Source organism: Verrucomicrobiia bacterium (assembly GCA_019634625.1).
Lineage (GTDB): Bacteria > Verrucomicrobiota > Verrucomicrobiia > Limisphaerales > CAIMTB01 > CAIMTB01.
In genome coordinates this window covers 115,344-173,014 of record JAHCBA010000006.1, presented here as the reverse complement: position 1 = coordinate 173,014, position 57,671 = coordinate 115,344, and the positions used below count along the sequence as shown (strand labels likewise).

35 protein-coding genes (2 of these 35 cut by a window edge) are annotated in these 57,671 nt (G+C 66.5%); 11 read left to right on the top strand and 24 right to left on the bottom strand.

Annotated features, from left to right (window positions below; translation table 11 throughout):
- A protein-coding gene (locus tag KF833_05675) for an endonuclease/exonuclease/phosphatase family protein (GenBank protein MBX3744780.1) crosses the window boundary here: on the bottom strand, positions 1–781 show its 5' portion. 98 nt of this gene lie to the left of the window's left edge; only the first 781 of its 879 coding nucleotides appear in the window; its start codon is at positions 779–781; its stop codon lies beyond the left edge, outside the window.
- Positions 782–1,093: 312 nt separating this feature from the next.
- On the opposite strand from KF833_05675, the gene KF833_05670 reads away from it, so the two are divergent.
- Positions 1,094–1,948: a fumarylacetoacetate hydrolase family protein gene (locus tag KF833_05670; GenBank protein MBX3744779.1), complete on the top strand. Its 855-nt coding sequence runs from the start codon at positions 1,094–1,096 to the stop codon at positions 1,946–1,948.
- Here KF833_05670 and KF833_05665 read toward each other — a convergent pair.
- From KF833_05665 to KF833_05645, 5 genes are all read right to left on the bottom strand, one after another.
- Positions 1,905–2,798, bottom strand: a complete 894-nt coding sequence (locus tag KF833_05665; GenBank protein MBX3744778.1) for a methyltransferase — start codon at positions 2,796–2,798, stop codon at positions 1,905–1,907. The two genes, KF833_05670 and KF833_05665, sit on opposite strands and share 44 nt — an antisense overlap.
- The gene (gene recN, locus KF833_05660; protein MBX3744777.1) at positions 2,785–4,452 is read right to left on the bottom strand and encodes a DNA repair protein RecN; all 1,668 of its coding nucleotides are present in this window, start codon (positions 4,450–4,452) and stop codon (positions 2,785–2,787) included. The genes KF833_05665 and recN overlap by 14 nt, the downstream gene beginning before the upstream one ends.
- 26 nt (positions 4,453–4,478) lie before the next feature.
- A complete protein-coding gene (locus KF833_05655) occupies positions 4,479–5,783 on the bottom strand; it encodes an acetylornithine transaminase (protein ID MBX3744776.1) in 1,305 nt (434 codons plus the stop codon).
- A gap of 150 nt (positions 5,784–5,933) precedes the next feature.
- Positions 5,934–6,803, bottom strand: a complete 870-nt coding sequence (locus tag KF833_05650) for a methyltransferase domain-containing protein (GenBank protein MBX3744775.1) — start codon at positions 6,801–6,803, stop codon at positions 5,934–5,936.
- Complete coding sequence (locus KF833_05645) at positions 6,737–7,021, bottom strand: hypothetical protein (protein ID MBX3744774.1); 285 nt, start codon at positions 7,019–7,021, stop codon at positions 6,737–6,739. Before KF833_05645 ends, KF833_05650 begins: the two co-directional genes overlap by 67 nt.
- A gap of 114 nt (positions 7,022–7,135) precedes the next feature.
- Here KF833_05645 and KF833_05640 point away from each other — a divergent pair, with 114 nt between their 5' ends.
- Positions 7,136–8,284, top strand: coding sequence for an esterase (locus tag KF833_05640; GenBank protein MBX3744773.1), 1,149 nt, complete (start codon positions 7,136–7,138; stop codon positions 8,282–8,284).
- A gap of 270 nt (positions 8,285–8,554) precedes the next feature.
- Positions 8,555–10,018 (top strand): sulfatase-like hydrolase/transferase, encoded by a 1,464-nt coding sequence (locus tag KF833_05635; protein ID MBX3744772.1) that lies wholly within the window; start codon positions 8,555–8,557, stop codon positions 10,016–10,018.
- A 24-nt stretch (positions 10,019–10,042) separates the two neighbouring features.
- Here the strand turns inward: KF833_05635 and KF833_05630 are convergent, their stop codons facing one another.
- Together KF833_05630 and KF833_05625 are read right to left on the bottom strand one after the other, a co-directional pair.
- Complete coding sequence (locus KF833_05630) at positions 10,043–11,359, bottom strand: Gfo/Idh/MocA family oxidoreductase (protein MBX3744771.1); 1,317 nt, start codon at positions 11,357–11,359, stop codon at positions 10,043–10,045.
- Between the two features lie 260 nt (positions 11,360–11,619).
- Positions 11,620–11,925, bottom strand: coding sequence for a winged helix-turn-helix transcriptional regulator (locus KF833_05625; GenBank protein MBX3744770.1), 306 nt, complete (start codon positions 11,923–11,925; stop codon positions 11,620–11,622).
- A gap of 308 nt (positions 11,926–12,233) precedes the next feature.
- Here KF833_05625 and KF833_05620 point away from each other — a divergent pair, with 308 nt between their 5' ends.
- On the top strand, positions 12,234–13,745 hold the full coding sequence (locus KF833_05620; protein MBX3744769.1) for a hypothetical protein: 1,512 nt from the start codon (positions 12,234–12,236) through the stop codon (positions 13,743–13,745).
- 21 nt (positions 13,746–13,766) lie between these two features.
- Positions 13,767–14,612 carry a prepilin-type N-terminal cleavage/methylation domain-containing protein gene (locus tag KF833_05615; GenBank protein ID MBX3744768.1) on the top strand — a complete coding sequence of 282 codons (846 nt, stop codon included), beginning with the start codon at positions 13,767–13,769 and terminating at the stop codon, positions 14,610–14,612.
- Between the two features lie 53 nt (positions 14,613–14,665).
- Here the strand turns inward: KF833_05615 and KF833_05610 are convergent, their stop codons facing one another.
- A complete protein-coding gene (locus KF833_05610; protein ID MBX3744767.1) occupies positions 14,666–15,631 on the bottom strand; it encodes a ketose-bisphosphate aldolase in 966 nt (321 codons plus the stop codon).
- 1,287 nt (positions 15,632–16,918) lie between these two features.
- On the opposite strand from KF833_05610, the gene smc reads away from it, so the two are divergent.
- Complete coding sequence (gene smc / locus KF833_05605; GenBank protein ID MBX3744766.1) at positions 16,919–20,695, top strand: chromosome segregation protein SMC; 3,777 nt, start codon at positions 16,919–16,921, stop codon at positions 20,693–20,695.
- Between the two features lie 25 nt (positions 20,696–20,720).
- Here smc and KF833_05600 read toward each other — a convergent pair whose 3' ends face one another.
- The 6 genes from KF833_05600 to KF833_05575 form a co-directional block, all read right to left on the bottom strand.
- Entirely contained in the window at positions 20,721–23,390 is a 2,670-nt protein-coding gene (locus KF833_05600; GenBank protein ID MBX3744765.1) for a beta-propeller fold lactonase family protein, read from the bottom strand.
- A 143-nt stretch (positions 23,391–23,533) separates the two neighbouring features.
- On the bottom strand, positions 23,534–23,914 hold the full coding sequence (locus KF833_05595; protein ID MBX3744764.1) for a hypothetical protein: 381 nt from the start codon (positions 23,912–23,914) through the stop codon (positions 23,534–23,536).
- Positions 23,911–24,474 carry a hypothetical protein gene (locus tag KF833_05590; protein MBX3744763.1) on the bottom strand — a complete coding sequence of 188 codons (564 nt, stop codon included), beginning with the start codon at positions 24,472–24,474 and terminating at the stop codon, positions 23,911–23,913. The genes KF833_05595 and KF833_05590 overlap by 4 nt, the downstream gene beginning before the upstream one ends.
- A 249-nt stretch (positions 24,475–24,723) precedes the next feature.
- Positions 24,724–28,011 (bottom strand): serine/threonine protein kinase, encoded by a 3,288-nt coding sequence (locus KF833_05585; GenBank protein MBX3744762.1) that lies wholly within the window; start codon positions 28,009–28,011, stop codon positions 24,724–24,726.
- A gap of 75 nt (positions 28,012–28,086) precedes the next feature.
- On the bottom strand, positions 28,087–28,758 hold the full coding sequence (locus KF833_05580; GenBank protein ID MBX3744761.1) for a sigma-70 family RNA polymerase sigma factor: 672 nt from the start codon (positions 28,756–28,758) through the stop codon (positions 28,087–28,089).
- 180 nt (positions 28,759–28,938) lie between these two features.
- Positions 28,939–30,270: a DUF418 domain-containing protein gene (locus tag KF833_05575; GenBank protein MBX3744760.1), complete on the bottom strand. Its 1,332-nt coding sequence runs from the start codon at positions 30,268–30,270 to the stop codon at positions 28,939–28,941.
- 349 nt (positions 30,271–30,619) lie between these two features.
- Here KF833_05575 and KF833_05570 point away from each other — a divergent pair, with 349 nt between their 5' ends.
- From KF833_05570 to KF833_05550, 5 genes are all read left to right on the top strand, one after another.
- The gene (locus tag KF833_05570) at positions 30,620–31,417 is read left to right on the top strand and encodes a hypothetical protein (GenBank protein ID MBX3744759.1); all 798 of its coding nucleotides are present in this window, start codon (positions 30,620–30,622) and stop codon (positions 31,415–31,417) included.
- An 89-nt stretch (positions 31,418–31,506) separates the two neighbouring features.
- The gene (locus KF833_05565; GenBank protein MBX3744758.1) at positions 31,507–32,883 is read left to right on the top strand and encodes a right-handed parallel beta-helix repeat-containing protein; all 1,377 of its coding nucleotides are present in this window, start codon (positions 31,507–31,509) and stop codon (positions 32,881–32,883) included.
- 207 nt (positions 32,884–33,090) lie between these two features.
- On the top strand, positions 33,091–34,575 hold the full coding sequence (locus KF833_05560) for a DUF11 domain-containing protein (GenBank protein ID MBX3744757.1): 1,485 nt from the start codon (positions 33,091–33,093) through the stop codon (positions 34,573–34,575).
- A gap of 74 nt (positions 34,576–34,649) precedes the next feature.
- Positions 34,650–37,937, top strand: coding sequence for a c-type cytochrome (locus KF833_05555; protein ID MBX3744756.1), 3,288 nt, complete (start codon positions 34,650–34,652; stop codon positions 37,935–37,937).
- Between the two features lie 214 nt (positions 37,938–38,151).
- Positions 38,152–39,735 (top strand): DUF5060 domain-containing protein, encoded by a 1,584-nt coding sequence (locus KF833_05550; protein MBX3744755.1) that lies wholly within the window; start codon positions 38,152–38,154, stop codon positions 39,733–39,735.
- A gap of 354 nt (positions 39,736–40,089) precedes the next feature.
- Here the strand turns inward: KF833_05550 and KF833_05545 are convergent, their stop codons facing one another.
- The 9 genes from KF833_05545 to KF833_05505 form a co-directional block, all read right to left on the bottom strand.
- Positions 40,090–40,668: a redoxin domain-containing protein gene (locus KF833_05545; protein ID MBX3744754.1), complete on the bottom strand. Its 579-nt coding sequence runs from the start codon at positions 40,666–40,668 to the stop codon at positions 40,090–40,092.
- A 365-nt stretch (positions 40,669–41,033) separates the two neighbouring features.
- A complete protein-coding gene (locus KF833_05540; protein ID MBX3744753.1) occupies positions 41,034–41,228 on the bottom strand; it encodes a hypothetical protein in 195 nt (64 codons plus the stop codon).
- Between the two features lie 534 nt (positions 41,229–41,762).
- Positions 41,763–44,663 (bottom strand): hypothetical protein, encoded by a 2,901-nt coding sequence (locus KF833_05535; protein ID MBX3744752.1) that lies wholly within the window; start codon positions 44,661–44,663, stop codon positions 41,763–41,765.
- Complete coding sequence (locus KF833_05530) at positions 44,660–44,980, bottom strand: hypothetical protein (protein MBX3744751.1); 321 nt, start codon at positions 44,978–44,980, stop codon at positions 44,660–44,662. The genes KF833_05535 and KF833_05530 overlap by 4 nt, the downstream gene beginning before the upstream one ends.
- Before the next feature lie 522 nt (positions 44,981–45,502).
- Positions 45,503–51,550: an Ig-like domain-containing protein gene (locus KF833_05525; GenBank protein ID MBX3744750.1), complete on the bottom strand. Its 6,048-nt coding sequence runs from the start codon at positions 51,548–51,550 to the stop codon at positions 45,503–45,505.
- 286 nt (positions 51,551–51,836) lie between these two features.
- Complete coding sequence (locus tag KF833_05520; GenBank protein MBX3744749.1) at positions 51,837–52,400, bottom strand: nucleotidyl transferase AbiEii/AbiGii toxin family protein; 564 nt, start codon at positions 52,398–52,400, stop codon at positions 51,837–51,839.
- Between the two features lie 3 nt (positions 52,401–52,403).
- Complete coding sequence (locus tag KF833_05515; GenBank protein ID MBX3744748.1) at positions 52,404–52,598, bottom strand: hypothetical protein; 195 nt, start codon at positions 52,596–52,598, stop codon at positions 52,404–52,406.
- Between the two features lie 1,387 nt (positions 52,599–53,985).
- A complete protein-coding gene (locus tag KF833_05510; GenBank protein MBX3744747.1) occupies positions 53,986–56,826 on the bottom strand; it encodes a DEAD/DEAH box helicase family protein in 2,841 nt (946 codons plus the stop codon).
- A gap of 251 nt (positions 56,827–57,077) precedes the next feature.
- Positions 57,078–57,671 carry the 3' portion of a glycosyltransferase family 4 protein gene (locus tag KF833_05505; protein MBX3744746.1) on the bottom strand. 552 nt of this gene lie beyond the right edge of the window, so 594 of the gene's 1,146 nt are visible here — the last part of the coding sequence; the start codon falls outside the window, past its right edge; its stop codon occupies positions 57,078–57,080.

Here is a 57,671-nt window from a genome sequence, read left to right as displayed (position 1 = left end):
GCGCCCCCGACAACCGCCGGGCCAGCGCCGCGTTCGACCAGATGTAGTCGATGCACTGGACCGGGACCGTGCTTGGAAACGTGAGTTCGGAAGCATCCCCGGAGCGCGTCACCGCATCGACCAACCCCGCTTCCCGCCACCGCGCCATCTCGGGTCCGTCGGGACGATGGTTCAAGTCCCCCTGGAACAGCATCGGGTCCGGGCCCGCGATGTCCGCCGCCATCCGTTCGAGCGCCAGTCCGACCTCCCTTGCCCGCACCTCCACATTGCTGGGGTGCAGATGGGCGCTGTACACCGTCAACCGTTCCCCGCCCATCCGCAGCACCGCCCTGCCCCAGTGCCTCGTGAACAAGTCCGGCGGACGCGGCCCCTCGACCAGCGGACAGTTCTCCGACTCCACAATCTCGAACCGCGAAATCACCGCACCTGGGAATCCGCCAGGGAAGTACGTGTAATGCCGGCCCATGGCCTTGGCGATGGACGCGACCATCGCCTCGGAAGGGGATTCCTGGAAGGTGACCACGTCCGCGTTGTACACCGCCAACTCGATCGCAAACCGCTCGACCATCCGGTCCCGTGCGCCTACCAACCGCTCGCGGTTCGCGTCGGTCTCGGGATACCCCCGGCAGGCCAGCACGTTGTAGGAAATCGTCCGCAGCCCGGACGTCCCCGCCTCCGCCAGGCTCGATCGCGACAACACCGCGGCCCCTGTCAACCCGCCCACCGCCATCAGCCAGCGTCGTCGATCCAGCCCTGCAAGGAACGGTCGGGGAAGGTGCATGCCTCCAGCGCACCACCTCGACCGCCGTCTGGCAAGCCACCCCTCGTGGGGACTCGGACTCGAACCCGCAGACACACCCTTTCGATCGCCGCCTCAGGATTGGCCCGATGGGTTCGATCCTGCCCGGACCTCCCATTCCGTACGGAAACTGGACCTCAGGCCTCAGGCCTCAGGTTTCAGGTTTCAGGCTTCAGGTTTCAGGCTTCAGGTTTCAGGTTTCAGACTTCAGGCTTCAGGCCTCAGGCCTCAGGCTTCAGCCCTCGCATCCCGGACTTGGTTTACCGCCGCCCTGCGGCGAGGCTCTTCCTCCGCATGCACCTTTGCCGATTTGAAACCGGCTCGGACGGCCCGCGCGTCGGGGTCGTCGTGGACCAGGCCGTCATTGACCTCACCGCCTCGGGCGTGACCTCGATGACCGATCTCATCGAGGCGCCATCGCTGGTGGCGCGCCTGACCGAACTGACCCGTCGCACCCTGCCCCGTCTGCCCCTCGCCGGAGTCCGCCTGCTGGCGCCGGTCGAGGGTCAGGAAGTCTGGGCCGCGGGCGTGACCTATCTCCGCAGCAAGACCGCCCGCATGGAGGAGAGCGACTTCAGCGCCCGCGCCTACGATCGCGTGTACGAGGCGCCCCGACCGGAGATCTTCTTCAAGTCGCTGCCGGAAAAGGTGGTCCATCCCGGAGACCCGGTCGGCATCCGCCGCGACGCCCGTTGGAATGTCCCCGAACCCGAACTCGCGCTGGTCCTCAATTCCCGCGGCGAACTGGCCGGGTACACCGTCGGCAACGACATGAGTTCCCGCGACATCGAGGGCGAAAACCTCCTGTACCTCCCGCAGGCCAAGACCTACGACCGCTCCTGCACCCTGGGCCCCTGGATCGTCGTTGGGGCGGCCGAGGCCGACGCCCGCACCTGGGAGATCCAGATCGACATCGAACGGGCCGGCGCCCCCGCCTTCTCCGGCATCACCTCGGTCAGCCGCATGAAACGGTCGTTCGGCGAACTGGCCGACTGGCTCTTCCGAAGCCAGCGCTTTCCCCGCGGCGCCATCCTCCTCACCGGCACCGGCATCGTCCCTCCCGACACCTTCACCCTCGAGGAAGGCGACCGCGTCCGGATCCGCATCAGCGGGATCGGGACCCTGGAGAATCCGGTGATCCGGGTGTGAGCTCCGCAAACTGGGTATGGGCCAGCAGCCGTTCCCGGGTCTCCGGCTGCAACGGCAGGTCCCGGTACGGCGGAAGCCGCCACGGCTCGGCCTTCGTCGATCGCTCCGCCCTCTCGAGCCAGCGCCGCCCCAGCAACCCATCCACCCGCGATCCCGTTGTGCCCGCCACGGTGGTCTCCTCCTTGGTGCCGGTCGCCGCACCCATCCCCACCCGGAATCCCGCCAGCAGCAGCGCGGCCCGGACGGCCGTCGCCCGGGAATAGGTCGCCAGCGTGCAGGGCCGGGCCGGATCGCACCGCGCCGCCAGCCCCTCGAACACCGGCAACGTCCACATCTCCGGGTTGGCCGCCGGGGAATGCGGATCGAACAGAATGGCGTGAGGCGCCGGCCAGGCATCGGCCTCCGCCAGCAGGGTCGAAAAATCGCCCAGCACCCGGTCCCATTGGATCCGTGCCCGCCCATGCCGCAGTTCGACACCGGGTTCGGACATCCATGCCCGCGCGGGTTCGAGGAGGGACCCGAAGTATCCCAGTTCCCCGGCGTGCCGGAGCGCGAAGTCAAAGCCCTCGATCGAACGGTCGAAGCTCACCATCCGAAGCGTCACCGGCCACGCCCCGGCGGCATTGAGAACGGCCAGCGCATTCGCCCCGCCCCCCAACCCGACATCCCACACCACGAACGGTTCCCCCGCGGGCTGCGCCAGCCACCGTTCAGGAAGGCGGAGTCCGTGAACATAAAGCGCCTCCGCCTCCGCCCGGGGCCCGATGCCCGGATGACACACCTCCCCGTATTCCCGGGAACGCATCCCCCAGGCGTCCGCGCGCAACCGCACCAGATCAAACGCCTCCATCGCCGTTGACCAGCGCCGCCGCATGACGCCGGGCCGCCGCATCGCCCCCCAGCATGCGCGCCACCTCGCCAATCCGGTCCTCCCCCTCGACCGTCCGGATCTCGGTGACGGTCCGGCCGCCCCGGTCGGATTTGCTCACCACGAAATGCGCGTCGCACGCCGCCGCCACCGGCGCCAGATGGGTGATGCAGAGCACCTGACGTTGCCGCCCGAGCTGCCGCATCTTGCGCCCCACCGCGTGGGCCGTCTCGCCCCCGACGTTGGCATCCACCTCATCGAAGATCAGCACCGGCACGTCGTCCTGGGCGGCCAGCACCGTCTTGAGCGCAAGCATCACCCGGGCGAGTTCGCCCGAGGACGCAATGGCCCGCAACGGACGCATCGGTTCCCCGGGATTCGGCGCCAGCTGGAACTCGACGGCATCGAATCCGGACCGTTGCGGCGCCTCGAGACCCCGCCGTTCCACGGTGAACTCGCTCCGGCGGAACCCGAGGTCGCGCAGTTCACGCGCCACCGCCTTCGACAACTTCGGGATCGCCGCCAGTCGCGCCCGGGTGAGCGCCTGCCCCGACCGGCGCAGGGCCGCATCGAGCCGTTCCGTCCCGGCCCGGAGCCGGGCCAGTTCCTCGTCGCGCCCTTCCAGCCGTTCGAGTTCCTCCCGGGCCCGCTCCCCGAATTCAAGGACCGCCTCGATCGTCGCGCCGTACTTGCGCCGCAATCCCTGCACCCGGTCGAGACGCTCCTCGATGGCCCGGACGCGGAGGGGATCCAGGTCGATCCGCTCGAGATAATCCGCCAGCCCGCTCCGCAGTTCCTGAAGCGTTTCCATGGCCAGCCCCTGTCGCTCGGCCAGACCCGAGGCCCCGGGATCGATCCGGGCCAGTTCCTGAACCAGCCGGCCCAGTTGCCCACCACGGGTCACCAGCGAATCGTCCCCGTCGTCCACCAGCGCCAGTGCCCCCTGTGCCAGTTCACCCAGTCGCGCGGCGTTCCGCACCCGGTCATGCTCGCGCTCCAGCTCCTCGCCGTCCCCGGGCCCAAGCTCCGCCTCCCGGATCTCCTGCACCTGGTGCCGCAACAGATCGAGCTGACGCGCATAGGCCGCCTCGTCCACCACCAGCTCCCGGATCTTCCCCCGCACCGCCTCGCGCTCGTCCCACAGCGCGGCAAAATCGCCCCGCGCCCCCGCCAACCCCGCATGGGCATCGAGCAGCTCGAGCTGGCGCGCCGGCTGGAACAGCGACTGGTGATCGTGCGAGCCGTGGATGTCGATCAGCCATTCCCCCAGCCGGACCAGCACCGGCAGGGACGTCGGCGAACCATTGACGAACTGCCGGTTTCCCCCGGCCGCCGTGAAGGTCCGCTTCAACAGCAACTGCCCGTCTTCAACGGGCTCGATCCCGTTCTCCTCCAGGAACGACCCCAACGGCGCCCGCAGCCCGCGCACCTCCAGCACCGCCTCGACCGTGCAACTGTCCGCCCCCGCCCGCAGCAACGTCCGGTCCGCCCGCTCGCCCAGCAGCAACTGCAACGCCCCGATCAAAATCGACTTCCCCGCACCCGTCTCGCCGGTGATGGCGTTGAACCCGGACCGCCACTCGAGGGTGAGATCCGCGACCAGCGCCAGGTTCCGGATGCGCAGGGTGGTCAGCATGGCCCGCTCCCCTCGGTCCCGCCCGTTCACGCGACGTCCCGCACCAACCGCCCGATGGCCTCGATGGCCTCCTCCGCCTCCGCCCGGCCCAGATTCAAGGGCGGCAGCAGCCGCACCACCTGGGTGCCGCTGGGAATCGTCAGGACCCCGGCCTCCTGCAACCGCTGCACCGCCTGAAGCGACGCCGCACGGTCCCCCTCCCGCATTCCGGGAATCCCGTCCTTCGGCTGAAACTCGATGCCCAGCATGAACCCCACCCCCCGCGCCGACCGCACCACATGCGGGTACGCCTCGACCAGTCCCTCAAGTTCGGCCCGCATCCAGTCGCCCAGTTGCCGCACGTTCCCGGCGAGATCCTCGCGCTCGATGACCTCGAACACCTTCAACGCCACCGCACAGCCCAACGGCGTCCCCCCGAACGTCGTCGCATGGCTCCCCGGGCCCAGCACGTCGCACAGCGCCATGCCGTGCGCCCGGTCCCGCACCCAGAACGCCCCGATCGGAAACCCGCCCCCGAGCGACTTCGCCATCGAGACACCGTCCGGCACAAACCCCTCGGCCCCGGGCACCCCCTCAAGGAGCCGTTGAAAACTCTGAAACCGGCCCGACCGGAAATGCCCGCACTGCACCGCGTCGATCAGCAGCAGCATCCGCCGTTCATCACAGAGCCGCCGCAGTCCGAGCAGGTACTCCGGTGCCGCCGGCGTGATCCCGCCCTCGCCCTGGATCCCTTCGATGAGAATGGCCACCGTCGCCGGCGACAACGCCTCGCGCACGGCGTCGAGATCGTTGTAGGGCACATGGCGGAACCCCGTCACCGCCGGCCCGAACCCCTGCTTCACCTTCTCCTGCCCGGTGGCCGCGATGCCCGCCAGGGTCCGGCCATGGAACGAATGGGTCGCCGTCAGGATCTCGAACCGGCCCTCCTCGTGCCCGAATTTCCGCGCCAGTTTGTACAACCCCTCGTTCGCCTCCGCCCCGGAGTTCGAGAAGAACACCTTCCCCGGCGCCAGGTGCCGCACAATCCGCTCCGCCAGCCGTCCCTGCGGCTCGTGGTAGTACAGATTCGAGACGTGGATCAGCCGCCCGGACTGCCCTACCAGCGCCTCCGTGATGGCCGGATGACAATGCCCCAGCGAACACACCGCGATGCCCCCGCCCATGTCCAGGTAACGCCGCCCTCCCACGTCCCACACATGGCTCCCCTGACCGCGCGCCAGCGCCAGCTCGAAACGACCGTAGCTGGGCACCACGTAGCGGTTGAACAATTCCCGGACCTCCGCATGCACATTGCGAACCAGCGGAGGCGGAGGCGGCACAAGGTCTTTCATCGGACCCCCGAATTGGGAGGCAAACCCCGCCTCCGGCGCAAAGCCAATTCTGCCATCCACCCCGGACTCGGGATACGGAACGAGCGAACGACGAAGCTCTTGCCCGAAAGGATCAAGCCAGCACGCCCGACCTTGCTGCATGGCTACGGCTCAGCGCCCCACCTTCCGGAACCGCAGCACGTAGTTGTCCTCCAGCAACGGCAGTTCCTCGACCTTCCGAAATCCGGCCGCCTCGATCTCGGCAGTGAAGACCTCCTGCCCGGCGCGCACGTGGTTGAGCGTCCACTCCGAACTCACACCCGGGATCCGATGGAAGTCGATCACCAGCACCTCGCCCCCGCGCCGCAGCGCACGATGCAGTGAGACCATCGTCTCCGACGGGTACTCGAAATGATGGTAGGTGTCGCAGATGAACGCCTTGTCGATCGATCCCGGCTCCAGCCCGACGTCGCGATCGGAACCCAGCACCGCCGTCACGTTGGCCAGGCCCGCCTCCCGCGCCCGGTTCAGGATCCCTTCCACAAAGGCGGGCGCAATCTCCACGGCGTACACATGCCCCTGCGGCCCCACCGCCTCGGCAAAGAGCGGCACGAACAACCCCGTCCCCGCCCCGATGTCGGCCACGCAGTCCCCCGGCCGCAAACCCAGCGCATGGGTCAATCCATGCCGGTGCGCGAAAACCTCCCGACTCTCGACCTCGAACCGCTGGACCCAGTTCGCCACCTGCAAGTCCGGGTTCAGGAACTCACGGTTGATGCCGGGCTTGACACTGACCGCTTCCTCCAATGCCGGGACGCCGTTCCTTCCGGCCAGGCAACCGCCGGTCAGCACCCCCGTCAGGAGACACGCCGCCAGTCCGCCAGGAACCGCCCACGCCAGGGTGCCGCGACAACGCTTCTTCCAGTTCACAGCGCGACGGTGTCCCACCCGACACCGCCCCTGCAACGGAATCGTCACCGGCCCGGCGGCCACCGCTCCGGCACCTGGCGTTCGTCGGACATCGGATCGGGCAGCCGCCATACCCGCTCGCCCCGGCCATCGGTGAAGTACAGCCGGGAAGGCCCGAACGTCCGCGGGTCCCCGTCGGCCCAGAAGCCGACGAACGGCTCGCGGACGTGCAAGGGCCGGCGCGCATACGCGTGGTTGAACGCGCTGTCCGAGGTCACCCTTCGCGCAGGCCGCCAGGTGCGCCCCTCGTCCTCGCTCCGCCACCACGCCATCTCCCCTCCCGTTCCCATTGGCTGCGGCCCGGGTTCGGCGGGACCCAGGACCCTCCACGTGACCCCGTCCACGGCAGGGCCGCATTTTTCTGCAAGACAGGCGGGGACGGCGGGGGGAGGATGCGGTCCCGCATGAACCCTCGTTCTACCGCTCCAATCCTCGCCTTGGCGTTGTTGATGGGCTCCCTGACGTCCCTGGCTCAACCCCGCTTCGGCGGGCCCCAGGTGCAGGTGGAGTCGCCGGAACTGACGGACGGAAGGAAGGTGGCGTTCCGCATCCATGCGCCCGAGGCGAAGGCGGTGCGGTTGGGGGGCAGCGATGTGCCGGGACTCGGTCAGGGTGGCCGGGAGATGACGCGCGGGGCGGAGGGCGTGTGGGAGGTCGTGGTGGGCCCATTGGAACCGGGTTCGTACCGGTACCGGTTCCAGGTCGATGGCGTGCCGGTGATGGATCCGCGGAATCCGAAGACCAGCGAGTCGAACGCCAATTCCTGGAGCCTGGTGCATGTGCCGGGCGCCGATTTCATGGATGAGCGGGATGTCCCGCGCGGGGCGGTGTCCCGGGTGGGATACCATTCGAAGACCCTCGGGCGGTTTCGCCGGCTGCACGTGTACACGCCGCCCGGGTACGAGCGGGGAGAGGGGCGATACCCGGTGTTCTATCTGCTCCACGGGGCCTTCGACAGCGACGAGTCGTGGAGCACGGTGGGCCGGGCCGGAACCATCCTCGACAACCTCATCGCCGAGGGAAAGGCGCGGCCGATGATCGTGGTGATGCCGGCCGGGCACACGGGGCCGTTCCGGTTCGGGGCGGGCTTCAATGACGAGTTCGAGCGGGAGTTTGCCGGTGACGTCGTGCCCCTGGTCGAGGCGCGCTACCGCGTGTTGGAGGGCCGGGCCAACCGGGCGCTGGCCGGCCTGTCGATGGGAGGCGCCCAGACCCTCAACATCGGGATCCCGCACCTCGACCGATACGGGTATCTCGGGGTGTTCAGCTCCGGCGTGTTCGGGATTGCGGGCGGACCTGGCGGGGCGGCTCCCGGTCCCGGATTCGAGGAGCGGCACCGGGGAATCCTGGAGGATGCCGCGAAGAAGGAGGGGCTGAAGAAGGTGTGGTTTGCCACCGGCAAGGATGACTTCCTGATCGAAACGTCGCGGGCCACGGTGGCGATGCTGCGCCGGCACCAGTTCGAGGTGGTGTACCGCGAGACCGAGGGCGGTCATACGTGGGATGTCTGGCGCGAGTACCTGCGCGAGTTCACCCCGCTGTTGTTCCGCTGAGCCGGGCTGCATCGACGGGGTGGGAAGCGTCGCGGACCCAGCATCCCGGAGTAGTGGGTCGAGGCGCGAAATGCGCGACGCGTTGCCTCGGAGGGCCGGGTTCCACGAGGCCGCAACGGTGTGGAGCGTTGGGTCGAGGACTCGCGGAGCTCGTCCCTCCGATTCGCTCGATTCGCTGCCTCCTCACCCACAACTCCGGGATGCACCGCGCCACGGGGGGGCTCAGCCTTCGCGGTTTCCTTGCCCTCGGGAATGCGGGAGGGTGCGGCCATGTTCTCCCGTTTGCTGAATGGATGGATGGGGCTGCTCGCGGCCTTCGCCGTGGCGGAGGGCGTCCAGGCTGCGGATGGCTCGGAGACCCTTCCCCCGCGGCCCAACATCCTGTTCCTGCTGACCGACGATCAGAGCATCGATTCGATCCGGGCACTGGGGAATCTCGATGTGGACACGCCGAACCTGGACCGGCTGGCGGCCCGCGGCCTGACCTTCACCCACGCCTACAACATGGGGTCCTGGCACGCGGCGGTCTGCATGCCCAGCCGGGCGATGCTGCAAACAGGACGCTTCCTATGGGACCAGCGGCGGGTCGATGACGCGATGGAGGACGAACGCCGGGAAGGGCGTCTGTGGTCGGAGATCCTGAAAGCGGCCGGGTACCGGACCTATCTGACCGGCAAGTGGCATGTCCGTCTCGATGCCGCCTCAACCTTCGAGGAGACGGGCACGGTCCGGCCCGGCATGCCGGATGTCGTGCCCAACCGCCATCCGCACGCCTACGACCGGCCGCGCGAGGGTGTCCCGGATCCATGGGACCCGGCGAATCCGGCGGAAGGCGGATTTTGGTCCGGCGGGAGGCATTGGAGCGAGGTGCTGGCCGACGAGACGGTGGCGTTCCTGGAGGGGGTGGGCGGGGATGACCGGCCGTTCTTCGTGTATGCGGCGTTCAATGCGCCGCACGACCCGCGTCAGGCCCCGCCATCGTATCTGGACCGCTACCCGCCCGACCGCATCGCGCTGCCGGCGAACTTCCTGCCCGAGTATCCCTTCCGGGACGCCATCGGGAGCCCGCATTCGCTGCGGGACGAGTTTCTCGCTCCGATGCCGCGGACGGCGCATGCGGTGGCGGTGCATCGGCGGGAGTACTTCGCTCTGGTGACTCACCTCGACACGCAGATCGGCCGGATCCTCGATGCTCTCGAACGGTCCGGGCGGGCGGCGTCCACCTGGATCATCCTGACCTCGGACCATGGGCTGGCGGTGGGGCGGCACGGGTTGATGGGCAAACAGAACCTGTACGAACACAGCGTGCGGGTGCCGTTCATCGTGGCCGGTCCGGGGGTGCCGGCCGGCCGGCGCACGGACGAGCCCATCTATTACCAGGACGTCATGCCCACCACCCTTGAACTCGCCGGGGTGGCCATTCCCGGTCATGTCTCCTATCAAAGCCTGGTTCCGATCGTCCGCGGCGACGGACGTTCGAAGTACCGGTCGATCTACACCGCCTACACCGATTGCCAGCGGGCCGTCTCGATGGATGGCTGGAAACTGATGGTGTACCCGACCCTCCAGCGGGCCCGGCTGTACCATCTCACCGAGGATCCCGACGAACGCCGCGACCTGGCCGGGGACGCCCGGCACATCGGCCGCGTGCGGGAACTCTTCCGGGAACTGCGGCAATGGCAGGTGCGGACGGGGGACGAGACGGACCTTGGATTCGTTCCACCCGGGGAGTGACGGGGCCATCGGTGGCGGGAACCGCTACGTGAGCCTGGGCAGTTCGTAGCCGCTGCGGCGCGGGCGCGAGAGCAGGGCGTTCGCTTCGGCGTCGCCGGTGAACGTCTCGCTCACCGGGTCCCAGACGAGGCGGCGCTGGACCTTGCGGCAGATGTTCACCAGGTGGCACACGGTGGTGGCCCGGTGCCCCGTTTCGGCGTCGGCGGTCGGGGCTTTGCGGGAACGCATGCTGGCGAAGAAATCCTCGATGTGCGGGACGGACTCCATCGGGCCCTGCGGGGTGGGCGGCGGGGCGTCCTGACGGAGTTCGGGCGGATCGGAAGTGAAGTCGCCGCGGAGGATTTCGATGCGGCCGCGGTCGCCGACGAAGATGGCGCCGAGATCCTCCATGCCCCGGTTGGCTCCCTCCAGTTTGAGCAGGGTGCCGTTCGCGTAGCGCATGGTGATCTTGCAGCGGGGTCCCAAGGGCGGTTCGGGCCAGATCTCGACCGGACCGGTGTCGTCGGTGCCCAGCGCGCACTGGACCTGGTCGAGGCTGTGGGTGCCCCAACCGGTCACGCCCCACATCTGGCCGCCGCCGTCGTAATCCTCGATCTCACCCCACTTGAACTGGAGTTCCGTGTAGTAGGGGCGCAGCGGGGTCTGGTTGCACCACTCGTCCCAGTCCAGTCCCGCGGGCATGTCGTTGGGTTCATCCCAGGGGTTCCAGACCTTGGGGCCCTCGAAGTTGCAGGCGATGACGGTATGGACCTTGCCGATGGCGCCTTCGCGGACGAGGCGGCTGGCATGGCGGTTGATCGGCATCGAGCGCTGCTGGGAACCGGTCTGGACGATGCGCCCGTACCGGTGCGAGGCGGTCACCAGGGCGCGCCCCTCGGCCACCGTCAGGCTCTGCGGCTTCTCGGCATAGACATCGCAGCCCGCCTGCATGGCGTGGATGGAGATGAGGACGCGGGCGTGGGTGGTGGTTTCGACGAACACCGCGTCGAGACGTTCCTTTTCGAGCATCTCCCGGTAGGAACCGTACTTCCTCCAGCGATCGCCGCCTTCCACCTGGCGGGCCGCCTCGTCGAGGCGGGGCAGGTAGCAGTCCGCCACCGCCACCACCTCGGCCCCGGGCAAGGCCTCGTTCTTGAGGATCCATCGGGCACGTCCGCCGAGCCCGACAAAGCCCAACCGGATGCGGTCGTTGGCCCCGACCGTTCGCGGGCGGGTGGCGGCCCGGGCGAGCCCAGGATCGCGGGAGGCGAGCGCCAGTGCCCCTGCGGCCGCGGCCGAACGCCCAAGGAAGTGTCGTCGAGTCCAGTTGCCGTGCCGTTCCTGCCGGATGATTGCCTGCATGGTTGCGCCTCGTGCCTGCCGGTGCCGCCGTGAACTCGCGTCCGCACCGGAACTCCTGCCACGAGGGTGGCACGACCGGGGCGATCGCACGGATCGGAATGCATCCGTTCCGCCGGCGCCGGAGCCCGGAACGGATTCGACCGTGGCGGCCAGCATGCTTCCGACGGGCCGGCGTTGACTACACGGTTCTTGGCGGGAACAGACCGGATCCTGAGACAACTGCGGTGGGGTGAGGACGTGGCGGAGGTCCAGGCGGGAGGCTATTCCGGCATTTCGTCGATTCGGAACGTGCAGCAGCCGAGGTCCATGACCTTCAAGCCCGCGGAGGTCCGGATGCGGCACTCCTTGGCGACGCAGTAGATTCGCTCGCGTCCCGCCTTGCGATTGGAGACAAGGCCGGCCGAACGGAGGATCGAGAGGTGCCTGGAGACGTTGTACTGCGAGATGTCCAGGGCCGCGGCGAGCGCGCCGACGGTGCATTCGCCTTCGAGGAGGTGACGCAGGATGCGGATGCGGTTCCCGTCGCTGATGGCCTTCAGCGCGCCAAGGCAAGCGTCACCTTTCATGCGATGGGTCTAGCCGGTGGGGGCCCGACTGGGAAGCCGCGAGACGGCGCCGGGTGGGGGCCGGTGCATCCCGGAGTTGTGGGTGAGGAGGCAGCGAATCGGAGGGACGAACTCCGCGAGTCCTCCATCCATGGCACCCCTCCGCTGCGGCCTCGTGGAACCCGGCCCTCCGAAGCGATGCGTGGCGAAGTTCGCAGCTCTCCCCACAACTTCGGGATGCACGGGGTGGGGGCGGAGTGCCTTGACGATATGGCCATGGGCGGTCCGGCGCTTGATACGGGGTTTCATTCATGCAGGATTGCGCAGATATGCGTGAGTACAGCCTGTATCGTTGGATAGCCTCTGCGGGGTCCGTCCTCGCGACCGCGGCGTCCGTCTGCGCCCAGCCCCTGTTCGTCCCGAACGGATCCTTCGAGTCGCCCGGCACGTCATTTGTGGAGACGCGGATCGACGGCTGGCAGAAGACGGCGCGGCCCGTTGGGTACGACGAGAGCGGAGGGTTTGGCTGGGACCAGTTGACAGGCGTGTTCAGGAACCCGGAACCGGGCGAACCGGATCGGATCGGGAATCTCGACGGGGTGCAGGCGCTGTATCTGTTCGCGGTCCCGGCAGCGGGTTTGTTCCAGGACGCGGTTGGCGCGGGGGCGACGTTTGGGATTGGGAAATCCTACCATCTGACTGCGGGGATGCTTGGCGGCGGCGGCGGCATGGCCCCGGGCGCTTCCATCGAGATGAGCCTGTATTATCGCGGTGCCGACGGAGGCCAGGTGGTGGTGGCCGCGACGAACGTGGTCCACGATCCGTCCCGTTTCCCGAACCCGAAGCAGTTGGTGGACGTCGGGTTGCGGGTCCCGACGGTCCGTTCCACCGACGCCTGGAGTGGCCGGCCGATGGGGATCCGGTTCCTCTCGACGGTCGATCCGGGGCGCGCCGGGGGCTACTGGGAGATCGACCATGTCCGCCTCGTCGAAGGGATCGAAATCCCGAACGGTTCGTTTGAATCGCCAGTGACCGCGTTTGTGGACAACCGTGTGGACTCCTGGCAGAAGACCCCCCGACCATCCTGGTACGAGGAAGCAGGGGGATTCACGTGGGACCAGCTCAGCGGGGTGTTCAGGAACACCGAACCGGGACAGGACGACCACCTGGAGAATGCGGACGGGGACCAGGCCTTCTACCTTTTCGCGGTTCCATCGGTGGGTGTTTATCTGGATGAGACCTCGACTCACGAGACGGCGGAAGGTGCGGCAGCGGCGTTTGCCGGGAGATTTGAAGCGGGGCGGTCCTACGAGCTGACGCTCGGGGTGCAGGGGGGCGGGGGTGGCATGAAGGAGGGCGCGACGCTGGAATTGGGGGTGTACTACCGGGATGAGGAGGGAGCGCGGCAATGGATTGCCACGACCGTGGTCACCCACACCGCGGCCACGTTTCCGTCCCGGCAGCGGTTGACGGACTTCCGGGTGCGCACGGCGCCCGTGAGGTCCACGGATGCCTGGGCTGGCAGGGGGATCGGGCTCCAGGTGCTGTCCACAGTGAGTTCGGAGCTGGCGGGAGGGTACTGGAACCTCGACCATGCGCGGATGGAGGTGCATGGGGAACCCGGGCTGCGCAGTCCGCGCATCGTGGACGGGCGATTGGGGTTCGTGCTCCAAAGCGATCCCGGTCTGGTGTTCGAAGTGTTGAGGGCGAATGACGTGGTTGCACCTGTCGGGGAGTGGACGACGGTGGGGTCGATCACCAACGACACGGGCTGGGTTGAGTTCTCCGATCCGATCGGGAGTGAAGGACGACAGTTTTACCGGGTACGCCAGCATCCCTGAACCCCTGTGACCCTCCCTGGAATCACCGGATGCGGACGCTTCCAAGCGCGGGGCGGGTGGAGGCGGGGCCGGGGTGTTGAAAGGGCCGGGGCGGGGTGGGGGAGGAGCGGGTTCACCCTGGGGGAATTGCTGGTGGTGACCGTCATTCTGGCGATTCTCGCCTCGTTGCTTCTTCCGGCGCTGGCGTCGGTGAAGGCTCGCGGGAAACGGGCCGTGTGTCTGAGCCATCTCCGGCAGATCGGAGTGGCCATCCATCTATACGCCGACGATCATCGGGGGCGCATTCCGTTCGGCCCTGTGGCGCCGGCATTCACCAGTCCGGCCAGCTTCTACCCATCCACGGGGGCGCCGACGAGCCTGCTCTCCCTGCGGGACGGGCAGCCCGTGGGCCTTGGCTTGCTGCTCGGCTCCGGGCTTTCCCGGGAACCTCGGATCCTGTTTTGCCCGGGAAACGATCAGACCGTCGATTCGGCCACCGAACTGGCGAAGGTCGGGGAGACCCAGGCCCAGGGGAGCTACTACTACCGTCACGGAGGAAACACGGCGTTGTTCGACCCGGCCGGGGAGCCGTTCCGATCCGATCACCTCCGGCTGGATTCGCTGGGTCACAATCGTGACGGGCACCCCATCCAGGCGCTGGTGATGGATTCGCAGTTTCTCTGCCCGCCCGAGCTGGAGGCGTTCAATGTGCGGCCGCGCACGCATCATCGGCGGCGGGACCAGGGCATCCTGTTTGCGGATGGGAGCGGGCGTTCGGTGGCGAACCGCGGGGAACGGTTCACGATCGACCTGCGGGATTACTCCGAGCTGCGAGGCGCCTTCGACCGGATTCTAGGGGCCTTCGAGCGTGCGGATCGCGAGCCGTGAGGCGACAGGCCATCCGCCGTGTTCATGGCGGTGACGGGCGCACTGGGAACGGATCAATCGAAGCCGTGGCCGGCGCAGCAGAGGACATTGCGGAGCTTGTGGCGCACCAGTTCCTTGACGAGTTTGCGGGCGGGCCCGAGGTACTTGCGGGGATCGAACTCCTTGGGGTTTTCGGCCAGCGCCTTGCGGATGCCGGCGGTCATGGCGAGGCGGAGGTCGGTATCGATGTTGACCTTGGTGCAGCCGGTGCGCCGGGCGATTTCGATGTCCGACTCGGGCACGCCGGCGGTGTCGTCGCCCATCTGCCCGCCGAAGCGGTTGATTTCGGTCACCAGCTCCTTGGGGACGCTGGAGGCGCCGTGGAGGACCAGGGGATAATCCCCGAGCCCGGCGTCGAGGAGGGCCTTCTTGATGGACTTGAGGCGTTCGATGTCGAGGTGCTGTTCGCCCTTGAATTTGTAGGCGCCGTGGCTGTTGCCGATGGCGACCGCGAGGGAATCCACGCCGGATTCCTTGACGAACTTCACGGCTTCCTCGGGATGGGTATAGTGGCCGCCTACGCTGTACCCGCCGCCCTCCTCGCCCTCATCGAACTGGGCGCCGACCAGTTGTCCGAGTTCGCCTTCGACCACGGCGCCATGCTTGTGGGCGTACTCGACGACCTTGCGGCAGATGGCGACGTTCTTCTCGAACGGTTCGTGGGAGGCGTCGATCATCACGCTGGTGAAGCCCTCGTCGATGCACTCCTTGCACAGCTCGAAAGTGTCACCGTGGTCCAGGTGGACGGCGATGGGGATGGTGGCGACGCTGACGGAGGCCTCGATGAGTTTGCGCAGGTACACCGGGTTGGCGTAGGAGCGCGCGCCACGGGAGATCTGGAGAATCACCGGAGCCTTTTCCTCCTCGCAGGCCTCGATGATGGCTTGCACGAGCTCCATGTTGTTCACGTTGAAGGCGCCGACGGCGTACTTGCCTTTCAGTGCCTTGGCAAAGAGCTCCTTGGTGGTCGTCAGTGGCATAAATTCGGCTTTGGGGGTTCGACGGGCGCACGGCGGTCTGCCACCGCGCCCGGGGAGGTATAGCGAGCGGCGGCGGCGTCCGAAACGAGAAAAACAGGTTCGCGAGGCGACCCTGGCGTTCCGAAGGGCTGGTTGAAGCGGGGTGGAACCTCCCGCCACGGGAACCACGAGGAGGGGAGAAACGGTCTCGGCAGGCTCTTAGCCGCGGGTCTGCTGGGAGTACGCCTTCAGGACAGATGTTGTTGACTGTGAAGTCTTACAGAGCCAGGCGCCGTCCACGACTTCATCGGCGGTTGGATGGCGTCACGTCCCCCTGACCAACTGAAGCCGGGCCACGGATCGGCGCCGCGAGATCCTCGCGTCCGGCTCCTCAAAAAACACAAGCACAATACCCCTAAACAATAAGTCAGACACACTATTATTGACTCCAAAACATAACATGCCCGACACACTGTTGTTGACGTTGGAGTCAAAACTTGAGCCATGCTTATTACTATTGACTTCTTGGTAACCGGGTCATCCACGGAAGCCCGGAGGGCAGCCCCGGAGGGGTCGGGGAAGATCAAGTTAAGCAGCCTGCCTTGTTATTTGCCGCGACCGCCAAGCTCACCGGACCACTCGTGCGCCGAGCCGTTCCCCCTTCGTGTTGAGCCGAGAGGGGCGCGGGGTGCGGGGTGGCGGAGGGGGGGCGGGTAAGATCCAGAGCAGGAGCAAGTGCGGGAGCAGGAGCGGGAGCAAGGAGAGCCACTGGCGTCAGAACCGCCTACTCTCGTTGGTTCCGCGGATCGGATACCCTTCTCCACCGGATCGACGAGTTCGCAGCGTCCTTCGGCCCAGCCACAAGAGCCCGGCTCCGAATGCGCCAAGACTCCCCAGTCCCGGCTCTGGAACGACTACGATTGGAAAGGCCGCCATTCCTTGCAGCGGAGCGGGCAGACTCGGGGGTGTTCCAGCCCCGCCGGTTGTCACCGTCACCACCGGAAGGACGGTTCCCTGTCCGAGCACTGCGGAGGACGACAAAGCGAGCGCGAGGAACCCTGCCGGCACCTGGATGGAGATCATGCCCGGCAGGCTCAGCCCGGACCCGCGCTCCGTCAATGCAGCCTTGATCCTAGAGGCCCTTCACCCACGACCGCACACCGCTTCCCCAAGGGTGGGAGCGAAGGGGGCCATGAAAGTTATTCACCGGCCGGGCGCAAGGGATTGTGGACTGTGAATAACTCGACACTAGGGGCTGCGGGTTTGCTTTTGACACGGGGGGCGCCTTCGGGTTCCGTGGGCACCGTCATGTATCTCAAGAACCTGACCGTCTTGGGGTTCAAATCGTTTGCCGTCCGGACTTCGCTGAACTTCCAGCGGGGGATCACGGCAATCGTGGGGCCTAACGGGTGCGGAAAGTCGAACGTGGCGGACGCGATCCGTTGGGTGCTGGGCGAGCAGTCGGCGAAGGCGCTGCGGGGCGGGGAGATGGCCGACGTGATCTTCAACGGGACGGATTCCCGGAAGCAGTTGGGCTTGGCGGAGGTGTCGTTGACGCTGGGCGATGTCGATACGGAGCAGGTGCGGGCGGCGGGGGTGCCGATCGACTACGGGGAGGTGACGTTGACGCGGCGGGTGTTCCGGGACGGGGGGAGCGAGTATTTCCTGAACAAGACGGCCTGCCGGTTGAAGGACATCCAGCAGTTGTTCGCGGGGACGGGGATGGGCAAGACGAGCTACTCGATCATGGCCCAGGGGAACATCACGCAGCTGCTGAGCAGTCGTCCGGAGGATCGGCGCCTGGTGTTCGAAGAGGCCGCGGGCATCACGCGGTTCAAGAGCCAGAAGCGGGAGGCATTGCGGAAGCTGGAGCAGACGGAGCAGAACCTGCTGCGGGTGGCGGATCTGATCCGCGAGGTGAAGCGGCAGATCGGGTCGTTGCAGCGACAGGCAGGGAAGGCACGCCGGTACAAGCAACTGATGACTGATCTTCAGCATCTCGAGACCCAGCTTGCCCGGCACCAGTACGATGTGGCGGCGCACGAGATCCGCGAACGCGAGGCGGCTTCGGAGGCGGCGAGAGCTGGGCTGGAGGAGGCGTCGGCGGAGGTGTTGCGGGTTGAGGACGAGCTGCTGCAGTTGCGGGAGAGGCTGGGGGAACTGGACCGGGAGATTGCGGCGAACCAGCAGCGGGCCACGGAGCTGGCGGGGCAGGCGGACCGGGAGGAGAGCCGGATCCAGTTTCACGAGGAGCGGCTGCGGGAGTGGGACCGCCAGAACGCGCAGGCCGCGGCGGACATCGCGCAGGCGGAGGAGCGGAAGCGGGCGGCGGAGGACGAGATGGCGGCGGTGACGGAGCGGGTGGCGGACACGGAAGCGCGGCTGGCGGGGTTGCGGTCGGAGCTGGAGACGCGACGGGCGGCGCTGGCCGAGGTGGAACGGGACCTGGTGGCGAAGCAACTGGCGGTCCGGCAGGCGCAGGGCGAGGCGTTCGGGATGGCGCAGGAGCTGAGCCGGGTTCGCAATGAACTCACCGCGCTCGACCTGCGCAAGCAGGCGCACACGGTGCGGTTGGAGAAGCTTTCGGCGGAGAAGGTGCAGGTGGAGGAGGAACGGGTGCGCCTCGAACAACGGCTGGAGGAGTTCGCGGCCAGCGTCGAGGCGGAGAAGGCGGGGGTCCTGGCGCAGCGTGGCACCGTCGAGGAACGGCAGGCGCGCCTGAGGGAATTGCAGCAGGCCCTTCAGCAGGCGGGTCAGACGCTCGACGGCCTGACCCGGCGCCAGGCGGAATCGCGGTCCCGGCTTCAGGTGCTCGAGCAGTTGGAGACCAGTCACGAGGGTTTCGGAAGCGGTGCCCTGGCGGCCTTGCAGGCGACGGGTGTGCTGGGATCCCTGGCGGACCATATCCGGGTGCCGGACGGGCGGCACATTATGGCGGTGGAGACCGCCCTGGGACACCACCTGCAACTGGTGCTGACCGAACGGCCGGAGGCGGCGCAGGGGATCCTCTCGGATCTGGCGGCGGGCAGGAAGGGGCGGGCCAGTCTGGCGGCGCTCGACTGGGGTTTGGGGACGGAAGACGGACCGGCGGCGGGGCCTTCGGCCGGGGCCGGCGAAGGGGCGGGCATTCCGGAGGGATTCCGGCGGCTACTCGAGGTGATCGAATCGGATGCGGCGATCCGGCCGGTGCTTGACGGGCTGCTGGGGGCGACGTTTCTGGCGCCCGATCTGGGAGCCGCGGTTGCCGCCCGGCGCGGCTGGGGGGCGGGGTGCGATTTCGTGACCGGGACGGGCGAGGTGCTGTCGCGTCAGGGCGTGTTCACGGGCGGGGCGGGGAATGGGAACGGGAAGCCGGCCTCGTCAATTCTGGCGCGGAAGAACCAGATTGCCGAGCTGCGGGGGGTGGTGGCGGAGTTGCAGGAGGCGTTGAACGAGGCGGGGCGGCAGCGGGGGGCGTTGCAGGCGGAGCAGACCGAATTACAGGCGGGTCTGCAGCAGGCGCAGACCGAACTGCGGGCGCAGGAGGTGGCGGTGGCCACCCACGAGGGGGAATTCAAGGCGTTGGAACAGTCGCGCCGGGTGCTCCACCAGCGGATCGACACGGTGGTGTACGAGATCGAGAGCCTGGCGGAACAGGATCGCGAGGGCCGCGAACAACGCGAGGCGCTGGCGCGGCGTTTGGCAGAGACGGAGGAGGCCGAGCGCGGGGCGCAGGAGCGGTTGACCGTATTGAACGGCGAGGTTGAGGCGCTGCGACTGCGGAGGGACGAGGCGACGGCGGCATTGACCGAGACCAAGGTGGCGTGCGCGGGCGAGGAACAGGCGTTGGCCGGGTTGACGCGGCAGAAGGGGCCGTTGTCCCAGCGCATCGAGGAACTGGGGGCACTGGTCGAGCAGCGGCGCGGGGAGTGCGCGGGCTATCTCGAACGGAAGGCGAAGAGCGAGGGGGAGATCGTCGAGGCCCGCGCCGTCATCGAGCGGTTGCGGCACGAGCGGGGGCTGGCCAACGAGCGGATCGCCGAACTCAACGGACAGCGGGGCGAGATGGATGGCGAGGTGCGGGAACGCGAAGGGGTGCTCCGGGACCAGCGGGCGCGTCACGCCGACCTGCAGGCGCGCCGGGGTCAGTTGGAGATCGAACTCGCGCAGCGGCGGATGGCGATGGAGAACCTGGTCAGCCGGATCTGGGAGAAGTACCAGGTGCGGCTCGAGGAGGTCCGCAGCGAATGCATCACCATCACGGTGGCTGACGAAGGGCCGCCGAGGGTGCATGTGGTGACGCCGGAGGAGATGGCGGCGAGCGGGGCGGCGACGGACTGGGAGGCGGTGGCGGGGCAGGTGGGGGCGATGCAGCGGCGGGTGGACGAGATGGGTCCGGTGAACCTGGTGGCCATCGAGGAGTACGAGGAGGCCGAGCAGCGCCACACGTTTCTCAGCGGGCAGCACGACGACCTGGCGCGGGCCAAGGAGCAGTTGCTGGAGGTGATCCAGCGGATCAACACGGAGACGCGGGCCATGTTCGCCGAGACCTTCGAGAAGATCCGGGAGAATTTCCGGACCCTGTTCGTCGAGATCTTCGGAGGGGGGCACGCCGATCTGCAACTGGCGGATGCGGAGGACGTGCTGGAGAGCGGCATCGAGATCATGGCGCGGCCGCCGGGGAAACAGTTGCGGGGCATCTCGCTGCTGTCGGGTGGCGAGCAGACGATGACGGCGGTGGCGCTGCTGTTCGCGATCTACCAGGTGAAGCCGTCGCCGTTTGCGGTGCTGGACGAGCTGGACGCGCCGCTGGACGAATCGAACATCAACCGGTTCGTGCGGATTCTGCAGCGCTTCCTTGAGCGGTCGCAGTTCATCATCATCACCCACAACAAGCGGACCATCGGGATGGCCGATGTGTTGTACGGGGTGACCATGCAGGAGCAGGGGGTGAGCCGGATCGTGAGTGTGAAGTTCCACAAGGCGGAGGACGCCGTGGAGCACGCGGCCCCGCTGGTGCCTCCCGCCGAGGGACCTCAGGTCGAGACCGAGGAGGATGCGCCACGCGCCAAGGAAGACACCCTCGAGGTGGTGATGGCGAAGTGAGATCCGGCCGGCGGGCTGGCGCGGATCAGTCGTGGCGGATTCGATAGAAGCGGGCGGGTCCGCGATCGGCGAGGGAGTCGGAGAAGGTCGCGGCACCTTCCTGGGAGACAATGCCGGTGGCGAGCGGCGTCCAGCTTCCCGGCTCCAGGGAATTCGAGGAATCGACGGCGTAGGCGCGATCCGCCTCGGCATCCCACGACAGGTGGATCGCATCGCCCGTGGACCGGAATCGGACGACAAGCGGGATGCGCGGCGGGACCCCGTCGGGAATTCCGTCGAGATTGCGGTCGATTGCCATACGCCATCCCGAGCCAACGGGAACCCCCATGAGGGTCACCGTGGCTCCTTCGCGAATGCGCTCCTCGACCCAGTGCCGGCTGCGGAACGGATCCCCTTCCCCATCGGAACGGTAACTGCCGGAGGTCGCACGATCGAAGAGCAGGGCTCCGAAATCGGATTTGGCGATGAGATCGATGCGGCTGGATTGGACCTGCTGTTCGAGCGTGTCCCACTGGCTGATGACTGCGGGGGAGGAGAGGTTTTCCCGGGTGAGGGTCAGGTCATGGCCCACGGCCGGCGGGGTTCCCGTGTCGAATGCGAGCAGGAAGGCGGCGAGATTGCGGATGATCGTTTCGTCGTTCCGGATGGTTTCGAAGCGCGGGACGGACAGGGCCTGGGCAATTCCGGCCCTGGATCCGTCGTGTTCGAGGCCGAAGCCGGACAGGCTCATGGCACCGGGGGTGTTATCGAAGTCGAGCCGTTGATAAAGGTTGCGGAGATGCGGGATCTTCATGGGCTGAACAATATCCATCCCATCGTGCTGTGTGATGCGGAAGCCGGGCAGGGCCAGACCTGTCGGCTGGGCATGGCAGCTCACGCATCGGACCGGCCCGAACCCCGGGACCAGGAAGTCCGTGTTGCGAAAGAAGTCCTGGCCTGCCCGCGGATCGCCGCCAGCGAGGGAGACCGGCAGCGAGTTGTCGAGATTCCGGTTGGGGTTGGGTTGAAAGGCGATGGTCTCGACGAAGTCCTTGAAGGCCCGCATGTCTTCGTCGCCCAGCGGCTCGGCTCCCATGAGTGAGTCGAAGGCGGGGTTGAAGTCGAGAAGCGAGGCCCGGTCCCCGCGCCAGTGCAGCGGTTCCATTCCTTTCAGCCCGCGCAGGGTCTGGGTCGTCATCGGCCCCTTCATGGGATGCGCAGGATGAGTGCTGGTGGGGAACACCCCCCTGAAGACCGTCAGCCGTTGCAGTTCGCCGTCCGGGTTCCCGAGATTCCAGGCAAGGTGATCCATCTCCCCATCCACGTGGCAGCTTGCGCAGGACAGAGTGCCATTGCCCGAGAGCCGGGCGTCGTACAGAAAGCCGCGCCCCACGCGGATGGTCTCGGGAGTCGGGTCATGGGAACCCGTTGGGAACTCGCCGACGACCGAGCGGGTGCCGGTGTCGATCACGGAAATCGTATTGGCGATGCGGTTCATGACATAGAGCCGGGAACCGTCCGGGTGCAGAGCCAGGCCGCGCGGGCCGCGTTTGTTCCGCGGATCGGGAGTGGCGCCTTTGACCTCCCCGACCTCGATCCGGTCGAGGATCGTCCCGTGTGTATCGACCCTGGCCACACGGTCGGTCCCGAACGCGGCGACGTAGAAATGGTCTCCGGACGGATGGAAGACCACGGAGGTGGGCTGGGCGAGCGCGGTGGCCCTGGCTTCGAGGTTCGGCATCACGCCGTAATCGATGTCCGGGTTCAGGTCGAACGGGGTCGCCGCTCCGGTCGTGAGGTCCACGCGGGTGACTCGATTGAGATGAGTGTACCCGCGAAGCGCCGGCTCGAAGAAGACCCGGTTGCGCGCGTCGGTGTTGGCCACCCAAAGCTGGCCGCCTCCCGGATGGACGCCCAGGCCCAGGTTCACCGTTCCGAGCCGGCTGAAGTAGCGGGTCACCGTGAGGGAATCCGCGTCGATCTCGGCCACGTCGTTGTCCGGCAGCGTGTACCGGATCTCATCCGCCCAGGCCGGATCCTCCGCATCCACGATCAACGCCACCTTCGGCGGCGCGTCCGGAATGCGGGTCGGGCCAGGTTGATCGGGCGCCTCCTCCCGCGGGATGATCGTCGTGCGGTTCCCCGACAACGCGAATGCCACATAGACCCTGCTGCCGTCCGGGCTGACGGCCAGCGCGCGCGGGTTGAGGCCGAGGAGGGGAATCCGATCGAGTTCCTCCCGTGTCCCGGCATCGAACACGGCGAGCGCGTGGCTCCGGCCAACCGACACGAAGGCCCGGCCGCGCGCGAAGACGACGTCCATCGGCTCGTCCCTGACGCGGAGAGTGGCGACGACCATGCCACGTGAGACCGACACGACACTGACGCTGTCGGACACCTCGTTGACGACCCAGACCTCGTCGTTCGATCGCGGATGGACCGAAACCGGTTCGATGCCGACAGGAATTTCGGCGATCAGCCTGGGTGTGGCCGGATGGGTGAGATCGAACACCGAGACCCGCGCGTCCGGGGTGTTGACGGCGAACAACCGGGTGCCGTCGGCGGACAGACGGATGGGATTGGTCTGTTTGCCCTCGAAATTGACGAATTCCTGCGCTGGGGCGGCGAGGGCCAGGAAGCCGAGGGCGGTGAACAGGCGGAAACCCTGGAGCGGCGGGATCGGGCGGCGGGCGGGAGGGAAATCAATCGATTTCATAAGCGTCTCGATTCTCCCCCTGCTACAGGATCGGGCGAAGAAGGTTACAGCCCGCGGATTCCCACTTGGGCTTTCCCGAGGCTCGCCCTCATAGGGACGAGGATGGTCGGACCGGAGCAACGTGTTGAGCCGGTCCTCTGACACTAGGCTCGCGCGAGCGCGTTTTCGCTGACGAACAGATTTCGGGCGCGGAAGGCAGGAGGACTTTCCAGGAGCAAAACGGCGCGGAGCGCCGCCAAAGGCGATGCAAACCACGGGCGATGCAGCATGCGGGAGTCGTCGGCGGTCCATGCCGGAACGGAAAGTTGCCAGACGCGCGCAAGCTCTTCGGCAGTCGCAGCCAGATAAGCGTCCTGCACGCGGCCGGAATCGCCGCATGGTTGCGTTAGCCGCGGCGGAGTGTCGGCCAGCGCCCGGGCATCCGGCGCGGCGTAGAATTCGTCGAGGAAATTGGCCAGGCAGCGGTCAAAGGATTCGCCGTTGAGGGTGAGTTGCGCGACTTCGGCCAGTGTTTTGGGTCTCATATTTTCCCTTCTTCGAAGAGGCCCTCGACCAGGTATTGTGTCTTTACCGGGATGCGGTTGGCCGGATAGTATTGGCCGACCAAATCCAAAGATTCCTTCGCGGAGTTCAACTTCAGCCGGCGAATCAGAAACACGATATCCGCAATATCCGAGGGTTCATCCTTCGCGCCGCCGATGCGTGCTGCCATGCATTTCATGGCCAGCAGATATTCGGGAACGGGCATGGTCAGACGCAAGTGGGGGAACTGCGGGAGGTTGCCTGTTGTCGTCTCGTGGCGCGCGGAGATGAAACCTTTGACGCCATCGTTCAACCAGCCCGCGGGCAATTGTTGATCCTCCCCGACGCGGCGTGCGGCTTCGCGGATGACTTGAGCGGGTTGAAACAGCGCATCCACATCCTTCGTTGAAAGACGGGCGGTGAAGGCCAGCACCATGACCGTGCCGCCGAACAGACAGATCTCGCCGGTGACGTGCTGTTGTCCGAGGTGATCGGACAGGGCGCTCAAGGCGGCGAGAATCTGGTCCCGCGTCAAAGCTGACTTTTCATCCCGCCCGTTCATCACAGGCGAAAGCATCCCAAACCAGGCAGCGCTTTTCCACCTTCGCTTTCACCCGTGCATCCCCAAGTTGTCGGTAACGAGCCAGCGAATCGGAGGGACGAGCTCCGCGAGTCCTCAACCCAACGCTCCACACCGTTGCGGCCTCGTGGAACCCGGCCCTCCGAAGCGCCGTTTGGCGGAGTTCGCACCTCTACCCACCATTCCGGGATGCGCGGCGCCGCTGCCAGGCCGGTCGCTCAAGCTGGAGATTCAGTCAGGGTTGGGCTGGGCAGAGGTTTGCTCGAAGGGGACGGCGCGGAAGAGTTGGACACCCCGTTCGCGACCTGCCAGGGCGAGGGTGTTGCCGTCGGGGGAAAAGGCGGCGGAAGCAAGCAGGTTCTGCCGGGAGGAGAGGTCTCCCGCATCCAGCATGGCGGGCAGATGCCAGATCCTGGCTGTGCCGCCGAACGACGTCGCCACGAGGTTGATCTCATCAGGTGAGAACGCCAGGCCGCTGATCGGTCCCAGGTGGCCGGAGAGGACTGGCAGGTTCCGGGGCGATGGGAGGTCATCGAGGTTCCAGAGGAGGACGATGCCGTCGCCGTCGCCGGAAGCCAGGGTTTGGCCGTTGCGGGAGAAGGCCAGGGCACTCACGGGGGCGGCGTGGTCGGGGAGGGTGGCGACGGGTTGCGCTGTTTCATAATTCCACAGAGTGACCGGCTGCGAATCCGCCAGACGGGTCCATCCGCCGTAGGCCAGGACCCCGCCCCGCGGCGAGAATGCGAGGATGTAAACCAGCTCCCGGGTTTCGAGCCCCCCGGTCTGGCGCCCGGTCCGCGCATCCCAGAGCCGGAGTGTGCGGTCGTCGCCGGCGGTGCCCAGGGTTTTCGAATCCTGTGCGAAGGCGACACAGAGCACCGTGCCGGTGTCGTGGGTCAAACGGTGCCGGAGTTGCCGGGTCTCGAAATCCCACACGAGGACGGTGCGATCGCCCCGGCCCATGGCCAGGAGCCGGCCGTCCGGCGAAAGGGCCAGGGGCCGGTAGTGCGGCGTGTAGGGTTCAGCGGGCGGGGCCGTGTCGTCGGGATCCTCCAGAGTTCCGAGCCATTCCTCGCTGACGGGATCGAAGAGCTTCACCTTGCCGCCGTCGGCTGCCACCGCCAGCGTCCGTCCGTCCGGGGAGAACCGCGCCTGCCACGCGCCGGTTGGCAGCGCGGTTTCGAGGGGCGAAGCGGGGCTGACATCGGTGTTCCAGAGTTTGATGGCACCGTCGCGGCCGCCGCTCGCCAGCAGCCGACCGTCGGGGGAGAAGGCGAGGGCGATGCCCTGCCCTTCGGGGTGTCCCTTGAAGCCGGCCCGTTCGCGCTCCGGCTCGGCGAGACTCCAGAGCGCGACGACGGATTCGTAGCTCGAGGAGGCGAGCAGGGTCGAGTCGGGGGAGAAACGGAGTTCGAACATGGGGGGGTGGTGCGGCCCGCGGAGAGTGTGAAGCCGTTGCTGCGAGGCCAGCCCCCAGATCTCTATCCCGGGACTGCTGATGAAACCCGCGGCCAGAAGCGTGCCGTCGGGGGACAGTGCCAGGCAGCGCGCGTGATCGGTCAGGACCAGCCGGACCTCCGAGGTCAGGTCCGGGACGGAAAGCAGCCGCACCGATTTGTCATGCAGGGCGATGGCCAGCGTTGAACCGTCCGCCGAAAAAAGGAGCCTGTTATCGAGCATGTAAGGGCTGTGAAAGGCGATCCCGGCCAGCTCACTGACCTGCCGGCCGGTGGCAACCTCCCAAACCCGGAGCACCCGCGGCTGCGCCCGGTCCACCGCCGCCGCCCAGCGGCCATCCGGGGAGAGCCGCAATGGCCACATGCCTCGGAGTCGGCCGTCGAGGATCTCGACCGCCCGGGCCGTGGTGGTGTCCCAAAGCATGAGCCGTCCATCATTGCGGTCGAACGCCAGGGTCCGGTTGTCATCGAGGAAGAAGAGGGAACCCATCCACGAAGTCTGACCTCCCAGGGTGGCGACCGGCCCAAGCGAACCGACATCCCAAACCCGGATGACGCCATCGCGGTCTCCAGCGGCGGCGACCCGCGTTCCGTCGGGGGAGAAGGCGACTTTGCAGATGTATTCCTGGTGACTCTGGAGGGTGGCCTGCTCCTGATGACAAAGCCACCAGAGCTGCCGCCATTCGAAGCCGCGAAGCTGTTCGAGACCGCTGTCGGGACCGTATTTCCGGAGCAGGGCCAGCACGTCTCCGGTTCGCGCGTCGTTCCATGCCTGCCGGGCAGCCTTCATCTCCACCGCGTAGAGGGTCCTTTGCATGACGTCGGCCTTCTGTTGCAGCAGGTCACCGCGAATCTCGGCCCGGCGCCACTGCCAGAACACTCCGCCCATGGCCAGCCCGAGCACGGACGCCATGGCGGCGGAGAATGCGGCGACCAGCGGCCTGCGACGGACCCACTTTCGCAGCCGGACAGCCATGCCTGCCGGGCGGGCCAGGACCGGCTCGTGGCGCAGCCAGCGGTCCAGGTCATCCGCCAGCGCCTCGGCCGATCCATACCGGTCCCGGGGTTCCTTCTCGAGGCACTTGAGGCAGATCGTCTCGAGATCGGGGTCCACCGCCGGCCGGATCGAGCGAGGTGATGGAACGCTGCGCTCGACCACCTGGCGCAGGGTCTCCATCGGGGTGGGTCCGCGAAACGGAACCCGTCCTGCAAGCAATTCGTAAAGGATCGCACCCACGCTGTAGATGTCGGCGGAGGTCGTGAGCTGCCTGGATTGGCCGGCCGCCTGTTCGGGAGCCATGTAACTGGCGGTGCCCAGAACCGCCTCGGTCAGGGTCAGGTCACTCGCCTTCTCTGCGATTCTGGCCAGTCCGAAGTCACTGACGAACGGCTCGCCCTGCTGGTCGATGAGAATGTTGGCCGGCTTCAGATCCCGGTGCAGGATGCCCTGCTGGTGGGCGCAATGGATGGCGCGGGCGACCTTGGCCACCAGCACCGCCGCCTCCGCGGGCCGGCAGACAGAGGGAGGGTCGGGCGACGAAGCCGGCGCCCCATGTCCCATGCTCCGCCCGGAACCGGTGGCCAGACGTGCAGCCAGCGTCGAGCCCTCGATCAGCTTCATCGTGTAGTAGTGCTGGCCTTCGTGCGCCCCGATCTCATAGACCGGAACGATGTGCGGGTGATCCAGTCGCGCCGCCGCCTCGGCTTCGGTGTGGAATCGCTCGATGAATCCTTGAGAGGCGGATCGGCCTGGCAGGACCATCTTGAGGGCGACCACCCTGTTCAAACTTCGGTGTCGCGCCTTGAAGACGATCCCCATGCCGCCACGCGCGATTTCCTCGATCAATTCATAGTCCCCAAACGAGGAGCGTTGCGTGCCGTCCCACGGCAACGGCGGCCCCATCCGGTCGGTCGTTGTCGCGCCCGAGCGGGATGGCAGGGTCCCTTCCGGTGGGCTGGAAGGCATCAGGCCGTCCTGAAGCAGGCACATGGCGCAGAGATCCCCGGCGGCGAACCCGTTGATTGCATTGCCGCATCGGGCACAGGCCTGCTTCTTGTTCATGACCCACCCTTCGCTTCGGTGCGTTGCATTACGACGGAATCTCCAGCCGATATCCCCGGAGGTTACGGCCCGGGGCTAACCCGGCGTCTCGAGGCGGTTGCCCAGGGCAGCCATCAAGTCCCGCAATTCTCCGTCCACCTGGTCGGGATGGCCGACGGTGCGGCCCACCTCGGTCCGCAGGAGATCCCGAAAGCGCCGGCGCAACCGATGCACCGCCACCTTCACGGCGCCCTCGCTCATGCCGAGCCGCGTCGCGAGTTCACCATACGGCGCCGACCCCTTCGCACCCCACACGGAGGCCTTGAGGACCTCGAACAGTTCCGCCTTTCCGGCCGAGGCATAGCGCTCGCGCAATTCACGCAGGGATCGTTCGAGCAGGGTCACGGCCCAGCGCCGGTCGTAAAGGGCCTCGGGAGACGGCCCTTCCTCGACGTCATTCGCGTAAAGGCTTTCCGCCGTCCGCGGATCGAGCGGGACGACGGCATGCCCGCGTCCCCGTTTCCCGGTCCGGGCCCGGGCCCACTCGTTGAAGAGAAAGTGGCGCAGGGAGGTGAGCAGGAAGGTGCGGAACCGTCCCCTTTCCGGATCCGCCAGTCGCAGATGCTTCTTTCGAATCAGCCGGGCGAAGAACTCCTGGGTCAGGTCCTCGGCGTCCGCAGGTGAATGCCCGTGGCGCCGGACATAGGCGTAAAGCGGATACCAGTAGGCGCGACACAGCGTCTCGATCGCATCCGCCGCACCCGGCATCGAGCTGTGTCCGGCCGTCAGCACCATGCTCCAGTGGGTGGAAGCGAAGGCCTGCCTCGGTGACTTTTTCGCGTTCGTGGGGTCCATGGCCGGAGAGAGCCTTGCGCCGATGCACCTGCCGGTCCTGCCACCATCCTGACCCTGTCCCAGAAAAAGCAAATTCCTATCCGCTGTCCCGGCTCATCTCCGCATCGCCTCGCGGCCGTACGTCAGCCGTCGCCAGAGCCATTCCGCGGGACCGAACCTGAAACGTTTCAACCACCAGACGCTGAGGGGAAGTTGCACCGCGTAGATCACCACGGCCAAGCCCGCTCCCGCGGCCATCCCCACCGAACCATACCAACCCAGTCCGTAGCTGTAGAACAGCGTGGTGCAGACCAGGGATTGGAACAGGTAGTTGCTCAATGCCATGCGCCCGGCGGCGGCGACCGGTTGAAGCGCCCGCCGCCAGCCTTCCCGTTGCAACAGCAAGACGAGCCCGCTCGCGTAGCACAGTCCCAAGGCCGGTCCGCTGATGGCCAGCGCCCCCAGGGCAACAACCGACGCGAAATTCACATTCGATGCATCGCTGGCCGCATGACCCAATGCGTAAACCCCACTGGCCGGCAACCCGATCAGCAAACCCCAGACACCTACACGCCGGACCCACGGCAGGTTGGCCCCGACATGCCGCAGGATGCCGCGGCGCCCGGCGCAGAAGCCCAGGAGGAACATCGGAAACACCATCGACGCAACCACCCAGACAAACTGATACAGGAACGCCACATTCCGACCGCGCTGGACGAAGATCTCGCCCATGCCGCCCTGCGCAAACACGCGGAGGTTTTCCTCCGACTGCCGTGCGTAGGATTCGTTCGCAGCGGCCAGTTCCTTTTCAATCATCCCGGCGACGTTGGGCAACATCGAAGCCACCGCGAACAACACCCAGAAGGCGGCGTAAAGGAGCACTGGAAGTGCGAGAAACACCGCCGCCCAAATCAGCAGCGTCCGGGATTGGCAGCGGAGAAACGCGAGCAACAGAAACCCCAGGATCGCGTAGAGGACGAGGATGTCCCCCTCCCACAATAGAAGCGTGTGCGCCAGTCCGATCCCGAACAATGCAGTCAGACGCCTCGCGTAGCGGCCGGCAAACGGGACCCCGTGCGCGTCCGCCCGCTCCATCTGGATCGCCACGCCCACGCCGAACAGAAAGGAGAACAGCGAATAGAATTTGCCTTCGGCAAGGATCCGAATCGTCCAGCCGGCCACCGCGTCGGCACGCGAGGCCGTCCCCATCGGGTTGCCCAGCACCAACTGGTAAACCGGCCAGCCGAAGAGGGCCATGTTGACGAGCAGAATGCCGAACAGCGCGAAGCCGCGCAGCACGTCCAGCGTTTCAATCCGTTCCACAGGAAGGACCGGCCCTGGACCATCAGGCCGGAACCCGGCAATGACGGGCGGCACCTCCGGCGGGATGAGGCTCGGCATCACGGCGTCGTACACGAAGCCGCCCGGACTGGGAACGCGAAACAAGCGCCGCGGGGAACCAGCGGTGCATCCCGGAGTTGTGGGTGGGGTGCGAACTCCGCCCAGCGGCGCTTCGGAGGGCCGAGTTCCATGGGGCCGCAACGGTGTGGAGCGTTGGGTTGAGGACTCGCAAAGCTCGTCCCTCCGATTCGCTGCCTCCTCCCCCACACCTCCGGGATGCACGGGGCAACCAGGGGCAAGGGCTGACGCCCGATCCGGGGAGGACCCGGTGAGAATGGGTGTCCGGCCGTGTGGATTGGAGGATTCCAACACCCGTCGGACGGGGTGCGTTTCGCCAGCGCAAGGGGCCATTCCCGAGTTGTCACGGCTCGGCGCAGTGGCGCAATCTGGGCGCGTGAGCGACATGACCGCCAGCCAAGAGCGCAAAGCCGAGATCCTTCGGCGCGTCCAGGCGGGTGAGAAGGCGACGCACGTCGCCCGGGACGTCGGGGTCACCAAACAATACGTTTCGTGGCTCCTTAAGTTTTCGAAGGAGGCTGGCGTCGAGGCGACGATCTCCCGCCGGCGCGGCCGGCAAAAGGAGCTGGCGCTGACCAAGGAGGAAGCGGAGGCCGTGCGGGCGCGCCTGCTCTCTCTCCGTCCGGCGGACGATCCCGCGCCCGGCAATTTGTGGCGCGCGGACGAGATCAAGTTGTGGTTCAGGCGAACCTATGGCCGCACGCTGAGCATTCATCAGTTGCGTCGCGTCTGCACCGATTACGGTCTCCGGCTGGCGCCCTCCCTGGACGCCAGGGATCTGCTGGATGATCCGGAGCTGGGGGCAGAAGCGTTCCACGCTCCGAAAAGTCCGGGGGCTGTATCGGCAGGTTCTGAGGATGACGACGACGGCATCTTTACGCGCAAGCGGGGGCGTCCCAGGAAGTCCGAGTCCTTCGAGACCAGCCGGATGTCGGATCGAATGATGCAGCAGATCCTCAAGGCGAACGAGGAAGCTGCGGCCATCATGGCGCGGGCACGCGAGCAGGAGGCCGCCAGGCTGGCAGCCGATCCGGTCCCACCGGTCCGATTGGGTCCCAAGATCGGCCGCAACGACCCCTGTCCGTTCGATCCCAAGATCAAGTTCAAGCGATGCTGCGGCGCCACCGGTGCGGTGCGTTGCACCCGTCAGGGCACGGAGCAGCCTCCGCCGTAACCGACAGGATTCGCGTCCATGGCGAGTCCGGGGACTCGGGCCATCCCCCGCCCGGGTCCGCGTGTCGGGGGATCTGACCGCAACCCGCCATGAAAGCCATGCCTTCCCTGCCCTGCCCCGCCGGCCGAACCCCTCGACGCGAATTCCTGCGACGTCTCGGTTTCGCTGCCGCGTCCATCCCGGTCCTGGGTTCGCGGTTCGAACTGCGAGCCGAGCCCCGATCGGCTCAGGGCCTCGACGTGCGCATCACGGATCGCGGTGCGCGGACTCACCGGAGCGACCGGAACACCGTCGCGATTCAGGCCGCCCTGGATGCCTGTCACGCGGCCGGCGGCGGAACGGTGCGCGTGCCGCCGGGACGTTTCCGCACCGGCGCCCTCCTGCTGAAATCGAATGTGCGCCTGCATCTCGAGGAGGGCGCCATTCTTCAGGGGTCGGACGACTGGCAGGACTACCCGGCGTTCGGCGACGGGTCCGGCGGCCGGAGGCAATGGGGCGACGGCGAATGGTCCAATGCGCTGCTGACCGCGTTGGACGCGACGAATATCCGCATCGACGGGCCGGGCACGATCGATGGTGTGGACTGCACCCGTCCGCAGGGGGAGGAGGGGTTCCGCGGGCCGCACGCCCTGGTGCTGCGGAACTGCCGCGACATTTCGATCCGCGACATCACGGTCCGGCGCGCCGGGAATTATGCCCTGATGTGCTTCGACTGCCGCGATGCCGTTGTGGCAGGCGTCAGGGTGCGGGGCGGCCACGACGCCCTGCACACCCAGCGCTGTGAACGATTCCGGGTGGTGGATTGCGATTTCCGGACGGGCGACGACGGGTTTGCCGGGTGCGACAACGCGGACTTCGAGATCCTCAACTGCCGGATCAACTCGTCCTGCAACGGGTTTCGCCTGGGGTGCGAGCGACTGGTTGTCCGGGACTGCCACCTGTGGGGGCCGGGCGAGTACGAGCACAAGATCAGCGGCCGGACCAACATGCTGGGCGCCTTCGTCCATTTTGCCCCGCGCGACCGCCATCCCCAGCGGCCGAGCGACGACTGGCTCATTGAGAACCTGACGGTGGACCGGGCGGAGGCGCTGTATTTGTACGACTTCGAGCGCGGGGGCTGGATGCAGGGCCAGCCGGCGCGCCGGCTCCACTTCAGGAACATCCGGGCGACCCGGCTTGCGCGCACCACCCGTGTGGTGGGCGACGCCGGACGTCAGTTTCAACTGACCCTGGAGAACGTTTCCCTGTCGCTGCACGGGGCCCACCTCGATCAACCGGTGCTCGACGTCGACCGGTTCGACACGCTGACCCTCCGCGATGTGCGCCTGGCCAACAGCGGCGCCCAGCCGGTCCTCCAGGTCCGGCACGGCCATCGGGTGCGGATCGAGGGACTGACCGCCGTACCGGACAACAGCCGGCCGTGGCGGATCGAAGGGGTGGACGCGGTGGAAGGCGCTGAGCCGTAGCCACGCGGCAAGGTCGGGCGCGCTGGCTTGATCTCTTCGGGCAGGAGCTTCGTCGTTCGCTCGTTCCGTAACCCGGTTCCGATCCGCGCCTCGCTCACGCCTCGTCCTGCCCGGGAATCCGCGGCGCCATCGCCCTCCTCCTGACTCCATGGATACGGCTTAGCCTTGGATTGGTGGGGAGGGTGGGGCAGACTGCCGTTCAGATCGATGAGACGGACATGCACGGCATTCCTGGGCGTTGCGTTGGCGTGGCTGTGGCTGGCGTCGCTGCCGGTCGCGGCGCAACCGCATCGCGCGACGCATTTGGGGAACCCGGCGACGCGGTTTGCCCCGCCGATACAACGGCCCGAGGAACTGCGCGCCCGTTTCCGCGATCCGACGCTGCGCCCGGACATCGCATCGATCCTTCGCCAATGGGGGTGGCAGGGGGATCTGGGCGATCTGTTCGAGGCGGCGGAGACGGCGCCGATCACGGAGGTGCATCTCCCCCGGGGCACCCGGTTGCCGTTCATGTCGTCGAGGAACCGGGGGCGTCCGGTGGTGCTGCGGGATGTGATCTGGGAGGGGCGGCAACCGATCGATGCGTACGTGTTCGTGTTCAACTCGAACGGGCGGCGATATCGGTGCGTGACGCCGAAGGCTTGCAGCAACTTCCTGCTGGTGGACCTGGGGGCCGTGCGGCCGGAACTCGAATTGGAATTGTCGGTGCCGCCGCAGGTGACGACCTGCGATCCGTGGGAGGTGCGGCTGCGGTTGCGAAACGCGGGTCATGATGCGCTGACCGACGTTCGCTGGACCGCCGCGCTGGCGGAGGGGCTGGACGTGGGGCCGGGGGGGATGCTGACGGGCACGATCGCTGTGTTGCGGGCGGGTGAGGTGCGGGACGTGCCGGTGCCGATGCGGGCGACGGCAGGCGGGGGAAAGTCGATGACATGGCAGGCGGTGTCGGCGGAGGGGGGCCGGGCCGAAGCCGTCGGCAACACGACGGTGCGGGGGCCGCGCCTGACGATCGATTGCGTGGCGCCGCCACGGGTGTTGCTGGGGCATCCGCTGGAGATCTGCCTGGTGGTCCGCAACACAGGGGACGCGGCGGACCTGGTCACGGTGACTCTGCCGGTGCCGCCCGGGGTGACGGTGGTGAGCGCGTCGCAAGGCGTGGTGTATGTGCCGCCGAATCTGACCTGGGACCTTGGGGAATTCGTGCCGGGCGCGGCGGTGCGAATCTGCGCGACCTTCGAGGCGCCCGATCTGGGCGGGGTGACCTTTGCCGCCGCCGCGCACGGTGCATGTGCGGAGCGGGTGGTGACGGGGTGTGAGCCGCGGGTGGTGGGAGTGCCGGCGATTCTGCTCGAATTGGTGGATGTGGAGGACCCGGTGCCGGTGGGGGGCGAGGTGGTGTATGAGATCCGGGTCACCAACCAGGGCACCGCGGCCCTGACCAATGTGCGCCCGGTGGGAACGGTGCCGGATTTGCAGGAGTACGTCTCGAGCACAGGCGCCACACCGGCGCATCTCGAGGACGGGGGACGCCTGGTGATGGAACCGGTGGCCACCCTGGAACCTCAGGCCACGGCGTCGTGGCGGGTGGTGACGCGGGCGCTGGAGGTGGGAATCGCGCATTTCCGGATCGACCTTTCCAGCGACCAGTTGCCGCGAGCCTTCGGCGAACTCGAAAGCACCAACCAATACTGAGCCGTGACGGCAGCTCCAGTCCGTCCGGAAGAAGTTCGTCGTCGCCTCCGACGGGCTTCGTTACGCTCCGCTCCATGGATTCCATGAACCGACTTGTTCTGTACGCCCTCGCCTGCTTCGCGACGGTTCATTCCTCCATCGCCGCCCCGTTGCCGGAACCCGCCAGGGGCGAGACCATCGTGCTTCTTGGCAACGGCCTGCCCGAACGCGAACAGAACTACGGCCGCTGGGAGACCGAGTTCTATCAGCGCTTTCCCGACGCCAGTCTCGTGATCCGCAACATGGGGTATCAAGGCGACACCCCGGCCTTCCGACCCCGTCCAGGCCAGCCCGATCAATGGGCGTTTCCCGGTGCAGCGGAGTTCCGGCCCGAATTTCAGATGCACTTCGGCATCGGCCATTACGACAAGCCGGACGACTGGCTCAAGCTCGTGAAGGCCGACACGATCCTCGCCTTCTTCGGCTTCAACGAATCCTTCGACGGACCCGACCATGTGGACCGTTTTCGCGCCGAACTGACAGCCTTCGTCCGGCACACCCTCGCCCAGCAGTACAATGGCCGTTCCGCGCCCCGGCTTGTCCTGGTCTCGCCCATTGCCTTCGAGGATCGCTCCCGGGACTACGATCTCCCCAGGGGCGACGCGGAGAATGAGAACCTCGCGCTCTACACCCGTGCCATCCGTGCCGTCGCCGAAGCGCACAATCTTACCTTCGTCGATCTGTTCTCCGTCTCGAAACAGCTCTACGCACAGCACCGAAATCCGCTGACTGAGAACGGCAGCCATCTCAACGACGACGGTTACGCCGCCACCGCCGGGCCTCTTGTCGAGGGCATCTATGGCCGCGGCCCGCATCGGGCAACGGCACAGGCCGGCCTGCTCCACGCCGCGGTGCAGGAGAAGATTTGGATGTGGTTCAACGACTACCGGATGCTCAACGGCGTGCATGTCCACGGCCAGCGGTACCGCCCCTACGGCAATGTCAATTACCCGGAGGAGATCGAAAAGATCCGGCAGATGACGGCGTTGCGGGACCGGAAGATCTGGGACATTGCGCAGGGCAGGACCTCGGACCTCACGGTGGATGACTCCACAACCCGCCCGCTGACGCCCATCGAAACCAACTTCCGTCGCGAGATCACCTATCTCGACGAACAGGAGGCCCTGAAGACGTTCACCCTGCTGCCCGGTTACGAAATCAGCCTGTTTGCCTCCGAACGCGAGTTTCCCGAGTTGCGCAATCCCGTCCAGATGTCCTTCGACAACAAGGGCCGGCTGTGGGTGTCCGTATTGCCCAGCTACCCGCACTACGTTCCCGGCGGCACGCGACCCAACGACAAAATTCTCATCCTCGAAGATACCAATGGCGACGGCCGTGCGGACAAGCAGACGGTCTTCGCGGACGGCCTCTCATTGCCCATCGGCTTCGAACTCGCCCCCGAAGGCGTCTATGTCTCCGAGGAACCCAACCTGATCCTGCTCAAGGACACCAACGGAGATGACCGGGCCGACGAGAAGGTCGTCCTGCTTGGCGGCTTCGATTCCCATGACACGCATCACGCCATCTCGGCGTACACCGCGGACGCCTCGGGCGCATTCTACCTGAGCGAGGGCCGCTTCCTCCATTCGCAGGTCGAGACGCCGTACGGTCCCCGACGGTGCAACGACGGTGGCGTCTGGCGCTTCGACCCGAAGAGCTGGCGCCTCGAACGCTGGTCGCAGGCCGACTACAACAACCCGTGGGCGGTGGCCTTCGACGAATGGGAACAGGGTTATATCTCCGATGCGTCGAGCGGTGACAACTACTGGGCGCTGCCGGTCTCGGCAAAGATGCCTTACGGCATCGAGATTCCCAAGGTGGACCAGTTCGCTCCGCGCCGTGCCCGGCCGACGTCCGGCTCCGAGTTTGTCTCGTCCAGGCATTTCCCCGACGCCGTGCAGGGTCACTTCATGATCTGCAACAGCATCGGCTTCCTGGGCATCAGCTACCACGAGATCTGGGAGGAGGGCTCCGGCTTTTACGGCAAGGTGGCGGGTGACCTGCTGTCCTCGACCGATCCCAATTTCCGTCCGGTCGATCTCGAGACCGCACCGGACGGCTCGCTCTATGTCGTGGACTGGCACAACGCGCTCATCGGTCACATGCAGCACAGCGCCCGCGACCCCAACCGCGACACCGCGCACGGCCGCATCTATCGCATCACCCATCCGTCGCGCCCGCTGGTGGTGCCGCCGAAGATCGCCGGCGCAAGCCTCGCGGAGCTGCTGGAGAATCTGAAACTGCCAGAGTACCGGGCCCGTTACCGCACCCGCCGCGAACTGCGCGGGCACCCGGCCGGTGAGGTCCTTCCGGCGGTGAAACGCTGGGCCGCCTCCCTCGACCAGAGCGATCCGAACTACGAACGCTATCTGTGCGAGGCGTTGTGGGTGACGTGGGCGCAGAACCAGGTCGATGCCGGCCTTCTCCAGCAGTGCTTCGCCGCGCGCAGTCACCAGGCGCGGGCCGCCGCCGCCAACGTGGTGCGCCACGCCTGGCGCAGAATCCCCAACAGCACCGCCCTCCTCCTCCAGGCGGCGAACGATCCCCACCCGCGGGTCCGCCTCGAAGCCATCGTTGCCGCGTCCTGGCTCGACAACCCCGCTGGCGCCCGCATCGCCCTGGAAGCCCTCCGGCATCCCTTCGACCGCTGGATGGGCCCCGTTTTCGATCTGATCATGAAGCAGACCCTCGCCGACGATGTCCTGGCACTGGAGAAAACCGGTGCCCTGGCCGCCATCAAGCAGGCCAACCCGCGCGCCGTCGAGTATCTCGACGGCAGACTCGACCTCGCCAGCATCGCGCCCACCGAGGACAACCGGCCGCAGGGACCCACCCGCAATCTCACGGCCTCCGAAAGGAAGACGTACGACCTCGGTCGCGAGATCTACCGACGGGATGGTCTCTGCGTCTCGTGCCATCAACCCAACGGCCTCGGCATCGCGAACATCTACCCGCCACTCACCGCCATCGACAATCCGTGGATCACGGACAGCGACGAACGCCTCATCAAGATCGTGCTCAAGGGTCTCTGGGGTCCGATGGAACTGGCCGGCCAGCAGTACGATCCCGGCAAGGGCGTCCCCCCCATGCCCGGCTTCGGACCCGTGCTCAACGACGACGAGATCGCCGCCGTCATCAGTTATGTCCGCCAGTCCTTCGGCAATGACCTGCCCTTCATCTCCCCGGCCGCCGTGCGGGCGGTCCGCGCCAGGACCGAGGATCGCCGGGACTTCTACCTGATGGAGGAGATCATGCGGGAGCACCCGATTCCGGGCTGGGAGGAGTGGCAGAAGTCAGCGACCCCGCTGGAGTCGTTTGAGTAGGAGACAATCGGGTCATGGTCCTCGCTGCCACGGCCCGGTGGAAGTGGATATGTCGGGTGCGGAGGGACCGCTGGCGACCGAGTGGATCGCGCCGGTGGATGGCAGGAGAGTGATGGGCAACCCGGTTGCCGGCGCCATCAAACACGCCTTGCGGGCGCCTTTCCAAGGTCCAGCCGTGCTTGTGGCGGGCAATACGATATAGAAACTGCACCTCATGAAACCCTCCCTTGTTCCGCCGACCCCTTCCGGACGTTGGTTTCCTCCGCAGGGACTGCTCCGGTCGGTCCTCGCCGCTGCGCTGCTCCTGGCCAGCCTCATGCCGTCCGTACGCGCCGCTGAACGCTGGGGTGTCTTCGAAGTCGTCCTCGGCGGCCCCGACTCAGGCAATCCCTACCTCGAAGTGCAATGGTCCGCCACCTTCACCCAGGGCGACCGACAGGTGACCGTGCCCGGGTTCTGGGACGGCGACGGCGTTTACCGGGTCCGCTTCAGCCCGCCGACGATGGGGGAATGGCGGTACCGGACCCAGGGTTCGGTGCCGGAACTCGAGGGGAAGACCGGGGTCTTCACCGTCCATGCGCCCGCCCCCGGCAACCACGGTCCGGTCGAGGTGTTCGACACCCATTACCTCCGCCATGCCGACGGCACGCCGCATCATTCGTTCGGCACCACCTGTTATGTGTGGACCCACCAGCCCGAACCGCTGCAGGAGCAGACCCTGGGAACGCTGGCGGCTTCGCCTTTCAACAAGATCCGGTTCTGCGTGTTTCCCAAGAGATACGCCTACAACCAGAACGAGCCCGAACGGTTCGCCTTCCGGAAGGGCGCGGATGGGAGGTTCGATTTCACCCGGCCAGACCCGTCGTTCTGGCGGCATCTCGAACGCCGCATCCTCGATCTGCAGCGGCTCGGCATCGAGGCGGACCTGATCCTGTGGCATCCCTACGACCATTGGGGCTTCTCGGAGATGGGGCGCGACCACGACGACCGTTACCTGCGCTACGCCATCGCGCGGTTGGGCGCCTTCCGCAATGTCTGGTGGTCGCTGGCCAACGAGTACGACCTGATGGCCCCGGGCGCCATGGCCGGGCATCGTGGCGACAAGGCGATGGCCGACTGGGACCGGTTCTTCCAGATCCTGCACGCGGAGGACCCACACCAGCGGCTGCGCGGCATTCACAACTGCCGCGGGTTCTACGATCACGCCAAGCCCTGGGTCACCCATGCGAGCGTGCAACACGGGGACCTGGTCCGGACCCTGGAGTGGCGCAGTCAGTATGGCAGACCGGTGATCGTGGACGAATGCGGCTACGAGGGTGACATCCCGCAGGGCTGGGGCCGGCTGGGCGCGCAGGAAATGGTCCGGCGCTTCTGGCTGGGCACGATGACCGGCGGCTATGTCGGGCACGGAGAAACCTACCGGCATCCCGACGACATTCTCTGGTGGTCCAAGGGCGGCGTGCTGCACGGCGAAAGCCCCGCACGAATCCGATGGTTGAAGGATCTCATGGCCCAGGCGCCGCCGTTCCATCAACTGGCACCAAGCCGGACTCCCCAGGGCGGGCTGTGGCTCTCCAAGCCCGGCGAGTATGCCCTTCTCTACACCATGAACCAGCAGCCGCAGACCGTCCTCCTCGCCGGTTCTCGACCCTGGAAGGTGGACTTGATCGAGCCCTGGGAGATGACGGTCACGGCGATGGGTTCAGCTTCGGCAGGCGAATTCACCGTCACACCGCCCAAGGCCGATCTGGTGTATCGCTTCACTCCCAATGCGCCGGGTGAACAACTGCGGCCCTAAGAGCCTGTCTGAAAACTGGGAGGGGCCCTGCGACGAGGGGTTTTGGCCTGGGCCAAGGCGGCGAGGCCGGCGCATCCCCGCAGCGGGCTGTAACGGTCGAGTCAACGCAGGCCCAGGCCGAAAGGACCGCCGCCCGAAGGGTTGTCGCGGAAATGGCCGGCTGGCTTCGTTGCTCCTCGGTCACAGACCGCTGGCGGGTAGGCTCCCTCCTCGCGCCTCGCCATCCGGCCTTTTCCGCGACAACAGGGCCCCTTCCAGTTTTCAGACAGGCTCTAAACGAAGGAGAGCCGCCATTGCGGCTCTCCCTTTCCGGCTCCAGCCCGGGCGGGTTCCTGCGAGCCCGCCCGTTGACCGTTAGTATTTCACGCCGCACCCGTAGGGCCGCGTCTGCTTCACCGCGACCTCGGTGCCGGCCAGAACCGCCTCAACCGCCTCGCGCACGAAGTTCCGCGCCTTCCTTGGATCGCCGCTCGGTGACGGATTGTCGTCGATCGCGCCGTCGTAGGCGAGCGCGCCGTCCCGGGTCACGACGAACATGTGCGGCGTCGTGCGCATTCCGTAGGCCTTCCCGATCGTCCCGGCGTTGTCATCCAGCCACGCCGTCGCCTTGATCTTCAGTTTCTCCCATTCCGCCTGCGCCTTCGATGGCGTGCGGTAGCTGGAGTTCCTGGCATGCGTCGAGTTGACGATCAACCACACCACCCCCTTGCCCGTCAGCTCCGCCTGAAGCTCCTGCATGGCGCCGTCCTTGTAGTGATGAACCACGAACGGGCAATCCTGGTTGTACGACTCGATCACCACCACCTTGCCCCGATAGTCCGAAAGCGAATGCGCCTTTCCCAGGATGTCCGTCCCTGTGAACTCCGGCGCCTTCGAGCCCACTTTCGCCGCACCGAATGCCGCCGCCGCTCCCAGCGCCAGAACCGTCGTCAACACTGTCCAATGTCGTGCAGAAAGTTTCATAGCGACCCCATCCGAATGCTTCCTTCCCGATTCGTCAAGGCCAAGCCTCACCCGGACCCGTGCATCCATGCATCCCGGAGTGGTGGGTGAGGACGGATGGCACGGGGTTGGCCGCACTCCGTTTGGTGTCCACGCTTCAGCGTGTCGGGGTGGTTTGAAAGGCTCACGCTGAAGCGTGTACACCCAACCGTCCTGGCAGGGGAGAGCGGACCCGGGGTCAGATCTGTGAAATTGACAAATCAGGCTCGGGATCGGGCGGGCGACGAGAATGCCAGATTCAGAGATCTGACCCCGACCCAGCACCGAACCCGGGAGAACCTGTGTGCTGCGCGAACTCACTCCAAGAGCCCGATCACCCGGATGAACCGGGTCGTACCGCCGATCGTGTTCGTGATGCTCGTGGCGGTGGTCGGCTCGCCCACGTCCTGCCACGGCTGGCCCACCGCGGCGGTCTCCTGAAGCTGGTAACGCGCGAACCCGGGGTTCCACTCGACCACCACCTGATCGCCTTCGCGGCGGATTCCGCGCATCAGGACACCGGTTGCCGGCCGGAGGCGAAAGGATTGCAGACCAATCAGTGGCCTTGGGAGTGACAGGTGTCCATGAGCCGCGCTGAGTGCGTAGAACAGAGGCGATTCGCCAAAACCGCCCAATCCCCTGGCAACGACTTCCTCGTAGGTTGCACCCAACCGTGCATCCCACGCGCGCACCTGGAGCCAGGCGTAGCCTCCACCTCCGACGTCAAGCACGAGGACACCGTTTCCCACAAAGTACCCTCGAGTTATTAGCGGCGCGCTCGCCCTCTGCCAAAGAACCTCAGCCAGGGCGGGAGCCATGGTCTCTGGTCTGGCGCCTCCGTACAATTCGGCCAAATAGTTGGTTCCTTCGAGAGGGATTCCTCGCGCGTCGAGAATCGGAGCGTCAAGCCCATCTCCCCGCGAGATGTTGCGAAAAGAAAAGTACCCCTGCGCCAGTCCAGACTGCGCGATGAGCAGGCCAAGCATTCCACATTTGAGGAGAGTCATTGCTTTCGCCGGGTTGGGGTTTTCGTTGCGAGGCAACGCCTATTGGGGCCAAGTCAGTCGAGCAAATCGAATATCGCTTTGATTTCGACCGTAAAGAGTGCCTTGGGCTGTGAGCCGATAATCGGTCCAGGTGACGTAAACGTAGGAGCTATCAGCCCACGCGCCGTTGTACTCGCCAACATGACCCTGATAGGCCGGTTCTGTAACGGTGAGCACGTCGTCATCCCACTCCGGATAGTGCCAGTGAAGGTTCACACCTCCCGGCGGATAAACCGGATCGTAATGGCCATTCGTCTTGTTCGCCGCCAAAGTTCCCGCAAATACCGGCGGAAAACTTTGCGTCGTGATCCGAAACTCGGTGCCGAAGGTCACGCTGCCGCCGCTCGCAATCGTCCCCCAACGGCCATACACGTCGATCAGGGAGTTGTTGGACGAGTCATTCCGCCGGTCGTACCAGGCGACGAACAGCCTGGTGCCATCCGGCTTGACGGCGATCACCGGCATCCACTGATCGTTGCTGGCGACACTGTTCACGCGGAGGGGACTGGTCCAGCTTGCGCCGCCGTTGCTGGAGCACACGAAGAAGACATCCGCCCTGTCACTGCCTGTTCCCTTGTCCGCGTAGGCGACGTAAAGATGGCCGGCCTTGCTGGAACTCGGATTGGCTGCGGGCACGGGAAAGGGAAAGACGCGAAAGGTGTCGTTCGAAGCCGAGGAGTTGCTGCGCTTGAGGGCCAGATCCCCGTATGCCTCCCCGGTGGTCACCGTTTGCAGGATCTGCTGGGGGCTCCCAACACTGGCGCCCCGACTCTGCACCTTTCGAAATTTGATGTAATTGTTGTAGGCGCCGCCACCCGCACTTTGCGAATCGAGCCAAAACACGTACGCCACGTGATTGGCATCGACTACCGGAATAGCTGACTGGACCTGTCCATTGGTCACAGATGCCGCGATCTCCTGAATGGTGTTCCAGTTGGCGCCGTAGTCCGTCGAAACCGTCAGCCACAGCTTCTGAGGTGGTCCAAAGGTCGTAAACGTGACATAGACATCCCGCTGTCCGGTGCCCGTGGCATTATCGACGGTGATCCAGGGCTTGTCGGTCTGGGTTTTGTCACCGCAGATGAGGGCAGGTGTGCCAAAGCTCACGCCCCCGTTTGTGGACTTCCAGAGGGGAATGCCCTTGTGGCCCGCATTGCGCGGAGACGTTCCCACCAAATAGACGAGCGATCCCGTAGTATCGACCGCCAGCACGGGGTCTCCGGCATCGCCATCGTCGGAGGTGCCGGAGCCTTGCGTGCTCAGCGGGGGAACCCCTTTGTCCACAAACACGGCTCCGCCGAATTCCGAAACGGCATAGCCGACCATTCTCGGTGTGTAGGAAGTCAAGAGGGAGCTTTGCCCCAGAGCGTACACACCCGAGTTGGAGTCCACGTAGGCGACCACGACATTTCCATTCAGGACCGCACACGTCGATTCGAACTGCGAATTCTGTTCCTTGCCGTAATCCGCGGCTGGGCTGTTGACGAGCACGTTGAAGGACAGTTCATACTCGAGCAGATCGCCAAGGCCGTCGGAATCGCTGTCCGCCAGGTTCGGCGAGGTTCCGAACAGGTACTCCTTGAAGTTGATCAACCCGTCGCCATCGGGATCGCCGTGGCCGTTCTGCGCGGAGGTGTTGCCGAAGTAGGTCACCTCCCAACTGTCGGGCAGTTCGTCGTAGTCGTTGTCGCCCTCGCAATCGAGGGTCATGCTCCCGCCGATGCAGCAGCCCGAGGTGGGCGTGGTCACGTTGCAGCGCTTGATGTTCGTCAGCGAAACCGTCGGCGAGTTCCAGCCACCAACGACGCCGGTCTGCGTGTTCTTGAATTTGGAATCCCGGACGGAGTGCGAAGCGCTCACCCCGGGATTCTGGTCGTAAACCACTCCTTGCTTCGCCCAGCGGACGGAGGCGTTGCGAATCTCCGTATTGAAATCGACGTAGTAAACCCAAAGAGCGGGATTGGCCATGTGGGCGGGACTGCCCGTGCTGCCGCTGATGACTTCACCATAGAGATTCTCATCCTTGGAAGTGAACACCACCGGAGAGCCCGACGACGGGAATGTGAAGTGCCCGTAAAGGTAGAGGTAGGCATTGTTGGCGTATTTGATCACCGCGCCTTCCCCAAAGGCGATCGAGTACCCGCTCACTCCGAAACCGGAGCTGATGTAGTAGGTGCCCTTGGAGACAAAGTTGAAGTCGGTCGCGCCGCCCGTCTTGGTCACGTAATCCAGCACGAAGCCCCGCTGGGAAGGTTCACGACGAGCAAACTCATGGCCGCGGTCGAGTGACGCGATCCGCGCCGGCACGAGGCGTCCGGAGGATGCCATGGACTCACCGTTTCGGGTGGCCTCTCCCAAATCTGCTGTCGCAGGTGGCAGGTCTTCGAGGAATGGCGCAATTGCCTGATACTCAACTCCCTCTATGAGACGGGTGCGGCCGTCGATCCGCTGGAACTCCTTTCCCACGGGAATCTCCGTCCCTGGCTCGCCGCCTGCGCCATCATTCAGCTCTTCATCAAGGGCGAACGCCCGTCCGATCAGCATCCGAATCTCCTGCCCAAAGACGAGCAGGTGATCCGTGAAATCCGGTTCCACCATGGAGCGCCTGATCGCGGGGTTTTCTTCCACACGAATGAAACGAGTGAACCGCTCCGGTTCCGGCGTATCCGGCCCGAACTCGGTGATCACCTCCAACCGGGATCGGTCTGACAATCCGAACGCCTGTGGCGACGGCGGCGCTTCGTGCAGAATGACGTCCTGATGAAAACTGCCGATCTCGTAGATGTATCGAATCGAGGCGTGGAGTTCTCGGAAGCTGTCCGGGTAAACGACGACATTCGATGCAACCTGCTGAGCGAACGTATCTTGAAGCCCTGCGAGTATCACGGATTCGCCGCTCACTGGATCGAAGTATGCGAGAGCCAGCGGCGCGCTGCGCAGGGTGATGTCTCCGGCCGTGTGCGCTGCCAGGTTCCAGTCTCGTCGCGATAGTTCAGTCCGTCCGACAGTTCCACGTAACTCGCCCGCTGCGGAGTGGTCGCGCCATTGCCTCCCACGATCTCGTGAGCTGCGTCCCAACGTGTGGAGTAGGCATTGAGGATGGTTGGGCGCGCGCGTTCTTCGGCTTCGCCCGCGGCAGTCGCAGGGATTCGTTGTGCGGGGGCCGGCAACACCGGGTTGAACAGAAGGGCGCCGAAGAGGAGGGGGATGGCTTTCACGGCTTGGTTTCGGCCGATGTGGTTACGAATGGTTGGCTGGGTCTCCCTCTGCCCCCGCGCGTCTCTTTATTCTGCGAAGAGAGAGAACTCCCAGACTGGGTGAAGCCTGCTGGCTCGCGGGGAAAAGATGCAAGCCTTTTGTTGTGTCCCGGATCATCGCATGGTGAATCCGCGAGTTGTGAGTGAGGAAGCGGCGAATTGGAGGGACGAACTCCGCGAGTCCACAACCCGAAGCACCCCGCCGTTGGGGCTTCGGCCCTCCGATTTCACCTCGCCTCTTCCCTCCAGAGGGACTCCTTCCGGGCAACCGTTCCCAGGATTCTGAGCGGCACACCGGCGTCGCCTCCGCTCCAATCGCCTCCGCGCGCCCTGCCACTCAAAATCCAGTGAACGGTTACATCGTGACCTTGGCGATTGAGCAATCTTGTAGTCGAAAGTGGGAACCCAGGTTAACCGTTTTCCTGCAGAATCTTCACCTGCACCAAATCCTTGGAACCTGTTACGTACGCTCGGAACGGTATCTCACGGGCGGGGGCGCACGTGCAGTTCCAAGCCTGTGGCGGTGTATTCGATTTCAAACCTCCGGTCGGGAGCGATGTCCAGCCCTGTCAGGGACTCGAATTCCCCAGCGCGGGATGCCCCGGTGAGGACGGGATAGATGGCGCCCACCACCGGCACGAAATTCCCGGGTCGGCGGATCTCAAGCTGCCCAGCCAGGGTGACGGAACGGATCACCGCGAGACGCCCGGCGGAAGCCGGTTCCGCCGGGGGCGCCAGGATCTCCAGGGCGAGCGTCCCGTCAGCGGTTTGTTGGAAGGTGCCGCCCACCGTCAATCGGCCGGCCGCGACGGCGAAGAGGCCTTCATTGACCACGTGCAGGTCCACGCGGCTCTCCCCATCGCCCTCCTGCAGGAACGAACCGGCATTGGTGAACCGGAAATCATCGGAGACCGGATTGGCGGCGATCCGGAAGCCGTCGCCGTGCCTCCAGATCGCCCCGGGCAGGACATCGATATGGGCGCGCCGGCCGGGGAACAAGGAGAAGGGTTGCGGACCCCGGGTCGTCACGGTCCCGAGGATCTCGAGGGTGCGATGGTTCAGGGACAAGGCATTCACGGCGTCGATCTCGAGGGTGCCCAGGATACGCGTGGTGCCCCCGCCCGCCATGTCGCCGCCCGTCCAGACGATGCGGTCGGTCACTTCGACGGTGCCCATTCCACCCAGTTCGGTGCCGGCATCCTTCAGCAGGAGTTCTACGGTGCGGGCGTCGCCGTGGAACCGCGCCTTGGATCGCGCCTCGACGGTGGTGCTGCCCACGTCATACGCACCATGCACATCGATCTCCGAGGCGGTGAAGCCCGTGAAGCCGCCTCCTCGAACCAGAACCTGTCCGGCTCCGGCGATCCGGGACCCGGGTTCGGCGACGAACCGCGAACCCGACACCGACAGGACACCGCCTTCGTCGAGCGTGAGCCCCCCCTCGATCCGCGGCCACCCGGCCATGGCGGGGACGGATGCGGCGATCGACCATGTGGCACCCATCCGCACGCGCACCTGGCCGGTTCCGGCGAAGCGCGTCTCGAAGAACTCGATCCCGCCCTCCTCGATGTCGAGCTGGCCGGGGTTGCGGAACGCCATGCCGCCAAACCGCACGAGGCCCGTCCCGCGCTTCACGACGGTGCCCCGATTCTGGAAGCCCAAGGCGGTGTCGGAACTCGTCGCCATCGCGAGGAACTCGCTGTTGACGATCTCGAGCATCCCCGAGGCGCCATTCTGGAACCCGGCTTCCTGGAACAGGGTGAGCCCGCCCCCGGTCCACAGGGCCGGTCCCTCGTTGACCACCGTCAGGGTATGGATCGAGCGACTGGAAGTGCCTTCCATGCGCAGTCCGCCGCGGGCGCGCACGATGCCCCGCGTTCCCTCGAAGGAACCGCTCGACCACACGAACAACCCGTTGAGGATGGCCTCATCGCTGACGCCGATCCGGCCCCCCTGGAAGGTGAACCGCTCCTGCGAAAGGAGGCTCCGGACGGGGAAGAAGCCGGTCGTGACCTGGGTGGTGATCTCGGCGTCCGGCACGTCGATCACAAGATCGTCTCCGGCGCGAATGGCCCCCATCGACCAGTTGGCGGCGACATTCCAGTTCCCGCCCGTGGCCGCGATCCAGGTATTGGTGTCGCGGGCCTGGAATGACCATCGCACCTCCTGCGGAAGCGTGTTCCCCGAACGATCGGCGAGGCCCGCGGACAACACGGCGGTGTACGAACCCTGCGGCAAAGGAAGCGCCGTCTGGAGGAATGCGGTTCTCGTCGCGGCCTCGAACCCCACCGCACCGGCGATCGCGAGGTCATCGGCGGTGTTTGGATTCCCGTCGGGGCCGGCCTCGAACAACCGGAACGTGGACGCATTCACGGTTGCCGGGTCGAGCGGTTCGCTGACCGTCGCCCACAGGCGCGACAACGTGCCGCTGCGTACCACCGCGTTGGTTGCCGGATGCACCGCGCGAACCGTGGGCGGAACCCGATCCACCAGCGCCGGCACGATGAGCGGGTCGCTCCAGGCGAAGGCGCCTCCCGTGTCGGTCGCCCTGGCCCGGAGCGTGAACTCACTCCGGGTCGCCGAGCGCAACGGCGCGAGGAACCCGAACTCGAACGGATACGTGCCGTCCACCTGGATGCGTTCGCCGTCGAGGTACAACTCCACATCGCGGACCTGGACATCGTCGGTGGCCCGAACCGACACCCAGATGGGTTCGACGGAGTCGCCCTCGGGCCCGGCCGGGTCGAAGATGGGGTGCAGTGAAACGCTGGGCGGCACTCCCGCGAGGTCGGCCGGAAGGTAGTTGAAGACCTGCAGTCCGGCGCCCGAATCGGCGATCAGCGCAAGGCCGTTGTGGAGGACGGGCTTCCTCGAGTCTCCCGGCGTGTCGAAGGTGGTCAGCACCTGGCCCGCCACCCCGGGGTCCGTGGCATCGTAGAGCGTCAATCGCAGCGCGGTGGCGCCAACACCCCACGGGGCGGTCGCTGCCAGCATCATCCCCGAACCCGTCGAGGCCAGGTTCCAAACGGACAACTGCGTTTCGTCCGCCGCGCCCACGACGACAGGCGCCGTCGGATCGCGAATGTCGATGATCGCGTAACCCCGGTTGTGGCCCACCACCGCATGGTCATCGCCCACGAAGAGAGGGCGCCCGGGCACAAGAACAGGAATGTCGCCCGGGACGGCCACGGTCCCGATCGGCGTGGGCGGGCCGGGTGCGTCGCTGAGAATGTGCAATGCGTTGCGCGTGAGCACGAAGATCATGCCGCGCGTGGCGGTGACTTGATCAACGGGCCGACCGTCCCCGGTCCACTCCCAAAGCATGGCGCCCGTGCGAAGGTCGTATTTCCGCACCCATCCGTTCTGCAGGCCTGCGTACCCGTACACCCCACGGACGCCGACTGCTGTTACCGTGAAGAACGTGTCGAACCGATGGGTGACTCGTGGACTCGCCGGTGCGCTCAGGTCAACCACGGCCACCTGGGTCGGGAGGCCCACCAGAGCGGTGGGACCTGAAACCGCCACCAACTGCACCGAACGTTCGAAAGGCACCTGAGCGAGGTGCAGCGGGCTCAAAGGATTGGAGATGTCGATCACGGCGATCCCCTGCGACTGATCCGCCACCACCGCCAGTTGGTTCCCGATCCCGAGGTCCATTGCGGTCCCCGGAGTGTCCACCGAAGCCAGGACCCCGGTCGCCATGGGCAGGCCGTCGAGTGGATCCGTTCCGTTCCGCACCTCCACGCCATCCGGGATCCCGTCGCCGTCGGTGTCCGGGTTGGCCGGGTTGGTGCCGAGAACGTCCTCGAGATCGTCAGGGAGGCCGTCGCCGTCGGAATCCGCGGAATCCTCCGGAGAAAAGATGGCGCGCGGGATCGTGGTGAAATTCCCGGCCCGAGCGGCTCGGAACACGGTGACCGCAGTCTCGAGAGAGTGCGGGTCTGCGTATTGAACGAGGTAAATCGCCTCGGCGACGAGAATCAGGCTGTTGAACTCGCCGTTGGGCCCGAGACGTCCGCGCTGGGCAAAGCCGTTCTGCGTGTTGGTGATCTTGTAGAACACCGACGGACGAAGTTCATACGGCCGCGCCGAGGTGGGCGAGGGCGAGGCGAGGGCGGCGCGACCGCCCGCGGAACGGTGACCGTGAAAGGCCGCATCCTGATCGTCCGCCAGCTTCAGAGCGTGTTCGAAGTAGTCGAGAGTCGTCTCCCAGCCCCGGGCCTCAAGGGTCAGCGCCGTCTGAAGGAGCGTCTCCGCCGTCTCGCGGATCGCCGGCAGGTTCAACTCGGCCGGGGTGAGCAACCCGGCGTTCATCCGGTCCTTCCGGTCGATCACCGCTAGGACGTCGCTCATCGCGATCCCAGGCGGACGGGGCATGGCCACAATCGCGTCCCGTTCTTCCGGCGAAATGCGGACACCCGCGGGACTCGAGATCTGGCTCGCCTGCCGGACGGCACCGAGGATCGCATGCGCGGCGACGGCGCCTTCGGGAGGGATGACACTCCACTTGGAACTTCCGTACAGCGCCGCGAAGAAATCCGCCGAGTCGGACCAAAGTCGCGCCTGTTCGAAGAGCAGTCCCGAGGGAATGGCGCCCGGAGGCACGACCACCGATGGCCTGGGATCGAGGCCGTGCAGCGCCAACACCGACCGCGGGGCGTCGCGGCACAACCGATAGCGCACATAGGCGTTCTCGCGCCCAAACAGGCAGGTCATCGAAGCCGAAGTCGCCCCGCCAATCACCGGAACACACCCGATCAGGCTCGTCGCCACATTGCCCAGCACCGAACCTCCGCAGGAATCGTAATCGACCGCACAATCGGCGGCTGCACTCACGCCGCCCGCGAAGAAACTCACCCCGCAACCAAACACCGGAATCGCCGAGAGCAGCGACAAGGCGCACTGGCCATCGGAAAGCAGCAGCTTCTTGCGCTCGAGATCGCAGGGATCGACCGGATCGTCGTCCGGATCGTCCGGGTCGTCGGGATCCCGCGGATCCCGCGGATTCCGCGGGCCTCCACCGCCTCCGCCGCCCCCCTCGGTGTTTGGATTGGTCCCATGCCACCCGGGCGCCGTGACGCCCACGCCCGGGTCGCTCACCGCGAGGCGCCCGTCGGCGCTGATGGTCATCGATCCCTGGAGCTCCCATCGCCCGGTGTCGTGGTTGAAACTCCACAGGCCCGTCTTTGCCCCGGGCGGCAGGACCTCCCCCGTGACAGGATCGGGGAGGTTCGGAAAGCGGACCGGCGCGGGCCTGTCGAAGTTGAGCGCGCCGTCGGTCTGGATGGTGATGACCAGGGGGAACCCCAGTCCTACGGGCAACAGTCCGGGCAGTCGATCCGAAGGCACCGGCGCGATCCCCGCCAACCCGCCGCGGCGTCCGTCATCGGCAAACAGCGCGTTGGCGGGGACCGTCACCGTGACCCCGGCCAGTTCCGGGTGCTCCCGAAGGGTCTCCGCGGGAAACGCGATCTCCGTGTCCGCCGTCATGCTGACCGGTTGCAGCGTGCCCGCGATGATCCGCGGCAGATAGACCTCCCCGGTGCCGCCCGCCAGGTTGGTCCTTCCCGCCACCGCGGTCCACGACTTGCCGACCGACGGATAGAACGATCCGTTCGGATACGCGCTGCCCTCGGCGGTCCGGCCATCGATATGCACGAAGAACTCCCCCGCCGGCACCGGGCTCAAGATGAAGCTCCCGTCCTCCTCCGTGGTCGCGCGGACCGATTGCTCCCGTCCGTCGAGCGTGACGATCGCGCCGGCGAGGGGACGGTTGATGGGCTGTCCGTCGGGCCCAAGGCCGGTCTCCGAAGCCAACACCCGCCCGGTCACTGCCGTGTTCGGCACGCTGCTCAGGCTGAGCGTGGTGAAATCGAACACCGCCGTGCCGCCCGGTTCCCCGTCGCCATTGGCGTCCAGCGGACGGCCCAGCCCGTCGGTCAACCCCTCGCCCATCAACGTGACCCGGATGCGCGCGCTGCCAGGGAGCGGTTCCAGATGGAACAGAGTGGCCGTGCGCCGGTCGCCGCCGATCTCGACCCGGCCGAGGATCCGGCGTCCGCCAAACTCCGCATGGAACTGATCCGTCGTGATCTGCGCGGAGGCCGCCAGCGGAGCGGAGAAACGCACGACGGTCTCGCGCGTCACGGCCACGCCGCTCTCGCCCCGGGCGGGCGACGTCGAGGCGATCGTCGTGAGCGGAGCTGTCATGGTCCGCAGCCGGAAGAACCGCGCCTGCGGTCCGAACGCGAGGCGCACCGTCATCTCCCCGGCCTCCACCGCCGGGGTCGCCGAGACGGGAGTCCACGCGATCGGCGGCAACAGCGAGGCGGCTTCCTCCACCCCGAATCCCGCCGGTTCGGCCGGCCATGACAGGCGGAAATCGAAGGCATCGAGCGCCCGGATGGACAGCCGGGGCCCGGCGCCAGCGGCGGCCTGCCCGTGACCCTGGATCGGACCATTCAGGCAGAAGAACAACCCGAGGACGCACCAAGGGAATCCCGACGCCACCCCACGCCGAATGGAATGCATGACAGTGCCGAGCCATAACACAGGATAAAGCTCAGCGTCACACAAATTGATCATGCCCGGCCGCGGCGCAGTGGATCCCGGAGTTGTGGGCGGAACCGACGATGACGGTGGGCAGGATGGCGGCCCGCCTGGGGATGGGCACGCGGGGACACCTGAACCACCGGCCGTATCGGCGGCGGCAGGCCTGGAGGACAGCCATGATCAGGAACTCACCCCCCCTTACGATTCGCCATTCCCCCGGGCCGAACAGCCGCCGGAACGAGCCAGTCCAGCGTGGCAGAGGATCTCACGGGGACACCAGGCCCTCGTCGCGCAAAAGCTCGTCGAGCCCGGGCAGGCGGTACCGGCGGCAAAGCTTCCGCAGCCCGTCCACATCGATCTCCGGGTTGCGGCGCAGGAGTTCGGCGATGTCGGCCTTGGACTTGTGACCCCCGGCATAGAGTTTCAAAGCGACCAGGTGTGGAAGCGGCACCAGCCGCAGCGGACTCCCCGGCCGAATCGTCTGGGTCGCCTCTCGCAGCGCATCATCGATCACCGCCGGAAACCGTCCACCGTAGTTGATCACCTGCACCTGACCGAACCGGCCCGTGACATCCATGACCCCCCCCAGCGGGTCGTCCAGATCGGGATCCCGAACCGCCACGGAATGGCCTTGACCGCGTATCGCGTCCGCAACCGCATGCAGCGCATCCCGCTCGATGCTCACCGCCAGGTCCAGATCGTCCGTGAACCGCACATAACGGTGGGCGGCCAGGGCCACTCCGCCAATCACCACGGCTCCCACGCCGCGCGCTTCCAGAATTCGGGCGACCCCCTCCGCAACCTCAATGATCGACTCGGGATCCGGCATCCCTCAGCCCTTCCTCCTGGCGTCGATCGGAACAGGCGAAATCCAGGCAAACCGGTCCCCCATCGAGAGCGCGGCCCGCACCCGCTCCTCGATCGTCATCGCTGCGACGCGTTCGATCTCGGCCTGCAGCGAAGCCTGGGCCACACGGCTTACTCGGGGCCGGTGCATCGCCACACCGGGCGGCGGGTTCGCATCCATGACCCAAGCCTCCACCCGGCCATCCACGGGTGGCAAGAAACGAACAGCGAGACCGGTGCATCCCGGAGTTGTGGGAGAGGAGGCAAAGAATCGGAGGGACGAGCTCCGCGAGTCCTCAACGCTCCACACCGTTGCGCCCTCGTGGAACCCAGCCCTCCGACGACGGACCCGGAACGGACCCGGGGTCAGATCTGTGAATTTGACAAATCAAGTCGTGGCGCCTGATAGGGAGCCAAATGTCAAATTCAGAGATCTGACCCCTGGGCTCGCACCCAACGGGTCGGGGATTGGGGACGGGCGGTTGGGTGTGCACGCTTCAGCGTGTCGGGGCATGACGATTGGAAGGGGAGCGCTGCGCGACGCGGCGGGATGGCAGGGGAGGGTGCCGCGACCGGCTGAAGCCGGGACACCCAACGGGTCGGGGATTGGGGACGGGCGGTTGGGTGTCCACGCTTCAGCGTGTCGGGGCATGAGGATTGGAAGGGGAGCGCTGCGCGACGCGGCGGGATGGCAGGGGAGGGTGCCGCGACCGGCTGAAGCCGGGACACCCAACGGGTCGGGGGTTTGGGGACGGGCGGTTGGGTGTCCACGCTTCAGCGTGTCGGGGCATGACGATTGGAAGGGGAGAGCTGCGTGACGCGGCGGGATGGGAGAGGAGGGTGTCGCGGCCGGCTGAAGCCGGCACACCAAACGGGTTGGGGATTGGGGACGGGCGGTTGGGTGTCCACGCTTCAGCGTGTCGGGGCATGAGGATTGGAAGGGGAGAGCTGCGCGACGCGGCGGGATGGGATGGTGGGGTCGCAGCCGGCTGAAGCCGGGACACCCAACGGGTTGGGGATTGGGGACGGGTCTGCCGGTTCGAGGACGAGGACAAGTTCTACGACCCCTGGCGGGGTCGTGTGCGGTGTGGGCCTTTTCCCGGGGGTCGAACCCGCGGAGCCGGGCTCGACCCCCGGCTAATCTCTGGAAACCCTCCGGGTTTCTCCCGGATCCTGGCCACTCCCTGGAGCGGTTCGAGCCTCCAGTGGTGCGCGCTTCCCCGGCTTGATGGTCGGATCGGGGTCGGTATCGGAATCGGTATCGCTTCGGTCCGGTCGATCATCCGCCGCTCAGGGATTCCCACCGTAGGTCATCGATGGTCGCATGGCCCCGATCAAGTCTCTCGTGTCAAAGACCCAGGTCATCCATTTCGGTTCCGATCCCGACGCCGATTCAGGGGTAACGTGTACTGGCCCTGCACCGTGTACGCGCGCACTGGCAAGTGGGAGCGGACCCGGGGTCAGATCTGTGAATTTGACAAATCAGGTCGTGGCGCCTGAGAGGGAGCCAAATGTCAAATTCAGAGATGTGACCCCGGGGGTTGCTCGCCGACTCCCGGGTGCGCCGCTCAACAGTGCGGGGTTGTGGATCTTCGCATACCCGCCACCGCACGAAGTATCGCGTCGAGGATCGCATCCAGTCGCACGCTGAGATCCTCCGTCAGGAATCGCAGCACACGGTACCCGTTTTCCTGGAGCAGGGCGTCCTTGCGCCGGTCCCGGCGATACGCCTCGGCATTCCCGAGATGCTGCTCGCCGTCGAGTTCCACAACCAGCCGCGCCCCGGCATCGAGCAGATCCACCTCCATGCAACCGCGGCCGTCGAAGGCGATCGGAAGATCGGCGTTCAGGCGGAAACGCCCCCTCGTCTCAGGCAGCGTCTCCAACCGCCGGTACAGGAACGCCTCCGCCGCACTCCGCGCCCGCGCCTCGCCTTCCGCATCCGGTGCCGGTGGCGAAGACGCTCCCGCAAACAATCTCCCCAGCGTCGCATCCACCCCGTCCCGCACCAACCGCCGGATGCTCTCCGAATGGTCGTGTTTCCATGCGGCATCGACCGGCAGAGGCACGTCGGCGGGCCACCCCGCCATCGCGCTGGCCGGCAGCAGGATCGTGTAGCCGATCGCCTCGTAGCCGCGGCATCGACGGTCGAACATCCGGCTCAGCACGGGAATGTCGAGGTCGGCGTAGTCGTACACCCGCACCGCCCGTTTGCCGTCGTGCAACCGGTGCAACCGCCCGCAGTACTGGGCCACGGTTCCACGCCACGACACCGGCATGGTCAGGAACAGCGTGTCCAGCCGCGGATCGTCGAACCCCTCCCCGATGTAGCTGCCCGTCGCCAGCAGCAGGAGGCCCTTCCCGTCGGGCACCCCGGACAGGCCGTTCATGGCATCCCGCAACGCCCGCCTTCCCAACCCGCCGCGCAGCACGACCGCGTGCGGCACCGCCTCCCGCAATCCGCCCGCCAGCGCCTCGAGATGATCCGTCCGCTCGGTCACCACCAGCACCGATCGGCCCGCCGCCACCGCGCCCAGGATGTCGTCGCGGATCATGGCGTTCCGGGCCGCATCCCTGGACAAGGCCCCGATCAGCTCGCGGAACGCCGCCCCCGGGTCGGACTCGGACGACTCGCGCGGTTGAAACCCGGTGGGCCGGACCAACACCTCATGGGTGAAGGGACGCACCGCCGCCTGCTGTCGCGCGTCCACCCGGTGCCGCACCGGCCCGCACTCCATGAAGACGATCGGTTCATGGCCGTCGCGTCGCGCCACCGTGGCGGACAGGCCGGTGACGAAGCGGGCCTTCGCCCGGCGGGCGACGCGTTCGAAGCTCTGCGCCGGCAGGTGATGACATTCGTCCACCACGAGGTGCCCGTAGTCCGCCACCGCGTCGCGCACCTCATCGCGCCGCACCAGGCTCTGAATCAGGGCCACATCCAACACGCCGGTCAGTCGGCGCCTCCCCCCACCCAGCCGCCCGATGTCCTTTGCCGGGACACCGAGAAACGTCGCCAACCGCTCAACCCATTGTTCGAGGAGCTGCCTTCGATGGACCAGCACCAGCGTGTTCACCCCACGCGCCGCAATGAGCCACGCCGCCACCACCGTCTTCCCGAACGCCGTCGTCGCCGCCAGAACCCCCGTGTCGTGGCGCAGCAGCGCCTCCGCCGCCTCCTGCTGCTCCTCCCTCAACGTCCCCTGGAACCGTGCTCCGATCGGACAACCCGCATTCCGCTCGTCCCGGATGACCGGTTCGATGCCCAGGGAATGCAGCAGGGCCTCCACGTCGCCCAGGCACCCCCGCGGCAACCCGAGATGGCCTGGCAGATCCTCGGCACACGCCACCACCCGCGGCAGTTGCGCGGTGGGCAGCCGCATGGCCTGGGCCTTGTAGAACAGGGGATTCTGAAAGGCCGCCAGCCGCACCAGCCGGTTGCGCAACCCGGGCGGCAGCGCTGGTTTCGCCAGGTAGATCTGGTCGGACAACACCAGTTCCATCCTCGACGGCATGGGTCCGGTCAGAGGCGGATCACGCCGTTTCCGCGACGGCACCCTGAGCCATGGCTCGAGGGTCTCGTCCGGCTCCGGCATCGCCCGCACCACGCCGATCACCCGGTCCGTCGCCTCCGCCTTCCGAACCCTCCGTTCCACCTCGATACGGGACAGCCTTTGGATCCCCGACAGGAACGCCCACTGATCCGGGTACGCCGCGAGCGCTTCATCCACGAAGACACTGTTCCCCCGATCGCGCGCCTCCCGCTGCAACGGCAGGGCGATCAGATTGCCCAGGCCACCCCGCGGCAACGTGTCCTGGTTCGGGAACAGCCGGTCATACGAGCCCAGTCCAAGGTCCGGACGCACGTCCATCGCCTCGGTGAGCAGGGCGGAACCCAGACTCCTTGCCAGGCGCGCCGGGATCGCCTCCTCGAAGAAGAACCAGAAATGCCCGCCCTTCCCCGACCGGGATCGTTCCAACGCCACCGGAAGCCCCTGTCTCCGGCACACCTCGCGCAATGTCGCCGCGTCCTCGACCCACGCCTCGCCATCGAGATCCAGCACCAGCACGCAACACGTCTCGTCTGCCAGCATCGGATAGAGCCCCATCACGAAGGGCGCCCCCTCCGCGTCCCTCCCGCTCAGGTGCCACCGCACCACCTCCCCCGTCACCGGCAGATACCGCCGATGCGGACACTCGGAACACCGGATGCGCGGCTTCTCGCAGATGCCCCGCACCCACTCGTTGCCACACGCCGGCTGATACCCCGAGCGCCCGGTCCGCCGACTCTCGAACCGGCGCGGATAGACATCCTCGCGCCCCCGGAATAGCGACCGGAACAACTCGATCTTCGCCGCCGCATCCGAACTCCGGCAGACCGGCGCCACCCGAATGGGTTCCGGACCCCGCATCGTCGCCGCCATCCCGGGTACGCCGCTGGTCATCGACCCTTCCCCGTTCATTTCCGGATCCTACCAGACCCGTCCACAAGTCCACAGCCTGAGCTCATGAAGCGGGCGCATCTCCATGCATCCCGGAATTGTTGGGAAAGCTGCGAACTTCGCCAGGCATCGCTTCGGAGGGCCGAGTTCCACGAGGCCGCAAGGGTGTGGACCGTTGGGTTAAGGACTCGCGGAGCTCGTCCCTCCGATTCGCTGCCTCCTCACCCACAACTCCGGGATGCACCGGAACCTCGGAGCCAGGGCAGGAGCCGGTCCGCAAGGCAGGGCCAGTCGTAGTGACTTCGGTAATAGTCTTGGGCCCGTTGACCGAGCCCGGTTCGCCGCGTGTCGTCTTCCAGCAACGCCGCGGCTGCCGCGCCAAAGGCCTCCATCCCGTCGCGTTCGGCCACCGCTTCGAACGCCGCCGAATCGCGCAGACTCGAACCGGTCGCCGGCCCCACCGTCGCCACCACCGCCAGACCGTGCGCCAGTCCCGCCATGAACGAGGATCGCCGTTCGGACACGCCGTCCAGAAACGGCAGCGCCAGGACATCGAGCGCCTGCAGGGTCTCGGAGGCCTGCGGCCCCGGCAGATGACCCGTGGCCCGGTACCAGGCGGCCTCATCGGCCGAAGGTCGGAATGCGGGAAGCCCGCCCATCGACACCAGGGCCGTCGCCGGATCGCGGCGCCGTGCCAACCGCCATGCGTGCACCACCCAATCCATCCGTTTGTCCGGTCCGGGTGACCCGAAGAATCCGACCACCCGTCGGGCCGCTCCCAACCCGAGGCGGTCGCGCCCGATCGAACGACCGGC

Excerpts from the sequence above, each read along its gene's own strand:
- KF833_05670 (MBX3744779.1), top strand. The coding sequence starts at position 1,094 with ATGCACCTTTGCCGATTTGAAACCGGCTCGGACGGCCCGCGCGTCGGG.
- smc (MBX3744766.1), top strand. The coding sequence starts at position 16,919 with ATGTATCTCAAGAACCTGACCGTCTTGGGGTTCAAATCGTTTGCCGTC.
- KF833_05635 (MBX3744772.1), top strand. The coding sequence starts at position 8,555 with ATGTTCTCCCGTTTGCTGAATGGATGGATGGGGCTGCTCGCGGCCTTC.
- KF833_05625 (MBX3744770.1), bottom strand. The coding sequence starts at position 11,925 with ATGAAAGGTGACGCTTGCCTTGGCGCGCTGAAGGCCATCAGCGACGGG.
- KF833_05645 (MBX3744774.1), bottom strand. The coding sequence starts at position 7,021 with ATGGGAACGGGAGGGGAGATGGCGTGGTGGCGGAGCGAGGACGAGGGG.
- KF833_05610 (MBX3744767.1), bottom strand. The coding sequence starts at position 15,631 with ATGCCACTGACGACCACCAAGGAGCTCTTTGCCAAGGCACTGAAAGGC.
- KF833_05630 (MBX3744771.1), bottom strand. The coding sequence starts at position 11,359 with ATGCAGGCAATCATCCGGCAGGAACGGCACGGCAACTGGACTCGACGA.
- KF833_05510 (MBX3744747.1), bottom strand. The coding sequence starts at position 56,826 with ATGCGGGGTCCGGAACCCATTCGGGTGGCGCCGGTCTGCCGGAGTTCG.
- KF833_05585 (MBX3744762.1), bottom strand. The coding sequence starts at position 28,011 with ATGAACAAGAAGCAGGCCTGTGCCCGATGCGGCAATGCAATCAACGGG.
- KF833_05515 (MBX3744748.1), bottom strand. The coding sequence starts at position 52,598 with ATGGATGCGAACCCGCCGCCCGGTGTGGCGATGCACCGGCCCCGAGTA.
- KF833_05595 (MBX3744764.1), bottom strand. The coding sequence starts at position 23,914 with ATGAGACCCAAAACACTGGCCGAAGTCGCGCAACTCACCCTCAACGGC.
- KF833_05560 (MBX3744757.1), top strand. The coding sequence starts at position 33,091 with ATGAGACGGACATGCACGGCATTCCTGGGCGTTGCGTTGGCGTGGCTG.
- KF833_05600 (MBX3744765.1), bottom strand. The coding sequence starts at position 23,390 with ATGAAATCGATTGATTTCCCTCCCGCCCGCCGCCCGATCCCGCCGCTC.
- KF833_05590 (MBX3744763.1), bottom strand. The coding sequence starts at position 24,474 with ATGAACGGGCGGGATGAAAAGTCAGCTTTGACGCGGGACCAGATTCTC.
- KF833_05525 (MBX3744750.1), bottom strand. The coding sequence starts at position 51,550 with ATGCATTCCATTCGGCGTGGGGTGGCGTCGGGATTCCCTTGGTGCGTC.
- KF833_05540 (MBX3744753.1), bottom strand. The coding sequence starts at position 41,228 with ATGCGCGGAATCCGCCGCGAAGGCGATCAGGTGGTGGTCGAGTGGAAC.
- KF833_05640 (MBX3744773.1), top strand. The coding sequence starts at position 7,136 with ATGAACCCTCGTTCTACCGCTCCAATCCTCGCCTTGGCGTTGTTGATG.
- KF833_05520 (MBX3744749.1), bottom strand. The coding sequence starts at position 52,400 with ATGCCGGATCCCGAGTCGATCATTGAGGTTGCGGAGGGGGTCGCCCGA.
- KF833_05665 (MBX3744778.1), bottom strand. The coding sequence starts at position 2,798 with ATGGAGGCGTTTGATCTGGTGCGGTTGCGCGCGGACGCCTGGGGGATG.
- KF833_05650 (MBX3744775.1), bottom strand. The coding sequence starts at position 6,803 with ATGGCGGCTGCCCGATCCGATGTCCGACGAACGCCAGGTGCCGGAGCG.
- KF833_05620 (MBX3744769.1), top strand. The coding sequence starts at position 12,234 with ATGCGTGAGTACAGCCTGTATCGTTGGATAGCCTCTGCGGGGTCCGTC.
- KF833_05565 (MBX3744758.1), top strand. The coding sequence starts at position 31,507 with ATGAAAGCCATGCCTTCCCTGCCCTGCCCCGCCGGCCGAACCCCTCGA.
- KF833_05555 (MBX3744756.1), top strand. The coding sequence starts at position 34,650 with ATGGATTCCATGAACCGACTTGTTCTGTACGCCCTCGCCTGCTTCGCG.
- KF833_05550 (MBX3744755.1), top strand. The coding sequence starts at position 38,152 with ATGAAACCCTCCCTTGTTCCGCCGACCCCTTCCGGACGTTGGTTTCCT.
- KF833_05655 (MBX3744776.1), bottom strand. The coding sequence starts at position 5,783 with ATGAAAGACCTTGTGCCGCCTCCGCCTCCGCTGGTTCGCAATGTGCAT.
- recN (MBX3744777.1), bottom strand. The coding sequence starts at position 4,452 with ATGCTGACCACCCTGCGCATCCGGAACCTGGCGCTGGTCGCGGATCTC.
- KF833_05580 (MBX3744761.1), bottom strand. The coding sequence starts at position 28,758 with ATGCCGGGTGCGGCGGATGCGATCGAGACGCTGTGTCGCGCCTACTGG.